This is a genomic window from Nonomuraea sp. NPDC005692 (assembly GCF_040631115.1).
In the GTDB taxonomy this organism is placed as follows: Bacteria; Actinomycetota; Actinomycetes; order Streptosporangiales; family Streptosporangiaceae; genus Nonomuraea.
Map to the genome: position 1 here is coordinate 111,400 of NZ_JBEXYU010000021.1, position 55,829 is coordinate 167,228.

The window sequence follows — 55,829 nt, forward strand, 5'->3', positions numbered from 1 at the left end:
GCGACGTGGTCGGCCACGACCTGGAGGCCGCCGCCGGGATGGCCCAGGTCTGCAACATGCTGCGCGCCTACGCCGGCGCCGAGCAGGACCTGCCCAGCGCCATCCTCGACCGGCTCGACCGCGCGGTGGTGCGGATGGCGCAGGCGACCATGGCCACCGTCGTCCTGGCCCGGCTGGAGCACACCGACGACGGCCGCTGGCTGCTGTGCTGGAGCAACGCGGGCCATCCGCCGCCGCTGCTGGTCGAGCGCGACGGCCGCACCCGCTTCCTGGAGGAGGGCCAGGGCCTGCTGCTGGGCACCGGCATCCGCGGGGAGCGTGCCGACGCCGTCGTGGAGCTGCCGCCCGAGTCCACCCTCGTGCTCTACACCGACGGGCTGATCGAGTCCCCGAAGCATTCCCTGGACGAGGGGCTGGCCCGCCTGAGCCGGTACGCCGCCTCCCACACCCACCGGCCGCTGAACGCGCTCGGCGACATGCTGCTGGAGCGCGTCCGGCCCGGCGACAACGACGACGACGTGGCCATGCTGACGTTGCGCGTGCCGCCGCGGGTCACGGCCCCGGACGACCTGAGCGGCGGCGTGCCGGCCGGCGAGCGGGGCCTGCCCGCGATCTGACGACCGGCGCGCGTCACGACCGTCCGCGCCGCGCGCCCGGGCAGACGTCCCGGTAGGGCACGTCCTTCAGGTAGCGCCGCCACTCCTCCGTGCCCATCGTGCGGCCCGCGCGCTCGCACACCAGGCGGGACACGGACTCGGCGCCGACCGGGATCCGGATGATCGTCCCGGAGGAGTTGCCCGAGACGTACAGGGTCTGGTCGTCGGCGCTGAAGGCCAGCCGGTCGAGGATGCCGATGGGGAAGGAGCCGATCCGCTCCCGCGAGCCGACGTCCCAGACCTGGACGGTGTACACGTCGTCGAACGTCTCCCCGATGGACCTGCCGATCAGCGCGAGCAGCGAGCCGTCGTGGCTGAACAGCACCGTCTCGACCTGCGCCCGGGCGGCCACGCGCAACGCGGGCGGCAGTTCGCGGCCCTTGGCGACGTCCCACAGCTCGACCGTGGCCGAGCCGAGGGCGAGCACCTGCGCGGTGGGGCTGAGCGCGATCGCCAGGCCCGACCGGTTGAAGCCGGGGCCGACGGCCTTGCCGGTGCGCAGGTCGTAGACCTTGCCGGTGCCGGTCACCACCGCCGTGCCGTCGCGGGTGGGCACGATGGTCTCGGTGGTCGTGGTCAGGGGGTGGCGGGCGAGCGTCCGGCCGGTGCCGGCGTCGAGGACGACCAGCTCGTTGCGGGCGTCCCGCTCGCTCTGCTCCTTGAGCGACAGCACCAGCCGGCGGCCGTCGGGGGTGAACGCCTTCGACAGCACGAACTGCGTGCGCGGCACGGCGTGGCGCCACAACCGGCGGCCGGTGGCGACGTCCCAGAGGCCGGCCGAGGAGTCCTGGCCCTCGGCGGCCAGCCGGGCGCCCGCCGGGTCGAACAGCTGTCCGGTGACGCCCGCGCTGCCGGCCATCGGGACGCCGAGCCGGCCGCCGTCCCACACGCGGACCGGCCCGGCGTCCTTGGTGACGGCGGCCAGGCGGCCGTCCGGGCTGAAGGCGTCCATCTCGTAGCCCTGCGGCAGCCGGGTGGAGGGCAGGCGGGAGGTCAGGTCGGCGGTGACGGTCGAGCTGTCGAGCACGTAGCGGACGGTGTGGCCGTCGGCCTCCAGCCAGACGTCCTCGGGCTCGCCCTCGGCCCGGTACAGGGCCACCTCGTCGCCGTCGTCCGCGTCGAGCAGGTGCAGGGTACGGCCCTCGACGGCCAGCATCCGGCGACCGTCGGGGCTCAGCCGCAGCCGTCCGGCCAGCGTGTCGTCCAGGGCCGACTCCTGCCAGAACGGCCGGTCGGAGTCGGGCACCTTCCTGGCGGTGGCCAGGTCGAAGGCGGCGACGTCGCCGTTCGCGCACAGCAGCCGCCTGCTGTCCGGCGTGAACGCCACCACCGGCCCGCACGCCTTCGGCAGGCGGGTGTCCACGGTGAGACCGGGCAGGCGGATCACCTTCAGCCCGCCCTGGTTGGGGCCGACGCCCGCGATGTAGGCGCCGGAGGGCGCGATCGCCGGCGCGACGCCCGCCTCCAGCTCCGGGCTGTAGGACGCGCCGGTCCTGGTGTCCCACAGGAACTCCAGGGTGCTCTCGCGCATCACCGCGGCCAGGTTCTCGTTGCCGTCGAAGGTGACGTGCACGCCGGGGCTGCCCTCGCCGACTGGGTGCTCGCGCAGCTTGGCGCCCGTCCTGGCGTCCCAGGCGTAGGCCCTGTCCCTGCTGATCACCACCAGCGTGCGCCCGCTCGGGCTGAGCGCCGCCGCCGACGGCAGCGCGTCCAGGCCCCGCGGCCACCGCCAGAACGCGGTCTGCCGCCCGGAGGGCACGTCGTAGACCCGCACGCCGTCCTCGCCGGCGATGGCCCGGACCCGCCCGCCGGCCGCCGACGCCGACGCCGACACGCCCTTGGCGCCTGGGTCGCGGAAGACCGCGCTCTCCGGCATCGTCAGCGAGGTCGTCAGGCTCCGCCGGGTGCCGGGGCCGGGGGCCAGCCGCCAGCCCGCCACGCTGAGCAGCATCGCCGTGGCCGGGTCGGTCGTCCGCAGCCGGTCGGCCTCGGCGGCGGCCTGCCGCCCGATCGCCTGGTCGCGTTGCAGGCCGGCCAGGCGGCTCTGCTCGGTCACCTGCCGGCCGCGCAGCACGGCGAGGCCGCCCGCCGCCAGCGCCACCACCAGCAGGCCGGCCAGCGCCGCCGTGGTCAGCCGCCTGCGGCGCACACGCCGCCTGGTCAGGCCGGTGCCCGCGGCCAGGAAGTCACGTTCGAGCGGGGTCAGCGTGATGTGCCTGCGGCCGGTGGCGGCCCAGGTCAGCGCCTGGTCGAGGCGGCTGCCCTGGAGCAGGTCGCCGTCCTTGCGGCCGTTGTGGGCCCACTGGCGGGCGGCGTCGCTCAGCTGGCCGAGCACGGCGAGCCCGTCGCGGTCGCCGTCCACCCAGACGCGCAGCCGCGGCCAGGCGCGCAGCAGCGCGGGACGCGACAGCGCCACCGCCTCGTCCTTCTGCGTCACCAGGTAGGAGAACACCTGGAGGATGTGCTCGATCGCCCGGGTCTCCCGCTCGGAGCGTCCGGCGAGCAGGTCCTCCTTCAACGCCCAGCGCACGGCCTCGTGCCCGTCCTCGGTGACCGTCACCAGACGCAGGAACACCTCGGCGGCCAGCTCGCGCTCCTCGGGCGCGAGCGCGCCGTAGGCGTCCTCGGCGATCGTGCCGAGCGCCGGGTCGGCCTGCTCGGGCACGTGCACGCCCCTGGCGGCGCGGCTGCCCGCCGTCAGCAGCCCGCGGGTGTCGGCGCTGTTGCCGCTGACCAGGGCGAGCAGCAGGTCGCGGGCGGTGGGACGGGCCGCCGGGTCCTTCTCCAGCGCGGCCGACACCAGCGAGGCCAGCCGGGGCGGCAGCCCGCTCAGGTCGGGCTGGAGCGACAACACCCGGTGCATGACCCCGCCGAGGTTGTCGGCGCGGAACGGGTCCTCGCCCGTGGCGGCGAACACGATGATCGCGCCCCAGGCGAACACGTCGGCGGGCGCGCCCGCCCGCTGCCCGGTGAACACCTCGGGCGCCATGTACGTCGGCGTGCCGGCCACCTCGCCGGTCCTGGTCAGCGACATGTCCACGGTGCGCGCGATGCCGAAGTCGATCACACGGGGGCCGTCGGTGCCGAGCAGCACGTTGTCCGGCTTCAGGTCCCGGTGGATCACGCCGGCGTCGTGCACGGCGGTCAGGGCGGTGGCGATCGCCGTGGCCAGCCGGTGCAGGTCGTCGCCGGCGAACCGGCGCCCCTGCTCGACCGCCCGGCGCAGGCTCGGACCCGGCACGTACTCGCTGACGATGTACGGCCTGCTGCCCGACAGGTCGCAGTCGAGCACCCGCGCCGTGCAGAACGACGCCACCCGCCCGGCCGCGGCCGCCTCCTTGGCGAACCGCTCGCGGCTCCCCGGGCTGTCGGCCATGTGCAGGACCTTGAGGGCGACCCGGCGGCCTTCGGGGTCGTAGGCGTCGTACACCACCCCCTGGCCGCCGGACCCGAGCCGTCCGGCCAGCCAGTATTGCCCTATGCGCTGCGGTTCTCCGGCGTTCGACGCTTCCACGGCGTGTTAGATGCCCTCTCCGGTCGCAAAGTTCCCCTCGCTCAGGTAGGCGTCCAGCGCGGCGGCGGCGGCGAGCATCGCCAGGCCCCTGGCCGTGAGCCGGTCGTGCCAGTCGCGCAACGTCGCCTGCAGGGGTTCCATGCCGCCCGCCGCGCGCACCTGGTCCAGCACCTGCCGGATCTGCTCCAGCCCGTAGCCGCCGCGCCGCAGCTGGTGGGCCAGCAGCACGTCGCGGACGTCGGCGGCGGTGTAGACGCGGTAGCCGGTACGCGGGTCGCGCCGGGGCACGGTCAGCCCGGCCCGCTCCCACTTGCGCAACGTCGCCGGCTTGATGCGCAGCCGGCGGGCCAGCGGGCCGATGAACGTCACGCCCGGCTCCGGCTCGCGCGGCGGCGCCAGGTCGCGCAGCGCGCTTTCGACGGCCTCCAGCGTGCTGCGGTCCTGCGCGAGCTGGGCGTGGCCGTCGTCGATCAGGCGCAGCGCCGCCGGGACGCCGCCGCCGTTCACGGCCCGCATGATCGCGGTCGCGGTCGCGTGCCCGTGGGCGGGGACCAGCGCCAGGAACGTGCGCAGCGCCGCCGCGTGGCGCGGGGTGTAGACGCGGTAGCCGTGCGCGGAACGTGCGGACGGCGGCAGGATCTCCGCGTCCTCGTAGTTGCGCACCGCCTGCGTGGACAGGCCGTGCGCGCGCGCCAGATCGATGGGCCGCATGTTGAAGGTATGCCCTCCTGCCCGCTGGGGGGATCGGCCAGAAGTTTACACAAGAAGTTCAACGATACGGTTGAAGGCATGACGACCTCGATCCGGGACGCCGCTCAGACGTTCACCGGCGGCGCCCTCACCGCGCTGTTGCCCCCCGGCGTCCGCGTGCTCGGCCTCGGCGAGCCCACGCATGGCGTCGAAGCCTTCCTGGAACTGCGCAACGAGCTCTTCCGTCACCTCGTCGAGCACGAGGGCTACCGATCGATCGCCATCGAGAGCGACTGCCTGGCCGGCCTGGCCGCCGACGCGTACGTCAGCGGCGGCGCCGTCACCCTCGACGAGGCGATGAGCCGCGGCTTCAGCCACGGGTTCGGCGCCTCGCCCGCCAACCGCGAGCTCCTGCGCTGGATGCGGGCCCGCAACGAGCGTTCCGCGGCGCGCGACCGGCTGCGCTTCGACGGCTTCGACGCCCCCGTGGAGATCACCGGCCCGGCCGCCCCGCGCCCGGCCCTGACCGCCCTGTACGACTACCTGGCTCCCCACCTCGACCTGCCCCTGACCCGCGAAGAGCTCGACGTGCTGCTCGGCCCCGACGAGCGCTGGACCGACCCGGCCGCCCTCACGGACCCGGCCCGGTCGATCGGCGGCACGCCGGAGGTCACGAAGCTGCGCCTGATCGTCGACGACCTCGGCGTGCTGCTCACCGCGCACGCCCCGCACCTGGCGGCCGTCACGTCCGGCGACGACCGGTGGCGCGCCGGCCTGCACGCCCGCGCCGCCGCCGGGCTGCTGCGCTACCACGCCGGCATGGCCGACCGCTCGCCCCGCCGGCTCGGCGCGCTGATGAGCCTGCGCGACACGATCATGGCCGGCAACCTCGACGCGATCGTCCGGCGCGAGGACCGCCGGGGCCCCACCTTCGTCTTCGCCCACAACCGCCACCTGCAGCGCGACGAGAGCCGGTGGTGGTTCGCGGGCGAGCCGCTGCGGTGGTGGAGCGCGGGGGCCGTCCTCGCCGCGGGCCTCGGCGACCGGTACGCCTTCGCCGCCTCGACCTTCGGCTCCCGTGGCGCCGACGTCCCGGCCCCCGACACCCTCGAAGGCCTGTTGTCCGGCCTGCCCTGCGCCCGCGCCGTCGTCGATCCCCGCGGCCTGGCCGGGGCGCTCGACGGCAGGCCGGCGCCCCGCGTCCCGGTGGACCACACGTACCTGGCCCTCGACCCCGCCACCGTCGACCAGGCGGACGCGATCGTCTTCCTCAAGGAGATCTGAGGCCAGCCGCCGTCCGGGTGATTCTCGCGGTTGTTTATAGCGTTTGGCGAATAATGTCCTCGGGGCGAATTCTTTTCGCGTGGCGGCGCCGGACGCGCGCTCGTTAAAGTCGGGGTGACGCCAGGCTCCACGGAAGCCCCGACCAGAGGACTGAGCTGATGAACTGCGGCCACTGCGACAGCCCCAACCTGCCCGATTCCCTGGTATGTGCTAATTGTGGCCGCCATTTCCAGGGCGATCGCCCGGCCGCCACGGAAGTCACGCGATATCTCTGCATCGCCATGATGCTCGACGCGAAAGTGCGTAATTCCACTATTCGCTCAATTCTTCATGACCGCTTCCGGGCCGTCGCCCACTCCCCCGGCGTCGACCTGGCCACGATGCTCAAGTACGGCCTGATGGCCCGAAGACGCCAGCATGTGCGCGACGCCCTGCTGGCCGTGCTCGCCGTGGCCACCCTGGCCCTGCTGTCCAGCCCGCTCGTCCTGCTCCCGCTCTTCCTGGCCTGGCTCGTCGTCTTCGCGGAGCTCTACGACGCCCACGAGTCGGTCATCCTGACCAAGCTGACCCGCGCCTCCTTCGACCCGGCCGAGGCGCCGCTGCCCAGCTCGCCCGCGCTGCGCGACCATCTGGTCGACATCGCCGACCGCGGCGCCGGGAACGTCACGGTGTTCGCCGACTACTCCCCCTTCGTCGGCTACGGCAGCAGGATCAACAGCTGGTCGTTCACCATGAACGTCGCCAAGGCCCGGCCCGGCGAGACGGTCGTGCCCTTCGCGGTCGGCGAGCTCTACGACCGGGTGGCCACCGAGATCGCCGCCCTCGGCCTGCCCGGTCTCACCGTCGGAGACAAACTCTTCGTCAACGGCCTCGACCTGCGCTACGAGACCGACCCCGAGCTCCAGGCGGCCGTGCTGCCCGACGCCCTCCTGCCGCCCGTGCCGACGGTGAGTGAGCGGTTCATCCACCGGCTGCGCGACAACCCGCGCACGCGGGCCCGCCCCTACCTCACGGTGAGCGTGACCGGCTGGGAGGGCGAGGTGGTCATCTCGATCTTCCTGCGGTTCGTGCTGCTCGCCGAGAAGGGCATGATGTTCACCGAGGCCGGCTACTCGCTGCTGCCGCCGCTGCGGGAGGCCTACCGCGACGTCGACCGGCTGGTCAACTGCGCGCCCTCCGAACGGATGGCCCGCATCGCCCTGTCCGCCCTGCGGCGCACCGCCGGGGGGCTGGTGCTGGCCCTGCCCAACACCCTCGCCGCGCTCTCGGAGCCGAGAAGGCGCAGGCGGCAGCAGAAGGCGAGCATCAAGGCCATCCGCGGCCACACCTTCAACTACGGCGCGGCCTACACCCCCCGCGAGCACGCCACCGACCACCTCTACCACCGCTACTTCCAGCAGCTCGACAAGGAGATGTACGTCAAGGCCGCCGAACAGCGCGTCATGGACGCCGTCGCCGACTTCCTGGAGGAGCACAACGTCGACGTGAGCGACCTGCGCGACCGCCAGACGACCATCCTGAACAACGGCATCTTCGTCACCGGACAGGCCCAGGTCACCGGGGGCAGCATGGCGGCCGGCCCCGGCGCGGTCGCGCGGGTGGAGAACCGCATCAGGCAGGGGGTGGGCCAGGCCGCCGCGGCGGCGCGCCCCGACCTCGCCGGCCGCCGGCAGGTCTAGGAGGCAGCTTTCGACCAGGCCGTCGTGCTGCGGCGGCCGTAGGTCAGGCGCCGTAGGAGGACCTCCATCGGGCCTCGGCGGCCTGTGCGGTGCAGCCAGTTCGCGAGGACGATCGAGACGGCGCCGACCGCGAGGGCGATGCCGAAGGCGGCGGCGAAGCCCACGTCGTCGGACAGGCCCAGCGTGAACGGGTAGAACAGCACGAGGAACACCGCTGACTGGAACAGGTAGAAGGTCAGCGAGCGCCGGCCGAGGGCGGCGAGGGCGGCGCCGAGGGGGCCGAGGCGGGACCGTGTCGCGATGAGCCCCATGAGGGCGGCCAGGCCGATGCCGCCGGCCTGGCCGGTGAGGGTGTGCGCGAGGACGGCGGCCCAAGGCACGGGGGGTGTCCACACGCCGGACAGCAGCAGGGCCCCCGGAAGCCGGCCGACGAGCGCGACGCCGAGACAGATCGCGGTGACGCGGCGCAGCAGGATCAGGTGCCGCTCGGGCTCGTCCAGGATGCGGCGGCGAGCCGCCCAGATGCCCAGCATCATGCCCGGCACGATGTCGATCGTGCCCAGAATGGTCTTCACCGGCCACATCTGGAGGCCGGACAGCAGGTGGGAGCCGAGGTCGGCCGGCATGATCCCGGCCCCCGCGACGTCCACCGCGCCGGTGAAGGCCAGCAGGATCGGTCCGGAGGTCACGAGCACCGCCGGGAGGAGGGTCAGGGCGGCTGTCCAGCACAACACCGAGTCCCGGGCCCGCACGAGCGGGACGAGCATCAGCAGCGTCAGGCCATACACCGCGATGATGTCCAGGGGCACGAGCAGTCCGTGCACGAAGCCGATGACGATCAGCCATCGGCCCCGGCGCCGCAAGAGCCTCCTGAGCGAGCCCCGGTCACCGTCCTTCACCTGATGCCGGAAGGCGAACTGGCCCAGCGCGTAGCCGAACATCAACACGAACATCGGCCGGGCCTGGTTGTGGGCGAGCAGATGATCGAGGAACGCGGCCACACCGTCGAGCACCCCGAAGGCCGTGCCGGTGGCGAACACCGGCGCGTGCGCCACCGCGATCGCCAGCAACATCACGCCCCGGGCCAGGTCCGGCGCCAGTGACCGGCCGGTCGCCGTCGTGACGGTCACGGCCCTCATCCGATCCGCCGCAGGGCACGCTCGCGGCGGGCCGCCACCGTCGAGCCGGACTCCCCGCGTGCCATCCGCCGCAGCACGACCGGCGCCACGAGCAGGCCGAGCACCGCCCAGGCGCCCAGCACGCCGGCGGTCTCCAGGTGCCGCCACGACTCGCCGATCTCGACGGCGACCGCCGAGTCCGGCAGCAGGGCCGACCGCATGCCGAGCCCCATCCAGTAGATGGGGAAGATCTGGGCGATCCACTGCAGCCACTCGGGCAGTGCGATGATCGGGTAGAAGATGCCGGAAATGCCGATCAGCGCGAGGAACGGCAGCTGGACCAGCCCCTGAGCGCGGGCGCTGGTGAACACCGAACCCAACACCGCGCCGATCGGCAGGGTCGCGACCAGGCCGAGCACCAGCACCCAGGCCAGGCCGGGCCAGGAGTCCGGGCCGATCCGCAGGCCCTCGACGAGGAGCGCGGCGGGCACGAGGAAGATCACCAGGTCGGCCAGCAGACCGCCGGACACCGAGATCACCTTGCCGATCAGGTAGGCGGGCATCCCGTGCGGGGTCGCCTTGGCACGCAGCAGCGTGCCGTCCTCGCGGTCGGCGGTGAGCTGCTGGCTCATGCCGATCACGCCGGTCGCGGCGTTCATGCCGAGGATGCCGGGCAAGGCCAGGGCGCCGAGCAGGAGAGCGCCGACCGACAGGTCCCGGATGAAGAACAGCGTGGCCACCATCAGGGCGGGCCACAGGAAGTGGGAGAACAGCTCGGCGCCGTTGGTGAACGACTGCCGCAGCTCGATCAGGCCCCGGGACCAGCCCGCCCGCAGGACGGTCGCGTTCACCGGGCCACCTCCTCGGCCTCGCGCACCAGTGCCAGGTACGTCTGCTCCAGTGAGGCCCGGTGGACCTCCAGCTCCTGGATCTCGTCGCCGTGGCGGGCGAACAGCTCGCGGGCGAACGCGGTCGAGTCGGGCGTCCCCTCGGCGTACCGCTGTCCGTCGCGTACCCAGCGCACCTCGTCCTCGCCGGCGATCCGCCGGGCCAGTTCGGCGGTGGTGCCGTCGGCGACGATCCGGCCGCCGTTCAGCACGAGGATGCGGTCGGCCAGCTTCTCGGCCTCATCCAGGTCGTGGGTGGTGAGCAGGACGGTGGTCTCGCGGGCGTCGGCCAGGTCGCGTACGAGATCGTGGAAGTCGGACCTGGCCTGCGGGTCGAAGCCGGTGGTCGGCTCGTCGAGGAACAGCATCTCGGGACGCCCCACGAGGCCGATCGCCACGTCGAGCCTGCGCCGCTGGCCGCCCGACAGTGTCTTGAGCTTCTTGTCGGCGTGCTCGGTCAGGCCGACCCTCTCGATCAGCTCGTCGGGATCCCAGGGCCGTGCGATCCCGGGGACGGCGTAAGGGGCGTAGTAGGCGCCGAGGTGGGCGAGGAACTCGCGTACCCGCCATTTGCCGTGGTCGCGCCAGGACTGCAGCACGATCCCGAGCCTGGCCCGCCACTGCTCGTCGCCATGGGCGGGGTCGGCGCCGAGCACCGAGACCCGGCCCTGCGACCGGATGCGGAAGCCCTCCAGGATCTCGATCGTGGTGGTCTTGCCCGCGCCGTTCGGCCCCAGTAAGGCCAGCACCTCGCCGTGGCGGGCCTGGAACGTGACGTCGTGCAGGACGTCGAGCGAGCCGTAGCGCATGCGCAGCCCGTCGACGTCGAGCACGATGCCGTTGCTCTTCGTCATGAGATGACCTCTTCTCGTGATCGGATGACCTCGTGCCGGAGCACATGCCGGTGGAAGTCCGGCGCGAGGGCATGGCGCATCGCGGCCCGAACCGGGCCGGAGCGTGGGGAGCAGGGGGGCTGATTACCAGCTTTCGCGCGTGAGCGTCTCCTCGACGCGATCGATCAGGCCGGCCCGGTCGACGCCGGCCAGGGCGAGCGCGCGTGGCACGGTGCCGACGCCGGTGCTCAGCACGCCGCGCAGCAGATGCGCGGGACGCAGGTCCTTCTTGCCCTTGGCGGCGGCGAAGCCGCGTTCGAGCGCGAGCCGGGCGGTGGCGCCGAGCCCGGGATGATCCCTGGGGTCGCGGAAGGGCTTCGGGAGGTCATGAGAGGCGAGGGACACTCCGGTCGCGCTGAGGCTGTGCTCGAACTCCCGATCCAGCGCATCCCTGATCGCCTGTCGCCCGAGCCCCGCCGCCGTCAGCACGCGGTGCGCGGCGGTGCCCTCGACCGTGGCGATGGCCAGCAGGAGGTGGTGGGCCTCGGTGGCGGCAGAGCCTTCCTCCCGCGCCTCGGCCGCTCCCCGCGCGATGAGGTCGTTGATGTAGTGGTCGATCGCGCTCACTGTCGTCTCCTCAGCATCACGTCGGCGGCGATGAGCCGCTTGGCGTGCTTCTTGTGGACCGCCTGGCGGGTGACGCCGAGCGCCTCGGCGACCTCCGGCCAGCCCCACCCGGCGCGCATGGCCTGCTCCACGGCTGCGTCCTCCAGTTGGTCGGCCCGGCGCCGTAGCGCCGCGACCGCCGCGAGCGCGTCCGCGGGCCCCTGGGGCACGGGTACGTCGTCCATCGACATATAAGCAACCGTAGTTGACTGATCTATGATAGTCAACTGTGGTTGCTTAAACGTCGATGGTTCGTCGCCCTGTGGCAGAGGCTCATCGTGTGTCGCGGAGGCCCAGGATGTAGGTCGCGGTGAGCGCGACGGCGCGGTCGTCGTCCTGCGACAGGTCGGCGAGGGCACGTGACGCGGTGGCTCCCGGGATGTCGGCGAGCGCCTGCGTCAGCCGCCGGCGCGCGGACGGCTCGGCGCCACGCCGGGCGAGGCGGTCCACGAGCCCGGCGGCGATCGGGTCCGCCGCCCCGGGGCGGCCCGCCAGCGCGCTGAGGGCGTCGGCCGCGTCCACGTCGTTCGCCCCCTCGACGACCATGTCGATGAGCGTCGGGACGGCGTCGTCCACGCCGCGTGCCCCGAGCGCCAGGGCCGCGCGGCGGCGGACCACGACGTCGGGGCCCGTGAGGGCGTCGCGCAGCAGGGCGGTCGCCTCGGCGTCCGGGAGTTCGGCGATCGACTGGACCGCGCGCTCGCGCACCTCGGCCGCCGGTGCGTGCAGGCCCCGGGCCAGCAGCGCGGCGGCGCCCTCGCCCGACTGCGCCAGAGCCCAGCGCAGGGCTCCGGCGACGTGCGGGTCGCTCTCGCTCAGCGCCGCCTCGACCAGCGCCTCCACCGGGACCTCGGCGACCGAGGACAGGGCCGCGCTCTGGCGCCGGCCGGCGTTCTTCGACCCGAGCGCCTGCAGGAGGGAGACGACCTGGAGCACGTCCTCCCAGCCTGCGGGCCCGGCGGCGTCGATCCGGCGCAGTCGCGTGAGCAGCTCCGTCTCGGCCGCGATGCGTTCCCGGGTCCGCCGGATGAGGTCCTCGACGAGCCCGGAGGGTGTGAAGCCGGGATCGTCGAGCGCCCGGCCGACGTCACGCAGCGACAGGCCCAGTGACCGCAGGCTCTCGATGTGGAAGATCCGCCGGATGTCCTCGTCGGAGTACTCGCGATAGCCGGCGTCGCTCCGGCCCGTCGGGCGCACCAGGCCGAGCGCGTCGTAGTGGCGGAGCATGCGGGCGCTCACCCCAGACCGTCGCGCGACGTCGCCGATCAGCACAGCCCATCATCCCTCCTGGCCGCCGGCGCCGAGGGCCACGACGCGCTTCGCCTCCTCGATGGCGAACTCGAAACCGGCCTCCGGGTCACGCAGCAGCCGTTCCGTGGCCCCGGCGTGCGTGCGCACGCCGGGATCCGGGTCGGCCATCGCGGCCCGCAGCACCGGCTCGATCACCTCGCCGAGCGCGACCAGCGCCCGGCTGAGGCTCAGCTGGGTCTCCCGTCGGCCGCGCCCGAGCTGTGTCGACAATACTTCGGCCAGTCCGGGCTTCTCATCGTCGGGTGCCAGCAGCACCGCGGTCCGCCAGGCACTGCGCGCCACCTCGTCGTCGGCGTCGGTCAGCAGCTCCCGGCTGATCGCCGGCCACGCCCGCCGGTCGCCGATCTTGGACAGCGTGTGCAACGCCTGGCTGCGTGCCTGCGCGCGCTCCGAACGCAGCTCGCCGAGCAGCCTCGGGACCGTCAGCTCCGCCGGGTGGCGGGTGAGCGCCCAGGTGAGCATGTCGCGCACGTGGAACTCCGGCTCGACCGCGCATCGCTCGACGAGCGTGCCGACGAGGCGCGGGTCGGGCGTCGTGCCCACCGCCAGGGCCGCCCGCAGCCGTACCGACGGGTCGCCGGCCGCCAGCCCTCCGACGGCGTCGGCCGTGTCCGGGTCCTGTTCCTGCCTGGTCATGGAGACCACCTCCTCGGCGACCAGTGAAGACCTTGTCACAGTGTCAAGGTCAAGCGGCCCGGCCCGCGCGGTCAGTCGCGCGGCCCGGTGACCGCGTGCCGGCGCTCGGGCTCCACGTGCATCGGACGTTCGTGGAAGCCGCCCTGCGCGCTCCGGACGATCACGCCGCTCTCCGGCCCGTGCGCCAGGTCGTGCCGGTCCTGCAGACGCAGGCCGAGGCATAGCCGGTGGGTCAGCCAGAAGGCGACGACCGGGCCCAGGAGGACGGCGTACCTGAAGAAGATCGTCACGGCCTCCACCGACAGGTGGAACTGGTGGGCGAGCTGGTCGTTGGCCGCGGCGGCCCACAGCAGCCCGTAGAAGGCGACCCCGGCGGCGGCGACGGCGGTTCGCACGGGCGCCTCGCGTGGCCGGTCCAGCACGGCCGGCCCGGTCGCCTCGGCGGCCAGGCGGCTCCTGCTCTTGGGCCGGCCGAGCGCGTCCCGCCGGCCGAGACACCGCTGGACGAGGCGCTCGCCCAGCGGATAACCGGCCAGGAGGGTGAAGAACATCCCGGGCACCACCAGCGTGGGCACCAGGACCGCGAGGCTGAGCGTGTACCCCCCGATCGTCAGCTCCCAGCCAGGCATGATCCGCAGAGCGCCGTCGAGGAAGCCCATGTACCAGTCGGGCACCGAGCCGGCCGAGATCTGGCCGGGCCCGGCCGGGCCGTACAACCAGATGGGGGCGATCTGGAAGGCCATGCCGAGGATGACCAGGACCCCGATCGTCGCGCCCGCCATCAACGGGCGCACGCCCACGCGAGCCGGGACCCGCGCGGCGAACCGCGAGTGCCCGTGCCGCCGCACCAGCCATTCGCGGGCGGCGAGCAGCGCGACCATGGCCGCCGGGATCAGCAGCACGTGCGTCCAGTACATGGTGGGGATGATGCTGTCGCCGGGGAAGCCGGCGCCGAAGAGCAGCTGCGCGGCGTACGACCCCACGACGGGAATCGACAGCAGCACCGACTGGATCAGCCACAGGCTGCCGCCGGAGAGCATGTCGTCGGGCAGGATGTTGCCGGTCTCCCCCGCGGCCATCCCGAGCGGCAGCAGCGTCACCCAGATCAGCCACTGCGGCACGCGCGGCCGCCGGAACGCGCCGGTCACGAACATGCGCAGCAGCTGCAGCGCGACCGCCGCCACGAACACCAGCGCCGACCAGTGGTGCACCTGCCGGACGAAGAGCCCGCCGCGCACCTCCAGGCTCAGCCGCATGGCCGAGTCGAACGCCCTGCTGACCGGGACGCCGCTCAGCGGCGTGTACACGCCCTGGTAGAGCACCGGGGACATGTCCGGGTCGAAGAACACCATGAGGAACAGCCCGGTCACCACCAGGACGGCGAACGACCAGATCGCCACCTCGGCGAACATGAACGACCAATGACCGAGCCCCGACGACTGACGTTTCCGCACCGATGAGCGCATCGGACCCTCCTCGTTTCGCCTTCGCCTTCAAGACGGGATCGGCGGGCGAGATGTGACGTCGAGGAGGGTGAGTTACGTCATAACGGGGGTCAGCCGGGTGTTCACCTGTCGAGCCCCGCAGCGTCTCGGTGGTGGCGATGGACGCAAGCCAGGCGGTGGATCACCCGAGAGCCGACCGAAGCCGACGCCCTGTCCGGCTCCTCAGCGTAGGTCGCGGCTCTCCCAGCCCAGTGCGACGAGCACGGGCGGCAGCACGGCCACCCACCCGTAGTGCACGATCTCCCAGTTCTCCTCTTCCGGATAGAGCCACGGCCAGTAAGGTCCCCGCAGAACCAGGCTCACCGAGAGGATCACCACGAGACCGCCCATTCCCGCGAGGGCGGCCGCCTTCCCCTGGTGCATGCGCCCGGCCACCGACGCCGACAGCAGGCCGATCGCGAACACCGCCGCCTCCACCGCCATCCCCGCCACCCTGAGTTCTCCCCCCGCGGGCAGCCGAGCTACGGCGACGGCACAGGCGATCCCCCAGAACAGCCCCGCGGAAAGGCCTCCGAAGCCGCAGCGCAACCACTGGCGGAGCCAGCGGGGCACCGGGGCCGCGCCCGTGCTCGCGGTCATCTCGTCGATCACTGCGAATCCAGCGGCGGCGCCCAGCACCACCCCCATCATTCTGAGCAGGGTGAAAGCGGTCCCGACGCCCAATGCGGCACCGGCCTCGATCACCGAGGCCATGACCACGGCGAGCGTCCCGGTGACCGCGAGAGGAATCCAGTCGATCGCCCGCGCGATCGGCCTGATCAGCTGGATCACGAGCATGGCTGCCCCTTCACCGGATCGGCGGGGAACTCGGGGCGCAGGCCCAGCAGCGGAAGCGCCTGCTCGACCGTCGTGCCGGGCTTCACCAGTGTGCGCCAGTGCGTCCAGATTCGTTGCCGGGCATCGGGCGTGGTGAGCAGTCTGCGGGCGTAGCCCAGTTCGGCCGCGCCGTACCGGATCATGCCCAGGGGGGACTGCACCGTGATGAAGAGGGAGGAGCCGGTCTGGATCTCCCGGTCCTCGGGCGGGCCGGCGCAACGGCTTGGCCGAGCAGCCAGAGGCCCACGAGTGCTCTGCTCTGGCCGTGTAGGTCGCAACCCGTCCTCGGCGGTCGCAGTCCCAGCACCGAGCGGATGAGCTGGGAGGCGAGCACGGCGCGGTAGGTGTCCTGGGCTCCGGCGCGTCCCCACATCATGAATGTGGTGATGGACTTCTCCTCATCGCCGTCCGCGCCCATCCAGCTGTCGGTGAACTGCCGGACGGCCGGCAGCCGGTCACGCTCCGCCGGGGGCAGCGCCCGCGCCACAGGGTCCACCGCCGACACCCACGACGGAATCCAGGCGACGTAGTCGTGGAAGGCGCAGTAGGTGAGGGCTCCGTGCTTCTCGCACTGCCGCGCGTCTCGCGCGAAATACCGTTTGCGCACCCCGGCGTCCATTTCGTCGAGCAACGCGGCCGGATGCCGCTGCATGGTCTCGAACCGGCGGTTGATTTCCGCCCCCGGGGCGGCGGCGGTCACGGCGGCCCCCGTGGATACCGCCACCGCCGCGGCGGCCAGGGCCGCGACCAGGCGCACCGGCCTGGCCCCGTGCCGCAGCAGGGCCAGAGCCGCGAAAAGAGCGACGGAAGCGAGGAGATAGACGGCGTGCAACGCCGATGGGCGCTGCGGCCAGTCGGGCCCGTGGAAGAGCACGACGGGCAGGAACCAGCCCCCGTAACCGCTCTGGCCAGCGCGGCGCCCAGGTCGCCGTGCTCCACGCCGACCAGGACCGCGTCCTCGGCCGACTCGGTGACCAGGTGTGCGGAGATCAGGTGTGCAGCTGACCGGTGGCCGCCCGTTGCGTGCGAGCCGTCGAGTGCGGCGACGGGCGGGGCGGCGCCGCTCCGGCGCAGCGCGGAGATCAGCCTGCGGATCGCGATGGTCCAGATCCATGCCGCCGCCTCACCTTCCGGCGCACGGTAGCGGTGCGCGTCGCGCCAGACGGCGACGAAGGTGTCCTGGATCGCGTCGTCCACGAGATCGAAGTCGGCGCACCGGCGGGCCAGCCGTACTCGCAGCCAGGGGGCGTGCCGCTGGTGCAGGAGCTTCAGTGCCTCCACCTGGTCGGCCGCAACGGCCGCGAGAAGCTCGGCATCGCTGCTGTGGAAACCGACCGGGGGTGGTTCGCGGCGGCGTGTGAAGAATGGGCGCACATTCTGATCTATCGCAAGATCTGGCGGGTCCGGTTCCGTGATGGCAGGACCGTTCTGGGCCCATGTGGGCTGACCCCCATGACGGGTCGTTCCACGGGCCTGCCGGAGTTCGGGCACTCCGGCAGGCCGCCGTCAGTGGCGGGGCCGCCTCACCCCTTCACCGCTCCGCCGAGCAGCCCGGAGACGAACTGCTTCTGGAAGACGAAGAAGATGAGCATGAGCGGCAGCGTGGCCAGCAGCGCGCCCAGCATCAGGCCCGAGTAGTCGACGCGGGTCAGCCCGGTGAGGTGGCTGAGCGCGACCGGCAGCACGTACTTCTCCTCGCTGGTGAGCATGAGCAGGGGCCAGATGAAGGAGTTCCACTGGCTCATGAACGTGAAGATGACCAGCGCGCCCAGCTGCGGCCGGACCACGGGGAGCACGATCCGGTAGAAGATCCGCAGGTCTCCGGCCCCGTCCAGGCGTCCGCTCTCGATGAGCTGGTCGGGGAAGTCGAGGAAGGCCTGCCGCATGAGGAAGATGCCGAACGAGTTGGCCAGGAACGGGATGACGATCGACTCGTAGGAGTCCACCCAGCCGATGCTGGCCATCATCTGGAACAGCGGCACCAGCAGCACCTGGAACGGGATCATCATCGTCGCCAGGATCACCGCGAGCAGCAGGCCGCGCCCGCGGAAGCGGTACTTGGCCAGGCCGTACCCGCCCATGGCGCTGACCAGCACGGACAGCGCGGTGTAGACGAGAGCCGTGCCGAGGCTGTTGAGCACCACGCGGGAGAAGCCGATCGTCTCCTCCAGCGACCGCAGGTTGTCCAGCAGGTCGTCGCCGGGCAGGAACGGGGGCGGGCTGCGGAACAGCTCCGACGTGTCGTGCGTGGAGGCGACGAACATCCAGTAGAACGGCGCGACGCTGACCACCGCGCCGGCCGCCATGAGCAGCCAGAGCAGCAGGCGTTTCATGACTTCTCCTTCCCGAACCACTTGAACTGGGCGTAGGAGAGCACCCCGATGAGCAGCACCACCACCCAGGCCATCGCCGCGGCGTAACCGAAGTCGAACTGCTTGAAGCCGACCTGGTAGAGCAGCAGGATCGGCGAGGTGGTCGCGTCGTCGGGGCCGCCGTCGGTGAGCAGCTTGTTCTCGTCGAACAGCTGGAGCGTGCCGATCGTGGAGGTGATCGAGCAGAACAGGATCACCGGCTTGAGCTGCGGCACGATCACGCTGACGAAGGACCGCAGCGGCCCGGCGCCGTCGATCGAGGCGGCCTCGTACTGCTCCTTGCCGATCGCCTGCAGCCCCGCCAGCAGGATGATCATGTTGTAGCCCGTCCACCGCCAGGTGATGGACGCGATCAGCGCCACCCGCGCCCAGGCCGGGTCGTCCAGCCAGGCGATCTCGGCGCCGAGCAGCTGGTTGACCATGCCGCCGTCGGTGCGCAGCAGCACCCGGAAGACCACCGCGTAGGCGACCAGCGTCGTCACGGCGGGCAGGAAGTACGCGATCCGCAGCGTGGAGCGGAACCGCAGCCACGACTGGTTGAGCACGTACGCCAGCGCCAGCGCCAGCCCGATCATGATCGGGACCTGCACGACCAGGATCAGCCCGACGTTGACCAGGGACTGCAGGAACCTGTCGTCGTGCAGGAGGCGCTGGTAGTTCTCCAGGCCGGCCCATTCGGTCAGGCCGTCCTCGGTCCGCTGGAGGCTCTGCCAGAGGCTGGCCCCCAGGGGGTAGGCGAAGAAGAGCGCCAGCAGCGCGGCGGCGGGCCCCGCGAAGATCCAGGGGACCAGGCGGCGCCGAACGGTCATCCGATCTCCCGCTTCGTGGCGGACGCGATCTGCTCGGCCGCCTCGTCCAGCACGGCCTTCGGGTCCTTGCCACCCACCACCGCACGCTGCAGCAGCTTCTTCAGCAGCTCACTGGCCTCGGCGTCGTCGTCGGTGGACTGCACGGCCGGGATGGCGCGCACCTGGTCGGCGAAGATCTTGTTGACCGGCTGCCCGTCGAAGTACTCGACCGGCTCGGAGAAGTACGGGTCGGCCAGCGCGGGCAGGTAGGCCGGGAAGAGCGACTCCTGCTTCATCATCGACAGCTGGCTGTCCTTGTTCGCCGTGACGAACTCGACGAACGCCCACGCCGCCTGCTGGTTCTTCGTCTGGCCCGTGACCGCCAGCATGGAGCCGCCGTTGGCCGAGGTACGCACCCCGCCCGGCTCGAACGCGGGCAGCGGGATCACGCCGAACTTGCCCTTGAGCTCCGGCATCTCCGACACCAGGGTGCCCGTCCACCAGACGGCGGTGGGCGCGACGGCGGCCTTGCCCTCCTTGGTCGCGGTGACCCGGCCGTCCCAGCCCTGCTCGTTCTGGAGCAGGCCCTTGTCGTTCATCGTCTTGATCAGCGTCAGCGCCTTGACGGCGGCCGGCGTGTTGACCGCGACCTTGCCGTCCACGAACCTGCCCTGCTTCTGCTGCTGCAGCAAGGTGGTGAACAACGGCTCGCTGTTGCCCAGGTCGGAGACCATGAGCTTCTTGCCGGTCTTGGCCTTCAGCGTCTCGCCGGCCTTGATCAGGTCGTCCCAGGTCTGGATGTCCTCGGCCTTGATGCCGGCCTGCTCGAAGTAGTCGCGCCGGTAGAACAGGCCGACGGGCGCGGAGTCCCAGGGCAGCGCGAACAGCTTGCCGCCCTCGCCGGAGGCCGTCTGCCACTTGGCCGGGTCGAAGTCGGCCTTCAGCTTGCCGGCGACCGGGCCGAGGTCGGCCAGCCCGTTGGGGAAGTTCTTGGCGTAGCCGGGGACCCGCTCGTCCTCAAGGTGCACGACGTCGGGCAGGCCGGTGCCCGACTGCATGCCGACCGTGACCTTCTCGTAGATGTTGTCGTAGCCGACGTCCGTCACGTCGATCTTCACTTTGGGGTGCAGCTTGGTGAACTCGGGCGCCAGACGCTTGAGGGCGGTCGCACCCACGTCGAACGACCACACCTTGACCTCGCCGGACAACTCCGCGGAGGTGGACGCGGCGATCGAGGGAGCGGGTCCCTTGGCCGTGCCGGTTCCGCCGGTGGCGCATCCTGCGGCGAGAAGTCCGGTGGCCAGCAGCCCGGCGGCGATTGTGTGGATCTTCACGGTGACCTCTTGGATCTGTAACATGTCACACTCTGAATACTGAGTGCTGAGTAACGTACGCTGAATACGCGTGGTGCACCAGAGGTGAAATCGAACCGTTCCCGATGGATGTGAGCGGACGGGCGCAAAGGCCGTTGCGTCCCACCCGTCCTGCCGGGATGATCGGCCGGCATGGGGAACGTGCTGCTGACCGGGGCCACCGGAGGCATCGGAAGGGCGCTGGCCGCCGCGCTCGGCGAGGCCGGGCACCAGGTGATCGCCGTCGGCCGGGACGTCGGGCGGCTGGACGTCCGCGGGATCGAGGCCGACCTGGCCGACCCCGCGTCGCTGGCCCCCGCCATGGAGGCGCTGACGGAGGAGCTGGCGGAGATACGCGCGGTGGTGCACTGCGCCGGGATCTCCCCCGTCGAGGCCGTCGCCGAGGCCGGCCCCGACACGTGGCGGCGCACGATGGCGGTGAACGTGGCCTCCGCCGCCGAGCTCGTCCGGCTCACGCTGCCCGCGTTGCGGCGCGCCAAGGGCCATGTGATCTTCGTGAACGCCTCCCCCGGGCTGACCGGCGTACCGCGCTGGTCGGCGTTCGTGGCCAGCAAGGCGGCGCTGCGCGAGCTGGCCGACTCGCTGCGCGAGGAGGAGGCCGTCCACGGGGTCCGGGTGACCACGGTCTATCCCGCGGCGACGGCGACCGACCTGCTCGGCGAGGTCAGGGCCGCCTTCGGCCGTCCGTACGACCCGCAGGCGTGCATCCGGCCGCGGTCGCTGGCCGAGATGGTCGTGTGGGCGCTGAACGCGCCGGCCGACTCCTACGCCTGCGAACTGTCGGTGCTGCCGGGCTGAACCCCGCCCGGACCGTCAGGTCGACCTCGCCGGTCGCCCCGCTCGTGTGCCCCTCGGGCCGCCCAGGACCTCCTGGCTGACCGCGCGCACCTCAGCGCTGCGCGGCGGTGTCGAGCTCGACCTCGATGTGCGGCGACAGCGCCCGCAGGAAGTCCGGCGCGTCGAAGATGCGCCCCGCCGAGGCCACCCCGGCGGCCCTGGTCCGGCCGGTGAGGATGCGCTCGACGGCCTCCACCGCGAGCGGCGCGCTGACGGCGTAGATGTCCCGGCCGCGGGCCACCGCCCGGCGTTCCCCGGCGCCCGAACGCACGACCACGTCCACGACGAACGGCTGCGCCGACCGTCCGTGCTCGTCGGCCGCGACCGGGGCCGGGGTGTCGGGGCTCACCACGTCCGTGGCCGCCTCGACCGTCATGTAGTTGCGCACCTCCGGGACGTCCAGGTGGCTCGGGACGGTCACGATGTCGGCCATCGAGAACTCCGCGATGACGTCGCGCGTCCCGATCGGCTCGGGGAAGGACCACTTCTCGGCCGGCGCCCGGTCGTCGCGGTACTCCAGCCGGCCGCCGGCGTGGCGGACGCGCCGGCCGTCGCGCCGCTCCCTGGAGACCTTGCCCGCGGCCCGGGTGCCGGTCGTGGGGTGCCAGCTGTCCAGCCCGTAGGCCACGTGTGCCTGGTCGGCGCCGGTCCAGTCGCCCATCGCCGCCGTGACCAGCAGGTCGCCGAGCCCGCCGAAGAAGGCCATCGCGGGGACGATCACCGCCCCCGCCTCCCGGGCGCGCTCCGCGAACAACTCGAAGGTGTCGACGTTGGCCTCGATCTCGGCCGCGACGTCCACGTACGGGACGCCGGCGCGCAGGGCCGCCTCGATCACGGGGGCGGCCGTGGCGGCGAAGGGCCCGGCGCAGTTGATCACCGCGGCCACGCCGTCCAGGGCGCGGTCCAGCGCGGCCGGATCGTCCACCGACGCCTGCCGGACCTCCAGCCCGGGATACGCCTCGGCCAGCGCCCCGAGCGCGTCGCCGTCGCGGCCCGTCAGGACGGGGACCAGCCCGCGCCGCAGCAACTCCGCCACCACGAAACGGCCCGTGTGCCCATAAGCGCCGTAGACCGCCACCGCGGAACCCGCCGCCTTGTTCTGTGTCATGTCCGAATCAGCCATGCGGACATCCTGGCGGCCCACGGCGTCGCCGCACGAGCGTCCGGAACGACATGATGCGTACAATTCCAGACGTGACCACAGTCGCGGTAGCCGTCGCCGACGGGATCCTGCACTTCGAGCTGGCCCTGGCCTACGAACTGTTCAGCTCGCCCCCGCCCGTCCCCGTCGAGCGCTGGTACGAGCCGGTCATCTGCGGCGCCGGCCCCGTACGGGCCGACGGGCGGTTCCTGCTCGAACCGGACGCCGGGCTCGACCGGCTCGTCCTGGCCGACACGGTGATCGTCCCCGGCTGGGCCGAGGTGGACGAGGAGCCGCCGGCCGACCTCGTCGCGGCCGTGCGCGCGGCGCACGAGGCGGGCGCCCGGGTCGCCTCGCTGTGCACGGGCGCGTTCGTCCTGGCCGCGGCCGGCCTGCTGGACGGACGGCGGGCCACCACCCACTGGTCACACACCGAGACGCTGGCCGCCCGCCATCCCCGCATCCAGGTCGATCCCGACGTGCTCTACGTGGACGAGGGCAGCGTGCTCACCGCCGCGGGCAAGGCCGCCGCCCTGGACCTGTGCCTGCACCTGGTCCGCCGCGACCACGGCTCGGCGGTCGCCAACGCGATCGCGCGCCGCCTGGTCGTGGCGCCGCACCGGCCCGGCGGCCAGGCCCAGTTCGTCGCCACCCCCGTCCCGGAGCCGCACGGGCATCCCCTCAGCGACCTGCTCGCCTGGGCGGGCCGGCACCTGGACCAGCCCCTGACGGTGGAGGACCTGGCCCGCCGGGCGAACATGAGCTCGCGCCACCTCGGCCGCCACTTCAGATCCATGACCGGCACCACCCCGTTGCAGTGGCTGCTGACCCAGCGCATCCGCCGCGCCCAGGAACTGCTGGAGACCACCGACGACGGCGTGGACGCCATCGCCGAGGCCACCGGCATGGGCACCGCGGCCACGCTGCGCCGGCACTTCAACCGCACGGTCGGCGTGCCTCCGGACGCCTACCGCCGCACCTTCCGCGCCCGCGGGGCGACGCCCGCTCAGCGGCCGGCGGGGTGGAAGTCGTAGGGCTTGGAGTCGTACACGTAGTAGACGCAGTCGGCGCCCGCGGCGCACTTGCCCCAGTGCTCGGCCTTCGACGGGTAGTACAGGTAGTCACCCGCGCCGATCCGGTACGTCTTGTGGCCCTTGACGTTCCAGAGCATCACGCCCGAGACGCCGACGACGTGCTCGGGGCTGGTGTGCCAGTGCGGCGAGAAGGGCGTGCCGGCCTTGAGCGTGAACATGGCCTCCGAGGGGCCGGTCTTCGGATCGCCCTTCAGCTGCACGAACGTGCAGCCCTTCAGCCCCTCGCAGGGCGAGCCCGCCTCCTTGTGCGAGTGGTGGACGACCTTGCCGGGGCCTGAGTCGGCGTACGCGCTGGGGGCGCCGAGCGCCATGAGAGCCAGCGAGCCGGCCGTGATCACTTTTCTGAGCATCTCGATCTCCAAGTGGACTGTGGTCCGAATATCTCCGGCAACGTATCGGACTGCGGTCCGCTTCGTCAAGGCGTCACGGCTCCCCGCCGCGTGCCAGACTCCTGGCCATGGCGGATTCGACCAGGCCGGACGGCGACGGCCGACAGCTGCGCGTGGGTGTCCTCGGCCCCCTGTCGCTGGTGACCGCCGGCGGTCCGGCGCGGATCGGCGGCGCGCGGCTGCGGGTGCTGCTGGCCAGGCTGGTCCTGGACGCCGGGCGTGCCGTCCGGCCGGAGACCCTGGCCGAGGCGTTGTGGGACGACGCGCCGCCGGAGGCCCCCATGCACGCGCTGCAGTCGCTGGTGTCCCGGCTCCGGCGCGTACTCGGGCATCCCGGGCTGCTCACCTCCGGCCCCGCCGGGTACCGGCTGGCCGTCGAGCCGGACGCCGTCGACGCCGTGCGGTTCGAGCGGCTGGTCAGGCAGGGACGGGCGGCCGCGCGGGACCGGCCCGGCGAGGCGGCCGCCGTCCTGCGGGAGGCCCTGGGCCTGTGGCGCGGGCCGGCCCTGGCCGACGTGCGGGCGGCGCCGTTCGCCGCCGCCGAGGCCGACCGGCTCGAACGCGCCCGGCTGGCCGCCCTGGAGGACCGCGTCGAGGCCGACCTGACATCGGGCGCCGACCCCGGCCTGGTCGCCGAGCTGGAGTCACTGGCCGCCGCCCATCCGCTGCGCGAGCGTCTGCACGCCCAGCTCATCCGGGCACTCGCCCGCGACGGCCGCGGCGCCGAGGCGCTGGCCGCCTACCAGCGCATCCGCGGCCGGCTCGCCGACGACTTCGGCGGCGACCCGGGACCGCACCTCCAGCAAGCCCACCTGGCGGTCCTGCGCGGCGAACTTCCCGGCCCCCGCCGGGCGTCCGGGCCGTCGCCGTCGGGCCGGTCGCACGGCAACCTCGACGTCCCGCTCACCAGCTTCGTGGGCCGCGACGAGGACGTGCGCCGGGTGACCGGCCTGCTCGGCCGGGCCCGGCTGGTCACCCTGGTCGGCCCCGGCGGGGCGGGCAAGACCCGGCTGGCCGGCGCGGTCGGCCGGCGGCTCACGCCGTCCGGCGGGGTGTGGTTCGTGCCGCTGGCCGCGGTCGGGCCCGACGACGTCCCCCGCGTGCTGCTCGACCTGATCCGGACGCGCAAGGAGGGCGCGCCCGCGCGGGCTGAGATGGACGACCTGGCCGAGCTGCTCGCGGACGACGACCTGGTCCTGGTGCTGGACAACTGCGAGCACGTGATCGAGGCCGCCGCCACGCTGTGCGGGACGCTGCTCGGCCGCTGCCCGCGGCTGCGGGTGCTGGCCACCAGCCGCGAACCCCTGCGGATCGACGGCGAGACCCTGCACCCGGTGCTGCCGCTGGACCTGCCCGAACCGGGCGCGACGCCGGAGGCGGCCCGGTCCGCCGCGGCGGTCCGGCTCTTCGGCGACCGCGCCGCCGCCGTACGACCCGGCTTCGTCCTGGAGGGCGGCGCGCTGGCGGCGACCGTCGAGATCTGCCGCCGCCTCGACGGCCTGCCGCTGGCGATCGAGCTGGCCGCCGCCCGGCTGCGCGCCCTGCCGGTCGAGGCGGTCGCGGCCCGGCTGGACGACCGGTTCCGGCTGCTCACCGCCGGCAGCCGGACGGCGCTGCCGCGCCACCGCACCCTGGCCGCCGCCGTCGCCTGGAGCTGGGACCTGCTCGACCCCGGCGAACGGGCCCTGCTGGAACGGCTGTCGGTCGTGCGCGGCAGCTTCGCCGAGGACGCCGCGGCGGCGATCGGCGGCTCCGACGACGTGCCGGAGCTGCTGGCGGCGCTGGTCGACAAGTCCCTGCTGCACCCGGCGGACTCCGCCGACCCGGCCGAGCCGCGCTACCACCTGCTGGAGACCGTCCGCGAGTACGGCCTGGCGCGCCTGGCCGAACGCGCCGAGGTCGCCGCCACGCGCGACCGGCATGCCCGGTTCTTCCTGCGGCTGGCCGAGGCCGCCGATCCGCACCTGCGCACGTCGGACCAGCTGCGCCCGCTGGCCCGCCTGGCGGCGGAACGGGACGACCTGTCGGCCGCGATCCGCTGGACGGTCGAGTCCGGCGACGCCGGGCGGGCCGTCCGGTTCGGCGTCGCGCTGAGCTGGTACTGGTTCCTGCGGGACTTCCCGCCGGAGTCGCTCGACCTGCTCGGCAAGGTGCTCCAGGCCGGCGGTCCGGCCGACCCGCGATCCCGCGCGCTGGTCGCCGCCGCCCACGCGATCGCCACCGTCGAGGCCGCCGGGCCGGAGGAGACCGACGCCGCCTTCGACCGGATCAGGACGGCTCTGGCCCAGCTCGTCCCAGGCACGCATCCCATCGCCGAGATGGCCCGGCTGGCGGTCGGCATAGCCGCGAAGGGCGACCACGCCGTGCCGGAGGAGGGGGCGGACCCGTGGAGCCGGTCGCTGGCGCTGCTGGTCAGCGGCGTGCTGGCGATGAACACCGGCCACTTCGCCGCGGCGAAGGACGCGCTGGCCCGCGCGCTGGCCGGCTTCGAGCAGCTCGGCGAGCGGTGGGGCCAGGGCATGACGCTGAGCGCCCTCGGCTCGGCGCTGGTCCGGTCCGGCGCACCCGCCACCGCCCCCGCTCTGGCCGAGCACGCGACCCGGTGCTTCCGCGAGCTCGGCATGCCCGAGCACACCATGGAGAACGAGGTGGCCGCCGCGCTGCACCGGGCCGAGTCCGGTGACGTGGACGGCGGGCGGCGGGCGCTGACCGGCCTGCTCGGCCGGGCCGGGCGGAGCGGGTCGGCCGAGTCGAGCACCCAGGTGCGACTGGGGTTGGCCCGGCTGGAGCTGGCCGCCGGGCAGGCGGCGGCGGCGCGCGAGCACGCCCTGGCCGGCCTAGCCTGCGCCCCTCCCGACCGGTCCACCACGCCGCCGCTGACCGCGCTGCTGCTGGGCGTACTGGCTCGGGCGGACCTCGCCGAGGGGTTCCCCGACCGCGCGGCCCGCCGGCTCGACCATCCGGCGGTGCGCCTGACGCTGACCTGGCACACACCGGTCGCGGCGGCGACCGCGGTCGTGGCCGCCGCCATCGAGCTGGGCCGTGACCGGCCGGAACGGGCCGGCCGGCTGCTCGGGGCCGCCACCGTGCTGGGCGGCTGGACCGGCTCCGGCGACGCCGACGTGCGGCGGCTCACCCGGCGGGCCGAGGCCGCCCTAGGCGCCGTGGGGTTCGCCGCCGCGCACGCGGGCGGCACGGCGATGTCACGGGCGGAGGCCGAGCGCCTGGTGACGACGGTCGTCACCGCACCGCCCAGCTAGCGCCGCTCAGCCGGTGCCGGGGACCGGCGTGCCGAACATCGTGCAGGTCACCGCCGTCTGCAGCGCCTGGACGGCCTTGGCAAGCTTCGGGTCGGCCTCGAACTCGGCCCAGTACTCCGCCGCGACGAGCACGGTGGCCGTGCGGCCGCCGGTCCGGTCGGTGAGGTTGGTGGTCAGGTAGCCCGGCATGCCGCCGTCGTGGCCCCAGAACGTGCCGCACGGATGGGCGGCGGTCTGGATGCCCAGCCCGTAGCCGGGCCCGTCCGGTTGCCGCGCATCCATCGGGACGGTGGTGCGCAGCTGGGCGAGCTGGGCGGCAGGCAGCAGCCTGCCGGACATGAGCGCGGCGTGGAAGCGGGCCCAGTCGCGGGTGGTGGACACCACCGCCCCGGCCGGGCCTCCCCAGCCGGGATCGTGGCCGGAGACGTCCACGTGGCCGTCGTGGCGTGGCCCGGCGAGCCGCCGGAACGCGGACGGCACCGCGGGCGGCTGGTGGGCGGCGTCCGGCTCGTAGCCGCGGGCGTACGAGCCGCGCCAGGCGGGCCCGGTGGCGTAGTAGGTGTGGCCGAGGCCGAGCGGCCGGGCGATCCGGTCCCTGACCAGGTCGGCCAGGCTCGCCCCGGTGGCCCGCTCCAGGACGGCGCCGATCGCGGCGTAGCCGGTGTTGCTGTAGGACCATCTGGCGCCGGGCGCGAACAGCGGAGCGTGCTTGACCCCCAGGGCCAGCAGTTTCGCCGGGGTCCAGCGCCGCCGGTCCTTGCCGAGCAGCGCGGGCCGGATCGCGGGGTCGTCAGTGTAGTCGTACAGGCCGCTGGTGTGGTTCAGCAGCATGCGCAGCGTGATCGCGCCGCCGCCGGGCACCTTGCCGGGCAGCCACTTGTCCACCGGGTCGGTCAGGGCGAGCCTGCCCTCGGCGACGAGTTGCAGCACCAGCACGGCGACCATGGTCTTGGTGTTGGACCCCATGCGGAACTCGTCGCCCGCCTTGAGCACGTGATCGCGTCTGGTCCAGGCGGCCTGCTCGACGATCTCGACGGGCCGGCCGCGGCCGTCGTCGACCCGGACGAGCACGCCGGGCGCCCCGGCCGCCACCGCCTCCCGCGCCAGGCGTTGCAGCAGGGCGGGCGTCCCGTCCCCGGCCGGACGGGCCGTGGCGGCGGCCGGGAGCGCCGCGACCACGGCCAGGCCCACGGCCGGCACGGCAGCCGTGAGCGCGCGCAGCCACCGCGGCCGCGCCGCCCGCCGGGACGGGACATCACAGGGGTACATGAACCGGTTCCTCCTCCATCGGGTGACACCAACGCCCTCACCCTCCGGCCCCCCGCTCACAAACCGCACACATCCCGCTGTCAGCCCGCCGCCACGGCGATGAGTTCGCCCCACCGGCGGAGTCTTCATGGCGACAGGAAGGAGTGGTCCGAGTGGATCTGTACAGCGTGGTGTGCGTACGTGACCGGGCGGCGGCGCAGAAGTGGTACGAGGTGTTCTTCGGCCGCCCGGCGGACGAGGTCGTCGGCGAGGAGCACCTGTGGCGGGTCGGCGAGAACGCGTGGGTCGTCATCGACGACCGGCACATGCGGGCCGCGCGGGTCGGCGGCACCATGATCACGTTCGGCGTGTCCGGCCTCGACGACATCCTGGCCAGGCTGGCCGGGCACGGCATCGAGCACGGGCCCGTGGAGACGTACGGCAACGGCGTGCGCCACGTGGACGTCCTCGACCCGGACGGCAACAGCCTCTCGCTCGCCGAGGCCCCGCCACGATGATCCGGTTAGGCTCGGGACGTGTTCGACTCGCCCGACTTCGACCTGGCGCCCTACGCCGGCCTCGACACCTCGGCGTACGTGCGGCACACCTACAACAGCTGGGACGACGCCGGCTGGCGGTCACTGCTGGTGCAGGGCTTCCGGCACGCGCCCGAGGCCGAGCACTTCGCCCTGCCCGCCGTGGCCGACCTGCATCTCGTGCTCTGCGTGGCGGGGAACGCCGACCTGCGGATGCACGCGGGCGGCGGACCGGCCCGACGGCGCTGGGTCCCGGGCCACCTGGAGCTCATGGTCCCCGGCCGCGCCGGGTCGATCAGCTACCGGGCGGCGGCCGGGCTGAGCACCGTCCAGGTGCACGTCCCCGCGGCGGCCGTACGGCGGGCCGCCGACGCGCTGGGCGGTCGCGAGCCCGACTTCGAGGCGACCGCCGCCGCCCTGGCGGCCGGTGACCCGGTCGTCGAGCAGCTCCTGCGCGCGCTGCCGGGCCGCGCGGCGGCCGGCGACCTGTACGCCGAGTCCGCCGCCGCCTTCCTCGTGACGCACCTGCTGACCCAGGGCGGGGCCGGCCGCCTGCCCGGCCCCGAGCACGCGGCCGTCCGGGCGGGTGTCGCCATCATGACCGAACGCCTGGCCGAGCCGCTGACGCTGGCCGCCATCGCGGCCGAGGTGCATCTGAGCGTGTACCACTTCGTCCGGGTGTTCCGGGAGGGCACCGGCCAGACGCCCCATCGGTACCTCACCCGGTTGCGCATCGAGGAGGCGCGGCGGCTGCTGTCGTCCACCTCGCTCAGCGTCGAGCAGATCGCCGGGCGCTGCGGGTTCGCCGGTGCGGGCTCGTTGTCGTCGGCCTTCCTGCGCCACACCGGCGTGCGGCCGTCGGCGTACCGCAAGAACTGACCGATCGACGGCAATCGTGCGCATGGCCCACGGGTGGGGCCGGTGCCTACGTTGGGGCTCATGCCGTACTCCTTCGCCGTGACCGCTCGCTCGCAGGCCGCCCCCGAGGCCGTCTTCGCGGCGCTCACGCATGCCGCCACCTGGCCGTCGTGGTCGCCGATCGACTCCGCCGACGTCGAGGGCGGCGATCCGGCGGCCCGGCAGCGGGCCGGCGACACCAGGGTCTTCCGCACCGGGCGCAACGTCTCGCGCGAGCGCGTCGTCGAGCTCGTGCCCGACCGGCGGTTCGTCTACGACAACCTGGGCGGCCCGTTCCGCTCCTACCGCGGGACGGTCGAGCTCGCGCCGGCCGCCGACGGCGGCACCGACATCACGTGGTCGGCCGCCTTCGAGCCGAGGATGCCGCTGTCGGGTGGTTTCTGGCGGTGGTACCTGACCCGTTTCGTGCAGGGCATGGCCGACGGCCTCGCCGCGTACGCCGCCCGCGCGGCGGAGTGACCGCGGTCCGATGTTTGGCGCGGCTGAACCGGGAAGAGTGGGTGGGCAACGTTCTCTAGATCATCAGGAGGAAACGCCTTGTCTCAGGACATGTGGAGCTACGGTTCCGACGTCTACGGCGACAAGACTCTCGACGTGGTCGGCTTCGACGTCGAGGCCACCGACGGCTCGATCGGCTCGGTGGACGAGGCGAGCCACACCGTCGGCGACAGCTACCTGGTGGTCGACACCGGTCCGTGGATCTTCGGCAAGAAGGTCGTGCTGCCGGCCGGCACCGTCACGCGGATCGATCCGCAGGAGCGCAAGGTCCACCTCGCGCGGACCAAGCAGGAGATCAAGGACTCGCCGAAGTTCGACGAGGACGCCGTGTACAACGACGACGCCCACCGCGACGAGGTGGGCGCGTACTACAACCGCTTCAACGGCACCGTCTGACCCCGCGTAACCCGGGTACCCGTCGGGGTGCCCGCCGGGCGCGACGCGCGCCGCAGCAGCTGCCAAGGCCCCACAGCTCTGCGACCGGCGGGCCCCCGAGGGCCGGACGTCTCAGGACGTCCGGCCGGTCTGGTGGGTCAGGATGCGCAGGGCGTCGGCGGAGGACGGGTCGGCCGGAGTGTAGATCTCGACCCGGTGGTCAGGGCTGTCGGGCTGGAGCCAGACCTGATAGTCGACGCTGACCGCGCCGACCGTGGGATGCCGCAGGTGCATCGTGCCCACCGTGCAGTCGGCGACCTCGCCCACCGCCCACAACGCCGCGAACTCCGCGCTGTGCATGGTCAGCTCCCCGATCAGCTCCGCCAGGCGGGCGTCCGAGGGGAACCGGCCCGCGGTGAGCCGGAGGTAGGCGACATGGATACGGGCTAGTTCGTCCCAGTTGCGGTGCAGGTCGCGGAAGAGCGGATCCAGAAAGAACATCCTCGGGACGGACGGGCGGTTCGCCGGATCCCACGGCGCCTCGAACGGCAGATGTTCCCCCATCAGCGCGTGACCCGTACGGTTCCACGCGAGCACGTCCCCACGCCGGCCGAGCACGACCGCCGGCGTCGTGTCCTTCAGCGACTCCAGGAGCGCGAGCACCCGCGGACGAGGCTCCTCCCCGGGCGGCCGGGACAACCGGGAACGGGCCGGTTGCCGGGCGAGGTTGTGCAGGTGGACGGTCTCGATCCGGTCGAGCCGCAGCACCCGCGCCAGAGCGTCGAGCACCTGCTCCGAGGCGGTCTCCGCCTGCCCCTGCTCCAGACGCGTGTAGTACCCGGCGCTCACCCCCGCGAGCTGCGCCAGCTCCTCGCGCCGCAGCCCCGGGACCCGGCGGGCCGTCCCGAACGTACGCAGCCCGATCGCGGCGGGCGTGACCCGATCACGACGGCTCTTCAGAAACGCTCCGAGGCTCTCCACACCACCGAGCCTAGGCCGATCGGGGGGCCGCGTGGGTACACCTGCTGGGTGCACCCACGCCAGGGGGATGGTTGCCCGGCGCGTCCTGCCCGAGTGTCGGCCCCATGTATCGACAGCACACGCCCACTCCCCCGGGCCTGCGGGCCTGGCTCGGTCTCCTGGTGATCCTCGGGCCCGTCCTGCTGGTCTCCATGGACGGCTCGATCCTGTTCCTGGCGATGCCCCGGATCAGCCAGGCCCTCACACCCACCGCAGGCCAGGCCCTGTGGATCCTCGACGTCTACGGCTTCGCCGTCGGCTCCCTGCTGATCGCGTTCGGCAACCTCGGCGACCGGTACGGGCGGCTGCGGCTGCTCATGGTCGGCGCCGCGGTCTTCGGCGCCGGCTCCATGGCGGCGGCGTTCGCGCCCAGCACGGAGCTGCTGATCGCGGCCCGCGCGCTGATGGGGGTGGCGGGCGCGACCCTGCTGCCGTCGGCGCTGGCCGTGTTGAGCGAGCTGTTCACCGACCCGCGGCGCCGGGCGCAGGCCATCGGCGTGTTCGCCGCGGCGTTCGCGGCCGGGTTCGCCGCCGGGCCGATCGTGGGCGGCGTGCTGCTGGAGCGGTTCTGGTGGGGGTCGGTCTTCCTGGTCAACCTGCCCGTCCTCGCCCTGTTCCTGGTCTTCGCGCCGGTCCTGCTCCGCGAGGTGCGGGCGACCCGCGCCGGGCGCGTGGACGTGCCCAGCGTCGTGACGTCCGCGGCAGGGCTGCTGCTCACGATCTACGCGCTCAAGCACGCCGCCGCCGAAGGGTTGTCGGCCGTGCCGGTCGTCGCGGGGGCGGCCGGGCTGGGGCTGCTGGCGTGGTTCGTCCGCAGGCAACGCGGCCTCGCGCAGCCGCTGATCGAGTTCTCGCTGTTCCGCGACCGGGTGTTCACCGTGGCGATCGTCACCGGGCTGCTGCCGCTGGCGGCGTGGTCGGCGACGGCGTACCTGGCGGGCGTCTACCTCCAGTCCGTCCTCGGCCTGCCGGTGCTGCACGCGGCGCTGCACGCGCTGCCCGGCGCGGTGGTGCTCACCGTCACCTGCGTCGTCACGCCGTTCGTGGTCGACCGCGTCGGCAGGCGGGCCGCGCTCGCCGTCTGCCACTTCTCCGTCGCGGCGGGGCTGCTGCTCCTGCTCCCGACGGCCGTCACGGGCGGGGTCGGCTGGTACGTGGCGTCCACGGTCGTCGCGGGCGTCGGGTACGGCATCTCGTTCAGCGTCGTCGCCGACACCGCGGTCGGGGCCGTCCCGCCGGAACGGGCCGGAGCGGCGGGGGCGCTGGCCGAGACCAGCAACGAGATCGGCAACGCCCTCGGGATCGCGCTCCTCGGCTCGCTCGCCGCCCTGGTCTTCCGGCTCCAGGGACCGGACCTGGCCCCCACCCTGGACGAGACCCTCCAGCTGCCCGCCCTCGTGCCGGCGGCGGCCGCGCAGGCCGCGACGGCGTTCGTCGCGGGGCTGCACGTGGCCGCGGCGGTGGCCGGGGCCCTGCACGTGGTGCTCGGCGTCGTCGGCCTGGTGCGAACGCCGGTACGGCACGCCCCGCGGCCGGTCGGCCACTGAGGGGCGCGCCCTCAGCCGTCCGTCAGGAAGGCGAGGGCGTCGGGGGCGAACCGTTCGTCGGTGAAGGTGCCGCTGTGGCTGCGGCCGGGGTAGACGACGAGCTGCGCGTCGGGGATGCCATCGACCGTCTGCCGGGCCAGGTCCAGCGGGTAGACCAGGTCGTCGCCGCCCTGGATCAGCAGGGTGGCCGCCTTGATCTCGTGCAGCCGGCCGCGCAGGTCTAAGCCGTCCTCGGCGTTGAGCACGGTGACCGCGTCGGCGTGGTCGGCGCGCCCGCCGTCCGACAGCCACAGCAGGCCCCTGAGCAGGAAGCGGCCGGGAGCCGACTCGGTGACGATCTCGGCCAGCGCGGGGCTCGGCCGCCTGCCCTGGCGGGCCCGTTCGATGTAGCCGCGCTGGGCCCGCCGGCCGGCCGGGCCGAGGGTGCAGGCCGTGCCCGCGAGGACGAGCCGGTCGACCAGGCCGGGATGGTCGGCGGCCAGTTGCAGGGCGATGGATCCGCCGGTGGACAGGGCCAGCACGTTGACCGGCCCGTCGAACGTCGTCCTGATCGCCTGGGCGAAGATCGCGGCGAGGTCGGCCATCGTCGTGGTGGACGGCAGCCCTGGCGGGCGGTTGACGACGTACACGGTGAAGTCCCGGGTGAACGGTCGCACCATCCGCATCGTGGACCAGCGCGTCATGCCCGTCGGGTTGGCCGCCTGCGGGGTGTAGATCAGGACGATCAGGGGCGGCCCTTCGCCGGCCGACAGGTACGGCAGGTCGTTCAGCATGGGGGATCCCTTCCGTGGCCGCGCCGGCCGACTGTATCCGTATGAACAGTTTGGATTTTTGTTCACAGCATAAACGCGAGAACCGGCGGCCCGTCGTGGGGGACGCGCGGCGGCAACGGCTCGGTGACACCCGGGCCGATGGGCTACAGTCGTCCGCCATGGCCGACTCCTCCCCCTACCTCACGGCGACCGCGCGCGCCTACGACGCCGTCGCCGACCTGTACGCCGACCTCGCCCGGAACTCGCTCGACCGCCTGCCGCTGGACCGCGCGACGGTCGCCGTGTTCGCCGAACTCGTCCGGGCCGCCGGACCCCGGCCCGTGGTCGAGGCCGGGTGCGGCCCCGGGTACATGACGGCCCACCTGCGTGACCTCGGGCTGGACGCGTTCGGCGTCGACCTGTCCCCCGCGCTGCTCGACATCGCCCGCAGGGACTTTCCCGGCCTGCGTTTCGAGCTCGGTTCGATGGACGCCCTCGACGTGGCCGACGGCGAGCTGGGCGGTCTGATCTCCTGGTATTCCATGATCCACGTCCCGCCGGCGGAACTGCCGCCGTACTTCGCCGAGTTCCGCCGGGTGCTGGCCCCCGGCGGTCACCTGCTGGTCGGCTTCTTCGAGTCCGAGGGCGAGCCGGTCACGGAGTTCGACCACAAGGTCACGCCGGCCTACCGCTGGCCGATCGACGAACTGGCCGCCCTGGCCCGCAAGGAGGGGTTCGTCGAGGTGGGCCGGATACTGCGCGAGCCGTTGGAGGACGAACGGTTCCGCCGCGGCCACCTGCTGATGCGCGCCGCGACCCCCGGCGACGCAGACTAGAGGAACGAGCACGCGGGCGTCCCGCCACGAACCGGCACGCCCGCCGCGCTAACACGCCCGGGAGGTGCGGACCTCGGTCACTCCTGTCGGCGACTGCTCGGGCTGACCCCGGCCGGTCATCCGCGGCTGGGCTTTTGGGCGCGTTCGGTCAGTTCGGCGTACTCCTTGCCGGTCGTGGCGAAGCTCAAAGTGCCGCGCTTCGGATCGGTGAGCACGAAATACAGCCAGGAGCCCGCGGCCGGGTCGAGGGCGGCCCTGAGCGCGGCCTCGCCGGGGTTGGCCACGGGCCCCGGAGGCAGGCCCTTGTGACGGTAGGTGTTGTACGGCGAACGCACCTTCACGTCCTCGACCGTGACGGGCCCGCGGCGCCTGCCGAGCGCGTAGCGGACGGAGCTGTCGACCTGCAGCATCATGCCGCGGGCCAGCCGGTTGCGCAGGACGCGGGCCACCTTCGGCATGTCGGCCTCCGTGGGCGACTCGGCCTGGACGAGGCTGGCCACGATGACGACGTCCAGGGCGTCGGGCCGGGGGGCCAGGCCGAGTTCGTCCGCCGTCTCGCGGAAGCGGGCCACCATCCCGCCCAGGATCTCGGCCGGGGCGGCGGAGCCGGCGAACCGGTACGTGCCGGGGAAGGCGAAGCCCTCCAGCCCGCCCTTCGCGTACGGAGGCAGGCGCAGCGTCCGGCCGTCCCCGGCGGCCTTCGCGAACGACTCCGCGGGCCTGCCGGTCACGCGGGCGAGCTCGTCGAACAGGCCGGAGACCCGCTCGCCGTCGTTGACGACCTCCACCTGAGCCCGTCCCGGACCGGGCCGCGCGGCCGCGGACGGTGCCGGGCGGCCCGCCTCGGGCGCGAGCGTCCGGACGGCGACCGTGCCCCCGGCGGCCAGGACGACCACGGCGGCCGCCGCCGCCAGCGCGGCGCCCCTCCGGCGGGCAGGACGTTGCCGGAGGAACCGGGCGGGATGTTGCGGCAGGAACCGGGCGGGAGGCGGTGGCGGCTGCTCGTCCGCCATGTCGGCGAGGGTCTCACGCAGCAGGTTCTCGATGTTCAACGGAACTCCCTCACGGCGCTCAGCTCGGGGGCGGTCTTCTTCAGCCGCTCCAGCGATCGGTAGATCTGGCTGCGGACCGAGCCCACGCGCACGCCCAGCAGGTCCGCGATCTCGGTCTCCGACTTGTCCTCGAAGTAGCGCAGGACGAGCATGGTCCGCTGCCGGGGCGTCAGCCGGGACAGCGCCGCCCGCATAGTCAGGCGCAGGTCGGCCGCGTCGGCGTGCCCGTCGCCGTGCCCTCGCGGTCGGAGACGTGGACGGTTCCCTCCGCCGCCACCGGGCCGGTGCCGAGGCCGCCGGGCAGCGGACGGCGCCAGCGCACCCGTCCCCTGTCGAGCGCGTACAGCGTGCGGTCGCGGCCGGCGGTGTAGACCACGCCGTGCGCGACCGCGGCGCTCCACCGGTACATGGGCTGGTCACCCGCGGCCCGGAAGCTCCACAGGTGCTCGCCGGTGGCGGCGTCCAGGGCGTGCGTGGCGCCCTGGTCGTCGCCCAGGTAGACCGTGCCGCCGGCCACCAGCGGGCGGGCGGCGACCGTCCCGGAGATCCGCGACCTCCATCGGACCTCACCAGAGACGGCGTCCAGGGCGTTCACCCGGCCGCCGTCGCTCGCCGCATAGACGGTCGCGCCGGACCGCCGCACGAAGACGCGGTCGTGCCCGGAGCCGAGCCGCAGGCGGTGCCGCACGGTGCCGGTGGCGGGGTCCAGGGCGTACAGCATGCCGTGGTCGCTGCCGGCGAGGACGACGTCCCCGGCCGCCGTGAACTCGGGGGTCAGCACGTCGCCGGGCGGTTCGAAGGTCCACAGCCGCCTGCCGGAACGGGCGTCGAGCGCCACGAGCCGGGCCTTCGTGGACCAGGCGGGGTGCCTGCTCCACAGGTAGAGGCGGCCCGCGGCGACGGCGATGCTCCCGGACGCGCCGATCCTGCGCGTCCAGGCCGGGTGGCCGGTCGCCGCGTCGAGTGCCACCACCCTGTCGGTGAGGGCCGCGTACACGACGCCGTCCGCCACCACGTGGTCGTCCTCCAGCAGGCCGTCCGTCCGGTGGCGCCAGCGCACCGCGCCGGTGGCGGCGTCCAGCGCGGTCAGCGTGCCGTCGGCGGTGGACGCGTGGACGACGCCGCCGGCGACCACCGGTTCGGTGCGCACCGCCGCGTCGGCCGGGAAGCTCCACCCGCGCTCCCGGGCCGGGACGGGAGCGCGCACGCCCGGCCGGTACCGGGCCGGCAGCCGGTCGCGCAGCAGCGGCGAGAGCAGCCGCACCGCCTGCCGGGACGACGAGGTCAGCCGGACGACGACCGGACCCACGTTGACGAGGGTCGCGCCGTAGAAGCCGTTCGTCGCCTCCACCGTGGAGGTCAGGAAGCCTGGGGCCTCGGTGGTGGGGTCGACGGCCTCGGCCGCCCTGACGGCGGCGGCCTCGGCGGCGTACAGCCTGCGCGCCCCTTCCTCCGACGGCGACACCCATTCCACCGACACCGAGACGACGGCGCCGTCGTCGGCCGGCGGGATCCAGTCGCACCTGGCCGTGCCGTCCGCCGCCGGGGCCGGGGCGTAGCCGTCCGCGAAGGCCGCCAGGTCGCGGGCGGTCAGCAGGCCGCAGGCGTTCGGCCAGGCGGTCTTCGGGCGGGGCGGCCCATGGACCAGCCGGTATGCCGTCAGCCGCCCGCCGCCGGGGACGTCGCCGAGGACGAAGGCCAGGTCCCGGCTCGCCCCCGCGAGGGAGGCCAGGTGGGCGGGCAGGTCGATAGGCAGGCCGCGGAGCCGTCCGGTGCCGGGGTCCACCGCGACCAGGTAGGCGGGCAGCGGCCAGGGGCGCAGGCCCGGCCGGACGGTGGCGGGCCCGGCGTACAGGGGCGGAAGCCATCGGTCCGGATCGGTGACCTCGACGGCCTGCGAGACGGTGGACAGCAGGCGGCCGTCGGGGCCGAGGAAGAAGTCGTCCTTGCCCACCCTGGCCTGCGCGTACCCTTCGGCGTTGGCCGTGAGCCCGATCGGCGGGCCCGCGCCCTCCGTGGCGGACGTCCTCGTCAGTGGGCGCGTCCAGCCCGGCCGCAGGGTGCGCGGATCCGTCGAGGACAGCCGCACCTCGCCCTGGCAGTAGCTGAGCAGCCGCACCGATCCGGCCGTCGCCGCCCCGGTCAGCCGGCAGCGTCCCGGATAGGCCGACCGGGCCGTGGTCGTGCCGGTCCGCGCGTCGAGCGCCAGGATGCGGACGGGTTCGTCGGGTTGCTCGACCACCACGACGCCGCGCCCGGCCGCCATGATCCGCGGGCCGTGGTAGGAGCCGGTGTCGCCCAGCGTGGGCCGGCGCGGGGCGACGGTGACCGGGCGCCGCCACAGCGGCGCGCCCGTGGCCAGGTCGTGGCCGTACAGGGTCTGCCCGGCGTCGTCCGGTCCGCCCCTGGCGACGACGAGCGTGCCGCCCGCGATCCAGACGCCGGTGACGGACGACGACCGGTCCGGCCCGGCGAGGACGGTGTGCCGGAGCCGGCCCGTGCGCGGGTCGAGGATCCGTACGGCGCCCTGCCGGGTCGCCACGGCCACCGCCCGGTCGGACACGGCGTGACTGCGGGCCTCCTCGCCCATGACACCGCTCCCGGCCTCGACGGGCACCGACCACGACGCCCGCCATTCCACGGGCACGCGGGCGAGCCCCCCGACGCCGGCCGCGGCCGAACAGGTGGCCAGGACGACCACCAGCACGACCGCGCCCGACCGGCAGCCGCGCGTGGTCAGCACCTCCCGGCCCTGGCGAGCTTCTGTTCGATCGCGCACGCGTCGCCCCTGGAGATCGGGCGCCAGCCGCCGAGCGGGGAGGGCGTGTAGTAGGCGCGGTAGGTGCCCGAGGCGCCGGTCACCCGGAACGGCGTGCTGTCCGGCCCCTGGATCGTCAGTTGCTCGGTCCGGTCACCCGCGAGCACGGTGACGACGAGCTCGAAGGCGTAGTAGGCGGCCGTGCCCGTGACCGACATGGAGAGCGTGACCCGTTCGTCCTGCTTGAGGTCGATCTGCTTCTTCCTGAAGTACGAGGTGTCCGGGTCGTCGGGCGTGGTGAAGCGCGGCGCGGGCCGGTCGAGGTCGGCGGTCAGCTGGATGGCGGGCGACTCCCCGGCCGGGGTGGACGAACAGCGCGCCGTCGGAGACGGGCCTGCGGTCGAGGACGCGCGGCTGGATGTCCACGATCCGCAGGCTGCTGCGGTTGCCGACGAGCACGACGGTGACGTCGGCGCTCTCCAGCGGGGCCCAGTCGTGCCGCGCCATGACCTCGTCGCGCCGGGTGCCGGACGCGGCGCCCAGCAGGAGCGCCCGCTCCGCGGGGGCGGTCACCGCCTCCCTCAGCGTGGTGTCCTGGGCGGCGTACTCGACGGCCACGTGGCCGACCTTGATCGGGGGCTCGCCGCTGATGCTGCCGACGGTGTCGGAGCCGCGCGCGTTGAACCAGGCGGTGAACACCACCCCGGCGGCCGCGACGATCACCGCGCCGGCGATGCCGGCCAGCCATGTCCGCACGGCCTTCCATCCTCCGGCCTCCGCCGGAGGGACGGGGGCGGCACGCCTTCTCCGGCGCGCTCTGGCCATGCGGATGCCCTTCGTCGGCGGCCTGCGGTAGCTGATGTATAGCTGATGGGACGCTGCGTAACCGCCGTGTTGACGAATTCGGTCCGGGAGGGGGCGCGGCCCTGGATCCGGCGACTTGAGTTCGCCCATAGGCGAACTCCTAGCGTCTCTGCCATGACGGAAGACAACGCCGACAGCCGCCTCCGGATCGCCGTGGTGATCGGAAGTGTGCGCAGGCCCAGAATGGCCGATCCGCTCGCCGCCTGGCTGGAGCGCGAGCTCACCGCGATCGACTGGCTCGACCTCGACATGATCGACCTGGCCGCGGTCTCGCTGCCGATGCACGAGCTGCAGCCCGGCGGAGGAGTCGCGTCCCCGATCGGCGACGCGCTCGCCTCCGCCGACGGGTTCGTGTTCCTCGTCCCGGAGTACAACCACAGTTTTCCCGCCGCGGTGAAGAACGCGATCGACTGGCACTTCACCGAGTGGGCGTACAAGCCGGTCGCGTTCGTCGGGTACGGCGCCTCCGGCGGCATCAGGGCCGTGGCGCAGTTGCGCATGGTCTTCCCCGAACTGCGGGCCGCCACGGTCCGCGAGTCGGTGCTGATCCCGATGGCGTGGGAGCACCTGGACGCCGACGGCCGCTTCGTTCCCCCGCCGGGCACGACGCAGGCGCTGCACACGACGATGGGCGAGCTGCGCACGTGGGCGCGGGCACTGCGTACCGTCCGCGTCACGGACCTGGCCGGTCGACGGTGAGCAGACTGACCGGGCCGGAGCTGCGCGCCGCGGTCGTCCTGATGGCCGGCGGGTTGCTGGCGGTGCTGGACGCCACGATCGTCGTGGTGGCGCTGCCCGCGCTGATGGCGACGTTCGGCGCGTCGCTGAGCTCCGTGCAATGGGTCATCACCGCGTACACGCTCGGGATGGTGGCGACGATGCCGCTCGCCGCCGGGATGGCCGCGCGCTGGGGCGCCCGGCGGGTGTACCTGGCGGCGCTGGTCGGTTTCGCGGTCGCCTCCGCCGCCGCCGGCGCGGCCGGCGGCCTGGACGGGCTGATCGCCGCTCGCGCGGCGCAGGGCCTCAGCGGGGGCCTGATGGCGCCGCTGGGGATGGCGATCGGGTTCGGCGCGGTCGCGCCCGAACGCCGCAGCCGGATGACGGCGGTCGCCGGGCTGCCGATGTTGATCGGGCCGATCCTGGGCCCGCTGCTCGGCGCGGCGCTCCTGGGCGCCGGCTCCTGGCGCGCGCTGTTCTACGTCACCGTGCCGCTGGCGCTGCTGACCGCCGCGGTCGCGCCGGCCTGGTTGCCGGCCGACCCCGCGCGCGGCCGGCGGGTCCGGCTGGACCTGGTGGGGGCGATGTCGCTGGTGCCCGGCATCGTCGCGGTGGCGTACGGCATCAGTGCCCAGGACAGCCCGGTCTGGACGCGGATCGCCGCGGTGGCCACCGGCGCGGTGCTGGTCGTGGCCTTCTGCGCGCGGGCCCTGAGACGTCCGGAACCGCTGCTGCGGATCCGGCTGCTCGGCGATCCGACGTTCGGCCGGGGCGCCGCGGTGCTCGCCCTGTACGCCGCCCCCTACTTCGGCTCGGCTCTGCTGATGCCCACCTACGTTCAGACGTTGCGTCTCGACAGCGCCTCGGTCACGGCCGCGCTGATGATCCCCGGCGCGGTAGGCATGGGCCTCAGCCTGCAGGTCGCCGCCCGGCTGCTGGAACGGCTCGGCCCCCGGCGGGTCGTCGGCACCGGGCTCGGACTCGTGATCGCCTCCGGCGTGGTACAGGTGATCATCCTCGCGCCGGACACCCCCTACCCGGTGCTCGGCCTGTTCGCGTTCCTCCAGGGAGCGGGCACCGGCGCGATCATGATGCCGACGATGTCCGGTTCCAGCCGGAACCTCCACGGCCCCGACCTGGCCTCGGGTTCCGCGCTGTTGTCGCTGGTGAGCACGGTCGCCAACGGCATGGGCACCGTGGCGGTCGGCGCGCTGTTCACGGCGCTGACCGGCGCGCTGACCGGCGGCGCTTCGCTCGCGGCCCTGGCCACGATGGGCGCGGCGGACAGGGCCGCGCAGGCTCTCGTCATCACCGACGCCCTGCGGCTGACCCAGGCGGCGGCCCTTGTCGTGATGTCGCTGGCCCTCGTCGTACGATTGCGCTCTCCGGCCCCGCCTTCGGCGATCGCGGGCCGGCGGGAGTCGGCTGAGAGGACGGTGGGCGCGCCATGACCGTCACCGACCGTCCCGGCTCCGAGGCGATCCAGGCCTCGCTCACGGTCGGGCAGGTGGCCAGGGCCGCCGGGGTGACGCCCAACGCCGTCCGCTTCTACGAGCGCTACGGCGTGATCACCGGCCACCGCAACAGCGGCAACGCCCGCCGCTTCACCGTCGACGCGGTCTGCCGGATCAAGCTCGCCCTCGCCGCGCAGCGGGTCGGCATCACCCTCAAGGAGAGCGCCGACATCCTCTCCGGCATCCCGCCCCTGTCCCCCGACCTCGGCCAGTGGGTCGCCGCGGGCGAGGAGCTCGTCCGGATCGGCCGCGCCCGCATCGACCAGCTGCAGACGACCGTGAACGAGCTGGCCACCCTGGGCTTCCTCCAGACCCCTTGATCGCCCTGCGGGCATCGAGCGGCACGCCTGCCGCCTGCCTGCGGCCTTCGGGTGACTCATCCCGATCGACAGGAACACATCATGAGCAACCTCCATGGCAAGACCGCGCTCGTCACCGGCGCGAGCAGAGGGATCGGCCGGGCCATCGCCCGGCGCCTGGCCGGTGACGGCGCGCGCGTCGCCGTCCACTACGGCGGCAACGACCAGGCCGCCGCGGAGACGGTCGCCGCGGTCGAGGCGGCGGGCGGGCAGGCGTTCGCCCTGCGGGCCGAGCTGGGCACGCCCGGTGACGCCGAACGCCTGTGGGCCGCCTTCGACGCACACGCCGACGGGCTGGACATCCTGGTCAACAACGCCGGCATCCTGAACGACGAGCCCGGCATCGAGCACGTCACCAGGCGGCAGTTCGAACGGCTCTTCGCGGTCAACGCCACCGCCCCGTTCTTCGTCACCCAGCTCGCACTTCCCCGGCTGCGTGACGGCGGCCGGATCGTCAACGTCTCCACGATGCTGACCCGCGGCTCGGCGATGCCGACGGCGATCAGCTACGCCATGTCCAAGGGCGCGCTCGACGTGCTCACCTCGACGCTGGCCAAGCAGCTCGGGCCGCGCGGGATCACCGTCAACACTGTGGCGCCCGGCGTCATCGACACCGACATGCACCAGGGCAGACTCGTCGGGGAGGCGCTGACCTGGTTGTCGTCGCTGTCCCCCATGGGCCGCGTGGGCACCCCCGCGGACGTGGCCGACGCGGTGGCCTTCCTGGCCGGCGACGACAGCCGCTGGGTCACCGGCCACTGGCTGGACGCCTCGGGCGGCACCCTGCTCTGACGGCCTGACGGAGCAACCACAGGACCCGCGCGGCCTGGACCGCCAGGGCACCCGGCGGGTTGTGCGGCGTCGCCGGGCCACCGGGACCGAGCTGAAGGAACCAGCCCAGTGCGATCAGACGACGGAAGTCCCGCACCCGCCGGGCCTCGGGGCACGCGTCGGTGGAGTGGAGCCCCGACAATGGGAACATTATGGACAATCACCTCACCGCAGCCACGAGGGGACGCGCGCGGGCGCGCGAACTGGGCGTCGTCGTCGGCGCCCTGCCGACCGGGCCGTTGAACGCGATCACCGACGTCGAAGGCGTCCTGGTCGGCCACACCACCCTCGACGACGGCGCCGACCTGCACACCGGGGTCACCGCCATCGTGCCCCGCCAGCTCATCGCCGGGCGGCGGGCGCTGCCCGCGGCCGTGTACGCCGGCAACGGATACGGCAAACTGGTCGGCTCCACCCAGATCGACGAACTCGGCGTGCTGGAGTCGCCCGTCGTCCTGACCGCCACGCTGTCAGCGTTCCGGGCGGCGGACGCGCTGCTCACGTACCTGATGGAGCGCAGCCCGGAGGGGATCTCCTTCAACCCGGTCGTGGGCGAGACCAACGACGGCTTCCTGTCCGACATCCGGCGCCGCCCGATCACCGAACGGCACGTGCTCGACGCGCTGGAGGGTGCGTCCGGCGGGCTGCCCGCCGAAGGATGCGTGGGAGCGGGCACCGGGACGACGGCGCTGGGCTTCAAGGCGGGCATCGGCACCTCGTCCCGGCAGCCGGTGGCCGAGGGGGCCGCGGTGACGGTCGGGGCGCTCGTCCAGGCGAACTTCGGCGGCGTGCTGACCGTGGGGGGCGTCCCGATGCCGGTCGAAGAGCTCGTCCCGGGGGCGGCGAACGAGGAGCCGATCGGCAACTCCTGCATGATCGTGGTGGCCACCGACGCGCCGCTCGACGCGCGTCAGCTCGCCCGGCTGGCCCGCCGGGCGATCTTCGCGATGGGCCGCGTCGGGGCGTCGTACTCCAACGGGAGCGGCGACTACGCCATCGCCTTCACCACCGCGCCGCCGGAGCTCCCGCGCCTGCCCGACGCCGGCCTGAACCCGCTGTTCGCCGGGGTCATGGACGCGGTGGAGGAGGCGCTGCTCAACTCCCTGTTCACCGCGACGACCACCACCGGCGTCCGCGGCCGGACCCGGCACGCCGTTCCGTACGACCGGCTTCCGCGGACCGGCTTGGGAGAGCCGGTCGGCTAGTCACCGGTCAGGACGGCTGGACCTCGTCGAAGACGGCGAGGGCCGTGGCGGGATCCGGGCCGACGAGACGTTCCAGGCCGTCCGCCGTCATCTTCGCCCACTTCCCGGCCCGTTCCCACATCCGCTCCTCGAAGGCGCGGACGGCCTCGTCCGGATCGCCGGGGGCGGCGGCGAGGGCCTCGGCGAGTTCGGCGCCCTCCAGCATCGCCAGGTTCGCGCCCACTCCCAGGGGCGGCATGAGGTGGGCGGCATCCCCCAGGAGCGTCACTCCGGGGACGTGGGCCCAGGTGTGGGAGACGGGCAGGACGTAGAGGGGGCGGTCGGCGAACGCGGTGCCGTGGCGCAGGAGGTCGAGCACGGGGTCGGCCCAGCCCTCGAACAGCGCAAGCAGGCGGGACCGCACGGCCTCGACGCCGTCCGTGCCCGCGTCCGGGCCCACGCGCCGGTCCAGCGGCGCGCGGAACTGGGCGTACACCTTGACGTGGCCGCCGCTGTTGCGCTGGGCGACGATGGCGCGGTTCACGCCGTAGACGGCCATGGAACCGTCGCCGATCAGCCGGGCGAGGTCCGGGTGGCGGGTGTCGACGTCGTCGAGCGAGGTCTCGACCGCGGTGACGCCGGTGTAGTGCGGCGTCGCGGCGGAGACCGCCGGGCGGACCCGGGACCAGGCCCCGTCCGCGCCGACCACGAGGTCGAACGTCTCCTGCCGTCCGTCGGCGAAACGGACCGCCACGCCGTCCCGGGTGCGGGGCGCCACCTCCGTCACGCCGTGCCCCCAACGGACGTCCAAGGGGCCGAGCAGCAGGTCACGCAGCTGCCCGCGGTCGATCTCCGGATTGGCCTGGTCGTCCGGACCGGGCCGCCAGTCGCGGAGCACGGTCCCGTCCGGGGCCAGGATGCGCATGGCCTGCCCCTCGGGACGGGACAGCGCCCGGAACTCCGCCAGCAGCCCCGCCTTGTCCAGCGCGCGCTGGCCCATCCCTTCGTGCAGGTCGATCGTGCCTCCCGGCGGACGGGCGTCGGGCGCGGCATCGCGTTCGAAGACGGTTACGGGGTGGCCGTGGCGGTGCAGGACGCGGGCGAAGGTGAGGCCCGCGGGGCCGCCTCCCACTACGGCGATACGATGTCTCATGTCGATACACTGTATTTTGCCGAGACGCTGTATCGCAACAGTACGATGTATCCATGACTGTGTGGGACCGTCCGGAGCCGCCGACCCGCCCGGCGCCGCTCGACCGGCAGCGGATCGTCGACGCGGCCGTCGCGCTGGCCGACGAGGGCGGGCTGGAGGCGGTGTCGTTGCGCAAGGTCGCCGCCCGGCTCGACGTCGGCCCGATGCGGCTGTACGGATTCATCTCCACCAAGGAGGAGCTGTTCGACCTCATGATGGACGAGGTCCACGCCGAGATCCTCCCCGACGGGCAGCCCGGCGACTGGCGGGAGGCGCTGCGCGGCCACGCGGTCCGCACCAGGCAGGCCGCCCTCCGCCACGAATGGCTGGCCGACCTGCTCGGCGGCCGTCCGAGCCTGGGCCCGAACGCCCTCGCCGTGACCGAACGCACGCTGGCCGCCCTCGACGGCCACGCCGACCTCGACACCGTCATGCACGCCGTGCGGACCGTCGGCGCGTACATGACCGGCGCGATCAGGCGCGAGGTCGCCCACCTGCGGGCCGAGCGCGCCACGGGCCTGTCCGAGCTCGACTGGCAGCGTGCCTACGGCCCGCACGTGAGCAGGATGCTGGCCACGGGCCGCTACCCCACGCTGGCCAAGTTCGTGCACGACGGCACGGAGGTGGACGCCGAGGAGTCCTTCACGACCGGCCTGGAGTGGGTCCTCGACGCCGTGGCCGCCAGACTCGACCGGCCACCGGCGTGACGCCCCCCGTGCCTCCTACCGTGCCTCCTTCAGGGCCTCCTTCAATGCCGCCTGCCACGCCGCCCCCTGTGCCGCCTTCCGTGCCCGCCGCGGCGTCGCCCGCGGCGGCGCGCCGGCGGATGTGGCCGCTGTACGCGGCCGGGTTCACCACCGCGTTCGGCGCGCACGGCATCGCCGCCAACCTCGGCGGGTTCTCCGCGGACGCGGTCACCTCGCTGCTCGTCCTGGGCGCGCTGCTGGCCCTGTACGACGGCGCCGAGGTGCTGCTCAAGCCGCTCTTCGGCAGCCTCGCCGACCGCGTCGGCGCCCGTCCGGTGCTGGTGGGCGGGCTGGTGGGGTTCGCGGTCGCCTCCGGCCTGTACGTCGTCGCCGACAGCCCCGGCTGGTTGTGGGCCGCCCGCCTGGGCCAGGGAGCGGCGGCCTCGGCGTTCTCTCCGTCGGCCTCGGCGCTGGTGGCCAGGCTCAATCCGGCCGCCAAGCTCGGCCGGGCCTTCGGCGGCTACGGCTTCTGGAAGTCGATCGGCTACACCCTGGGCCCGCTGCTGGGCGGCGTGCTGGTGTGGGCCGGCGGCCTGCGGCTGCTGTTCGCGGTCCTGACCGTGCTGGGCGCGGGGGTCGCCGTATGGGCCGCGCTGTCCGTGCCCGCGGTGCCGCCGCTGCCCAAGGTCCGCCAGACGGTGCTGGACCTGGCACGGCGCCTGGCCGATCCGGCCTTCCTCGCGCCGACCGCCGCCCTGGCCGGAGCCACCGCCGCGCTGTCGGTCGGCGTGGGCTTCCTGCCCGTGTCCGGCCGGGCCGCCGAGCTCGGCACGGTCGCGACCGGCGCGGCGGTGTCCGTCCTGGCGGCGTGCGCGGCGGTGGTCCAGCCCAGGGCCGGGCGGGCACTCGACGAAGAGCGTCTGTCGGCCCGTACCGGCCTGCTGGGCGGGCTGCTGGTCACCGCGGCGGGGCTGGCCTGCGCCATGCTGCCCGGCCCGGCCGGCATCCTGTCGGCCGCCGTGCTGATCGGGGCCGGGACGGGGCTCATCACCCCGCTCGGGTTCGCCGCCCTCGCCGCCCGCACCCCGGCCGAACGTATGGGCCAGACCATGGGCGCCGCCGAACTCGGCCGGGAGCTGGGCGACGCCGGCGGCCCGCTGCTCGTGGCGGGTGTCGCCACCTTGGCCTCGCTCACCTACGGTTACGCGGCCCTAGCGCTCCTGCTCGCCGCCGGCCCGCTCGTCGCCCTCGCCCTTCACCGCTCCCGCACACCCTGAAGCCTTCGCCGTCCTCCCGAAAGACCGCCGCCCCGGCCGCCCCGGCCGCCCCGGCCGTCGCGGTCCTCGCCGTCATCGGGCTGGGCGTGTGGTTGCGCCGGGTGGCGATCCTCGTCGCGCTGCCGTACGGCCTGACGGTGTTCCCGTTGCTGCCCGACGCCGTAGACGCGGGTGGAGTATCCGCAGGTGGCCGCCCATTACGCGCCCTCGGCGGGGTACTTCCCGCTGCCCGGGCGGGTCGGGCTCGCAGTCCTGGGCGCGTACGGCGGCGTTCGCGACGTGGCGGGCCCTGCGTCGCCGGGCCGCGCCGGGACCGTTCGCGCCGCCCGGCTCTGGCATCATCGCCGGATGATCCCCATGACGACCGACCGGCTGCTCCTGCGTCTACCGGACGACGACGACCTCGCTTCCTACACCGCCATGAACGCCGATCCCGAGGTCATGCGGTACATCGGCGACGGTTCCGTCCTGCCGCAGGACCAGGACCGCACGGCGGCGTGGATCGCGCGCGCCCGCCGGGAATGGCGGGAACGCGGCCACGGCCCGCTCTCCGTCGTCGTGCGCGAGACCGGGCTGACGGCCGGCTGGGTCGCCCTGGCGGTGCCCGCGTTCCTCCCCGAGATCCTGCCCGCCGTGGAGATCGGCTGGCGGCTCGGACGAGCGCACTGGGGCAACGGCTACGCCACCGAGGCGGCCGGAAGCTTGCTGCGGTTCGGGTTCGCCGAGTGCGGTCTCGACCGGATCGTCAGCATCCGTCACGTGGACAACCAGCGGTCCCGCCGGGTGATGGACAAGCTCGGCCTGCGATTCGCGTTCGAGACGGTGGTGCCCGGCCACGGGCGGCCGGTCGCCGTGCACGAGATCACCAGAGCCGCCCACGAGGAGCCGCCACCTCACCCGCGCCTGCCGTAGGGGAAGATCACGAGCGGCCCGCACCGCGATGACGGCGGCCCTGTGCCTGTGCCTGGGCAGGGCGCTGCGCCTGGTCGGCGGCGGCCGGGCGTGAGCCGCTAGGCGAGGTCGCGAGGAGGCCCGGACGGCCAGGCGACGTCGTCCACCGCGAGGAACGGCGAGAGCGCGACCGCGGCCGGCGTCACCCCCGCGAAGGTCATGACGTCCCTGTGCAGGTGCGACTGGTCGGTGTAACCGCTCTCGGCCGCCACCAGGGCGGCCCGCTCACCGGCGGCGAGACGGTGGGCCGCGTGGTCGAAGCGGATGAGCCGGGCGACCCGCTTGGGCGTGAGGCCGACCTGGGCACGGAACCGGGCCCACAGGCGCTTGCGGCTCCAGCCGGCCTCGGCGGCGAGCCGCTCGACGGGCACCCGCCCGCCGCTGGCCGCCATCCGCCGCCACGAGAAGGCGACCTCCGGATCGGGGGCTCTGCCCTCGTCGGCCCGCCTGGCCAGCGCGTCCCGCGCGATCGCGAACCGGTCCTCCCACGACCCGGCGGCCCGCAGCCGCTCCTGGACGCGTTCGGCCTCGCGCCCCCAGAGGTCGTCGAGCGTGACCACCGTGCCGCTCAGCTCCGCGGACGCGCCCAGAACGGCGTGCGCCGCCATCGGCGACAACCGGATCTGCAGGCACTCCATCCGGCGGGTCAGCCCGCTCCCCCGCACCTGCCGGGGCGCGAGGCCGGCGACGACACGTCCGAGCCGGCGCGAGCCGCGGTCGTCCTCGATGACGAACGGCTCGTCGCCGAGGTCGAAGAGCAGGGTGACCGAGGGGTGCGGGACCAGGGCGAGGTCGCGGAACTCGTTGGCCCGGTCGCTGAACCCCGCCATGACGACCCCGGGCAGGCCGCCGGGCCGCGACGGGACGGTGATCTCCCATCCGGGCATATGACCGCGAACCAGCGCAACTGACCGCACCCCGACATCGTACGAGCCCCGCGCGCGAGGCGGTGGACGGTCACCGGAAGGCCCGGCGCAGTGCCGAGACGCGGTTCGCGACGGCCCGCCGGGTGATCTCGGCGTCCGGGACCAGCTTCTCCGAGCCGTGGAAGACGCCGGGGTAGACCTGGAGCTCGGTGGGCACGCCGGCCTGGGCCAGGCGCATGGCGTACAGGATGGCCTCGTCGCGGAAGACCTCCAGCTCGCCGACGTCCACCAGGGCCGGTGGCAGGCCGGACAGGTCCCGCGCGCGGGCGGGGGCGGCGTGGCCGCCGACGGAGCCGGTGGCACGGCGGTCGCCGAGCAGGGCCGTCCACGACTCGACGATGTAGGCCCGGTCGATCACGAGGACGTCCTCGTACTGGGTCATGGACGGGGTGCCGGCCCGGTCGTCCAGCATGGGCGAGCTCAGCGCCTGGAACACCGGGGAGGGGCCGCGCCTGTCCCTGGACAGCAGGGTCACCCCGGCCGCCAGGCACGCGCCCGCGCTCGCGCCGCCGACCGCGATCCTGGCGGGATCGACGCCGGGCCCGGCGGCGGCGACCCACGTCAGCCCGGCGTAGCAGTCCTCGACGGGGGCGGGGTCGGGGTGTTCCGGGGCGAGGCGGTAGTCCGGCGAGACGACCACGCACCGCAGCTCCCGGACGAACCGGGCGGCCACGCGGTCGTCCTGCTCCGGCTGGCCCAACGTCATGCCGCCGCCGTGGATCCAGTAGACGCAGGGCAGCGGCCCGTCCGGCTCCCCGGCCGGGCGGTGCACCCGTAACCGCAGCTCAGGTTCGCCCGGCGGGCCCGGCACCCACACGTCCTCGATCGTGACCGCCGGGTCGGGCACGAGGGCGGCCCGCCGCGCCGCGGCCATGCGCGCCCGCACCCGCGCCAGCTCGTCGAGGCTGTAACCGCGGGCGCCGGTCTCGGGCAGGTCGAGGTGGGCGAGCGCGGCGGCGAGCTCGGGGTCGAGGTTCTGGAACATCTTCATGGACGGTCTCCTCTCCCCTGCTCCGAGCCGGGACCGCGCCCGGCGGATACCATCCGGCTTCGTTGCTAGGGTCGCGCGCATGAGATCGACTTATCTCGCCTGGGACGACGCGGTTGACCTGTTCGAGCGGCGCGGCCTGCCGAAGGAGACGTACGGGAACCTGTACCAGGAGGAGTACATCCTCGTGCCCGGTCCCGCCACGGTGACCGGCGAACTCCCCCTCGACGAGCACGAGCGCACGCCGTGGCGGGAGGGTGCCCCCGACGCCGCGACCGGCTACATCGTGGACGGCGACCTGGTCGTCGACGGCAACGTCACCGACGTGGACGACGGCTCCGCCGCGCTGATCGTCCTGGGCGACCTGCGGGCGCGGAACGTCTACCTGGCCGGTGACGCCAAGCTGGTCGTACGCGGCCACGTGACGGCCGAGACGTTCGTCGGCGACATGACCGACAAGCTGGTGATGATCCATGGCGACCTGCGCACCACCGTCTCGATCTTCTGGAACGAGTTCTGCCCCGACCTGGTCGCGGGCACCCTGCACGGCAGGGCCCTCGCGCCGGCCTACCTCGACCTGTCCGGCGCCGCCGTCGGCGCCCTGGCCGACCCGTCGCCCGAGGTCCCGCTCAGTCACCTCCTCGTGCCCGAACTGCTGGTCAGCGGCGCCCCCGGCCCCGACGACCTGCCCGAGATCGGCGTCCGCGGCGACGTCCTGCGCGACCGCCTGCTGTCCGGCCTGCCCCTCACGATCGCAGGATGGGCCCCGGACGCCGATCGCGCATGACAGGTGTTTCCGCCACACCGGCCATGTCCCCCAAACCACCCACGACCACTGATCACAGTCAGACATTTTGACGACGTGCCTTCGACGGGGGCCGCGGTTCACGCTTTGGGAGCGAATCCGCGATCTACCGAAGGACGGTCATGTCACTCCAGCTCAGGAAATGCCGGAAATCACTCCTGGCGGCGGCCGCCGTCACCGCGCTGACCGCGGTGACGGCGCTGACCGGCGCGGCCACCGCGCACGCCGCCGCCACCGACCAGAACGTCAGCACCTTACGGACCGGTGACGGGTTCGACGTGCTGATCGGCGGCCAGGCCCGCGTCCACCTCGCGCAACCGGAGAAGTCGGACGGCGTCGTGACCGCCGCCGGCCCCGGCCACGTCGCCGTCATCCCCGACCACGACGGCTCCCGCGGCAGCCGCCTGATGACCTACGACACCCGTACCGGGCGCACCCGCACCCTCGTCCGGGGCAAGGTCTTCTCCGCCGCCTTCTCCCCGGACGGCACCCGGCTCGCCTACACGGTCGCCGGGCGGGCCGGCGCCGACCTGTACGCGGGCTCCGCCGAGGCGCCCGGACGCCGGATCGCCGCGATCCCGGGCGCCCGCGTCGAGGTGGTGGGCCTGTCGGGTGACGCGAGCGCGGCGTTCGTGGCCGCCTACCCCGACGCCCGCGGCGACCGGCGGTACGCGGCGAGCCTGCTGCGCGTCGCGCTCGCCGACGGCTCGGTGACTCCGCTCATCGCGAGCGACCCCGCCCACGGCCAGGTCTACGCCGACTTCCGCCTGGTGAACGGCGATCGTCAGCTCGTCAGCTTCATCCGGCGGTCCGGGCCGTACCTGTGCTCGGGACGCTCCGAACTCGGGCTCGCCGACCTCGACGGCCGGACCGTGGCCACGTACGGCGCGAGCTCCGGTACGGCCTACCGCGAGGCGGTGTGGAGCGGGGACGGCGACCGCCTCGCCTACGCCGCCCAGCCGTGCGCGTCCCAGTCGAAGGCCGCGGCCGACCCGGCGGCGACGGCCGCCCGTACGCGCGAGGAGTCGGGCACCTTCGTGGCCCGGGTGTCGGGCGGCGCGCCCGTACGCGTGGTCAGCGGGGTGACGTCGGAGTTCGGGATCGACGGGTTCGACGGCGACCAGGTGCGGCTGGCCTCGGCCCGGCTCGGGGAGCGCACCGTCGGGGCGGACGCGGTGGCCCGCGGCGTGGCGCAGCCCCTCGCGGCGGCGAGCCTGGACGGCGTGTCCCGCTCGCTGGCCGGCGGCCGGACGAACCGCGCCGTGCACATCAACCAGATCTACGACACACGGGACGAGTTCGACGGGCGCGGCTCGTGCGGCCCGACCACCGCCGTCATGACGTTGGCCGGCTACCAGCTCGGCGAACGGGGCCTGTGGGTGAACTACGGCGGACGCCACTACTCGCCCTACGGCCTCTACATAACCGACCAGTACGACTACAACGGCTCGACGTTCTCCTGGACCGCGCCCGACTACTCCGGCAACGGCTCGTGGAAGGGGGCGCACGGCGCGATCTACGACCCGCAGTACGGCGCGGTCTGGGCGGACATGTTCGGATACATGAACCGGCACACCGGCTGGACCAAGCAGAGCGGCTGGAACCCGGACTTCGTCCGGAACCAGATCGACATCGGCAACCTCGTCGCCGTGTCCGGCCAGATGACCTCCGCCGGGCACATCGTCCTGATCAAGGGTTACACCGATGACGGCAGGTGGGTCGTCAACGACCCGTACGGGCCGCACACCAACGGCGGGCCCGGCGGCGCCGACCAGGTGTACGACACCGCCTACCTGCGCCCCGTCCAGGTCTGGGGCAACTGACCCGGGCGCCCCGCGCGCCGGGGCCGAGGACGCCGCCCCGGCCCCGGCGCGCTCACAGCCGCCCGCGCAGCAGGCACATCCCACCCGCCAGGACGACGAGGAACACGCCGATGACGCCGACGCCGAACACCCCGACCAGCGCGCCCGCGCCCGCGCCGGGCAGCACCGCCCCCGCCGCCGCGGACGTCGCCATCTGCAGCCCGATCACGCGCTCGGTCGCCGCCTCGCCCACGCGTTCGGACGTCGTCAGCGTGAGCAGCGGGAACATCGGCGCCGCCGCGAGGCCGATCAGGACCACGCCCGCCGAAGCCAGCCAGCCGGGCCCGGGAACGGCGAGGAGCAGCGCGCCGACGAACATCCCCCACGCGCCGAGCGAGAGGAAGCGCCGCGTGCCACCCCGTCGCGTGCCATGCCCGACGACGATCCGCCCGGCGAACATCGCTCCCCAGAACGCCGAGACGGTCAGCCCGGCCGGCCCGTCCGGCATGCCGCGCCCGGCCGTGAGGTGGACGTAGGCCCAGATCGCCGTCCCGGCCTCGACGCCGGACTGCAGCGTGAACGCCGCCAGGCTCGGCCACAACGCCCGTGCGCCGGGCCTCGGCCGTGTCCGGTGGGTCCGGGCGGGCGTCGCGGGCGGGATCCACCGTTTCGCGCTCACCGCGAACGTGACCGCGAGCGCCACCTGCAAGGCCGCGAGCCCGGCATAGACCCACCGCCACGACCGGCCGTCGGCCAGCAGCCAGGTGGCCGCGCCGGGCCCGGCGGCGGCGCCGAGGCAGAAGCCGGCGTGCATCCAGCTGATCCGGCGGGCGCCGAAATGCCGTACGGCGTAGGCGTTGAGCGCGGTGTCGATCGCGCCGGAGGCCAGGCCGCCGAGGAACACCGCGAGCAGCACGACCCAGAACGCCCGCGCGGCCCCGTACGCGGCCAGCGCCGCCCCCGACAGCGCGGCGCTCAGGGCCAGCAGCCCCCCGACCCCCGTCCGGGCCAGCAGGAACGCGGTGGCGGAACTGGACGCGACGTACCCCGCGACGCCGAACGGCACGACGAGGCCCAGCGCCTCGACCGGCTGTCCGAGGTCGAGCCGTACCGACGGCCAGGTGATGCCGCCCACGTTGTCGGGCAGGGCGATGGAGACATAGGCCACGTAGGCCAGGAAGAACAACGGCACGCGAAGGCCACCCTTCCGGGCTGCGCATCACGCGCGGAGCGGGCGCAGCACGCGTCAGACGAGATCAGGGATCCGAGTCAGCGCGTGCCGGGACGACCGGGTGGGGCCGCACCGGCCGTCCCGGTGCCGGACAGTTCCTCCATGGCAGGTGACGTTAGCACCTCGATCCGCACAATTCCGGCGCGCCGGCCGACGGCCGGTCCCGCGTCCCGGTTGCTGATATCTCAACTCTTGCCTACTGTGATCCCAGTTTGGCCGGAGGAGGCGCGGGCCCTCGCGCTCGCCGGAGACACTGGACGGAGCATGTCGTGACCACTGCACTCATCATCGGCGACCTCCAGCGGGGCATCACGGGCGGTTACCCGTTCGCCCGGCAGGTCGTGCCGCCGCTCACCGAACTGCTGCCCCGTGCCCGGGCGGCCGGCGTCCTGGTGGTGTTCGTGCACTTCGCCTTCCGGGCCAACGGGGCCGACGTGCCGCCCGGCAGCGCGCTGATGAAGTCGTTCTTCGAGGCCGGAGACGCCTTCCACGAAGGGTCGGCCGGCACCGAGCTCGCCCTGCCGGTCGCCGATGAGGACGTCGTCGTGCTGAAGCGCCGCGCCAGCGCGTTCGCCGGCACCGACCTCGACCTGGTGCTCCGCGCGCGAGGTGTCACCACTGTGGCGGTCGCCGGGGTCGCCACCAGCGCGATGGTGGCCGCGACCTGCTACGACGCGGCCGACCGCGGCTACCGGGTGACGGTGCTGAGCGACGGCTGCGGCGACGGCGATCCGGCACTGCACGACTTCTTCGTCGACGCCGTCTTCCCCAGCCGGGGGTTCGAAGTGGTGTCGTGCGAGGAGTGGCAGGTTTGATCGCGGACGGGCGGGAGGCGTCCCGGCCGCTCCACCCCGTGACCGGCGCGATGGCGCACCTTCCCGCGTTGCTGCTGGTCGGCCAGGAGGACACCGGTCTCGACCGCACCGGTCAGGCGTACCGGGCGATCAGGCGTCAGATCATCGACCTGACGCTGCCGCCGGGCAGCAGCTTCAGCGAGGCTTCGCTCGCGCGGCAGTGGCAGATGAGCAAGACGCCGGTGCGCGAGGCCCTGGCCCGCCTGCGGCGCGACGGGCTCGTGGACGCGCTGCCGCGCGCGGGCTACGTCGTCAGCCCGATCACGCTCCAGGACACCGACGACCTGTGCGCGCTGCGTACGCTGCTGGCCGGCGAGAGCGCCGCCGCCGCCGCGCGCCGCGGCGTCGCGGGCCCGGCGCTGGAGCGGCTCGAAGAGCTGGCCGAGGTGCCCCGCGCGCTCGCGGCGGGCGAGGCCGACCTGGAGCAGTCGCTGCGTGCCGGGATCGAGTTCGAGGCCGTCATCGCCGACGCCAGCGGCAACAACCGCTACGCCAAGGCGATCGTCGGCGTGCTCGACGAGCTGGAGCGGGTGCTGCGGATGGCCGCGTTGATCGCTCCGGAGGTGGCGAGCCCGCCCGGGGAGCTGGCGGGCGTCCACGAGCGCCTGCGCGCCGGGGACGCGGTCGGCGCTCGCGAGGCCATGCGCGGCCGGTGCGAACGCGTGCGCCGCGACGTGCTCCGGGTCCTGACGAAGAGCGCCTCCGTCAGCCGGGCCGGCATCGAGCTGCCACCACCGGCGTAGGCCCGCACGATTTCCGCGGCTTGATTGCAAACAGTTCTTCGCGAACAAGTCTTTGCGAAGAACTGTTTGCGGTCTAGGCTGCGAGGCATGACCGAACCCTCCGAGAGCGTGGTCGTCCTCGACGCCAAGGGCCTGCGAGCACTGGCCCACCCGGTCCGGGTACAACTCGTGGACCTGCTGCGCAAACACGGCCCGTCCACCGCCACCCGCCTGGCCGAACGCCTGGGGGTGAACTCGGGCACCGCCAGCTACCACCTGCGCAGGCTCGGCGCCGCCGGATTCGTGGCGGAGGACACCGAACGCGGCAACGCCCGCGAGCGCTGGTGGCGCTCGGTCCACCACGTCACCCGGCTCAGCGACGAGGAGCTGTCGGAGCGGGAGCCCGAGGCGGTGCTGGCCTACATGCAGTCCATCGCCGCCCTGTACAGCCTGCGCACCCAGCGGACGCTGAACGAGCTGTCGACCATGCCTGCGGAGTGGCGGCGGGTGCTCGACCTCAGCTCCGTCGCGCTGCGG

General features: G+C 73.6%; 55 protein-coding genes and 1 pseudogene (2 of these 56 only partly in view). 25 read left to right on the plus strand and 31 right to left on the minus strand.

All coding sequences use genetic code 11. The features are described from left to right. Nucleotides 1–617, plus strand: partial view of a SpoIIE family protein phosphatase gene (locus ABZ459_RS33905; protein ID WP_357979142.1) — the final stretch only. Its footprint begins 1,144 nt before the window's first position; the window shows 617 of its 1,761 coding nt (coding positions 1,145–1,761); its start codon lies off the left edge, out of view; the stop codon is at nucleotides 615–617. A gap of 13 nt (nucleotides 618–630) precedes the next feature. On the opposite strand, the gene ABZ459_RS33910 is transcribed toward ABZ459_RS33905, so the two are convergent. Both ABZ459_RS33910 and ABZ459_RS33915 read right to left on the minus strand, forming a co-directional pair. Continuing rightward, a complete protein-coding gene (locus ABZ459_RS33910; RefSeq protein WP_357979144.1) occupies nucleotides 631–4,170 on the minus strand; it encodes a serine/threonine-protein kinase in 3,540 nt (1,179 codons plus the stop codon). Nucleotides 4,171–4,176: 6 nt separating this feature from the next. Continuing rightward, the gene (locus ABZ459_RS33915) at nucleotides 4,177–4,881 is read right to left on the minus strand and encodes a MerR family transcriptional regulator (protein WP_357979146.1); all 705 of its coding nucleotides are present in this window, start codon (nucleotides 4,879–4,881) and stop codon (nucleotides 4,177–4,179) included. A gap of 78 nt (nucleotides 4,882–4,959) precedes the next feature. Between ABZ459_RS33915 and ABZ459_RS33920 the strand changes: the two genes are divergently transcribed. After that, complete coding sequence (locus ABZ459_RS33920; protein WP_357979148.1) at nucleotides 4,960–6,144, plus strand: erythromycin esterase family protein; 1,185 nt, start codon at nucleotides 4,960–4,962, stop codon at nucleotides 6,142–6,144. 299 nt (nucleotides 6,145–6,443) lie between these two features. After that, nucleotides 6,444–7,823, plus strand: a complete 1,380-nt coding sequence (locus tag ABZ459_RS33925; RefSeq protein WP_357979150.1) for a hypothetical protein — start codon at nucleotides 6,444–6,446, stop codon at nucleotides 7,821–7,823. On the opposite strand, the gene ABZ459_RS33930 is transcribed toward ABZ459_RS33925, so the two are convergent. The 15 genes from ABZ459_RS33930 to ABZ459_RS34000 form a co-directional block, all read right to left on the minus strand. After that, nucleotides 7,820–8,953, minus strand: coding sequence for a DUF418 domain-containing protein (locus ABZ459_RS33930; RefSeq protein ID WP_357979152.1), 1,134 nt, complete (start codon nucleotides 8,951–8,953; stop codon nucleotides 7,820–7,822). The genes ABZ459_RS33925 and ABZ459_RS33930 overlap by 4 nt on opposite strands. A 5-nt stretch (nucleotides 8,954–8,958) precedes the next feature. Beyond that, complete coding sequence (locus ABZ459_RS33935; RefSeq protein ID WP_357979154.1) at nucleotides 8,959–9,792, minus strand: ABC transporter permease; 834 nt, start codon at nucleotides 9,790–9,792, stop codon at nucleotides 8,959–8,961. Beyond that, nucleotides 9,789–10,682: an ABC transporter ATP-binding protein gene (locus ABZ459_RS33940; RefSeq protein WP_357979156.1), complete on the minus strand. Its 894-nt coding sequence runs from the start codon at nucleotides 10,680–10,682 to the stop codon at nucleotides 9,789–9,791. The genes ABZ459_RS33935 and ABZ459_RS33940 overlap by 4 nt, the downstream gene beginning before the upstream one ends. Nucleotides 10,683–10,805: 123 nt before the next feature. Continuing rightward, nucleotides 10,806–11,288, minus strand: coding sequence for a Clp protease N-terminal domain-containing protein (locus ABZ459_RS33945; RefSeq protein WP_357979158.1), 483 nt, complete (start codon nucleotides 11,286–11,288; stop codon nucleotides 10,806–10,808). Further along, complete coding sequence (locus ABZ459_RS33950; RefSeq protein WP_357979160.1) at nucleotides 11,285–11,518, minus strand: hypothetical protein; 234 nt, start codon at nucleotides 11,516–11,518, stop codon at nucleotides 11,285–11,287. Before ABZ459_RS33950 ends, ABZ459_RS33945 begins: the two co-directional genes overlap by 4 nt. A gap of 82 nt (nucleotides 11,519–11,600) precedes the next feature. Then, a complete protein-coding gene (locus ABZ459_RS33955; RefSeq protein ID WP_357979162.1) occupies nucleotides 11,601–12,599 on the minus strand; it encodes a MerR family transcriptional regulator in 999 nt (332 codons plus the stop codon). A gap of 6 nt (nucleotides 12,600–12,605) precedes the next feature. Then, complete coding sequence (locus ABZ459_RS33960; protein WP_357979292.1) at nucleotides 12,606–13,274, minus strand: HEAT repeat domain-containing protein; 669 nt, start codon at nucleotides 13,272–13,274, stop codon at nucleotides 12,606–12,608. Between the two features lie 71 nt (nucleotides 13,275–13,345). Next, complete coding sequence (locus tag ABZ459_RS33965; RefSeq protein ID WP_357979164.1) at nucleotides 13,346–14,740, minus strand: cytochrome b N-terminal domain-containing protein; 1,395 nt, start codon at nucleotides 14,738–14,740, stop codon at nucleotides 13,346–13,348. Between the two features lie 201 nt (nucleotides 14,741–14,941). Next, the gene (locus ABZ459_RS33970) at nucleotides 14,942–15,556 is read right to left on the minus strand and encodes a hypothetical protein (protein WP_357979166.1); all 615 of its coding nucleotides are present in this window, start codon (nucleotides 15,554–15,556) and stop codon (nucleotides 14,942–14,944) included. Continuing rightward, a complete protein-coding gene (locus tag ABZ459_RS33975; protein WP_357979168.1) occupies nucleotides 15,547–15,756 on the minus strand; it encodes a hypothetical protein in 210 nt (69 codons plus the stop codon). Before ABZ459_RS33975 ends, ABZ459_RS33970 begins: the two co-directional genes overlap by 10 nt. After that, a complete protein-coding gene (locus ABZ459_RS33980; RefSeq protein ID WP_357979170.1) occupies nucleotides 15,735–16,295 on the minus strand; it encodes a hypothetical protein in 561 nt (186 codons plus the stop codon). Before ABZ459_RS33980 ends, ABZ459_RS33975 begins: the two co-directional genes overlap by 22 nt. Continuing rightward, nucleotides 16,292–16,876 carry a sigma-70 family RNA polymerase sigma factor gene (locus tag ABZ459_RS33985; protein WP_357979172.1) on the minus strand — a complete coding sequence of 195 codons (585 nt, stop codon included), beginning with the start codon at nucleotides 16,874–16,876 and terminating at the stop codon, nucleotides 16,292–16,294. Before ABZ459_RS33985 ends, ABZ459_RS33980 begins: the two co-directional genes overlap by 4 nt. A gap of 242 nt (nucleotides 16,877–17,118) precedes the next feature. After that, the gene (locus ABZ459_RS33990) at nucleotides 17,119–17,928 is read right to left on the minus strand and encodes a carbohydrate ABC transporter permease (protein ID WP_352356636.1); all 810 of its coding nucleotides are present in this window, start codon (nucleotides 17,926–17,928) and stop codon (nucleotides 17,119–17,121) included. Beyond that, the gene (locus ABZ459_RS33995; RefSeq protein ID WP_357979174.1) at nucleotides 17,925–18,776 is read right to left on the minus strand and encodes a sugar ABC transporter permease; all 852 of its coding nucleotides are present in this window, start codon (nucleotides 18,774–18,776) and stop codon (nucleotides 17,925–17,927) included. The genes ABZ459_RS33990 and ABZ459_RS33995 overlap by 4 nt, the downstream gene beginning before the upstream one ends. After that, the gene (locus tag ABZ459_RS34000) at nucleotides 18,773–20,089 is read right to left on the minus strand and encodes a sugar ABC transporter substrate-binding protein (protein ID WP_357979176.1); all 1,317 of its coding nucleotides are present in this window, start codon (nucleotides 20,087–20,089) and stop codon (nucleotides 18,773–18,775) included. Before ABZ459_RS34000 ends, ABZ459_RS33995 begins: the two co-directional genes overlap by 4 nt. 171 nt (nucleotides 20,090–20,260) lie before the next feature. Here ABZ459_RS34000 and ABZ459_RS34005 point away from each other — a divergent pair, with 171 nt between their 5' ends. Continuing rightward, entirely contained in the window at nucleotides 20,261–20,926 is a 666-nt protein-coding gene (locus ABZ459_RS34005; RefSeq protein ID WP_357979178.1) for an SDR family NAD(P)-dependent oxidoreductase, read from the plus strand. Nucleotides 20,927–21,017: 91 nt separating this feature from the next. Here the strand turns inward: ABZ459_RS34005 and ABZ459_RS34010 are convergent, their stop codons facing one another. Next, entirely contained in the window at nucleotides 21,018–22,088 is a 1,071-nt protein-coding gene (locus ABZ459_RS34010; RefSeq protein WP_357979180.1) for a saccharopine dehydrogenase NADP-binding domain-containing protein, read from the minus strand. A gap of 71 nt (nucleotides 22,089–22,159) precedes the next feature. Between ABZ459_RS34010 and ABZ459_RS34015 the strand changes: the two genes are divergently transcribed. Further along, nucleotides 22,160–23,140, plus strand: a complete 981-nt coding sequence (locus ABZ459_RS34015) for a helix-turn-helix domain-containing protein (RefSeq protein ID WP_357979182.1) — start codon at nucleotides 22,160–22,162, stop codon at nucleotides 23,138–23,140. On the opposite strand, the gene ABZ459_RS34020 is transcribed toward ABZ459_RS34015, so the two are convergent. Next, on the minus strand, nucleotides 23,113–23,550 hold the full coding sequence (locus ABZ459_RS34020) for a cupin domain-containing protein (protein ID WP_357979184.1): 438 nt from the start codon (nucleotides 23,548–23,550) through the stop codon (nucleotides 23,113–23,115). The genes ABZ459_RS34015 and ABZ459_RS34020 overlap by 28 nt on opposite strands. Nucleotides 23,551–23,657: 107 nt before the next feature. Between ABZ459_RS34020 and ABZ459_RS34025 the strand changes: the two genes are divergently transcribed. After that, nucleotides 23,658–26,849 (plus strand): BTAD domain-containing putative transcriptional regulator, encoded by a 3,192-nt coding sequence (locus ABZ459_RS34025; protein ID WP_357979186.1) that lies wholly within the window; start codon nucleotides 23,658–23,660, stop codon nucleotides 26,847–26,849. Nucleotides 26,850–26,855: 6 nt separating this feature from the next. On the opposite strand, the gene ABZ459_RS34030 is transcribed toward ABZ459_RS34025, so the two are convergent. Continuing rightward, complete coding sequence (locus ABZ459_RS34030; protein ID WP_357979187.1) at nucleotides 26,856–28,118, minus strand: serine hydrolase domain-containing protein; 1,263 nt, start codon at nucleotides 28,116–28,118, stop codon at nucleotides 26,856–26,858. Nucleotides 28,119–28,270: 152 nt separating this feature from the next. On the opposite strand from ABZ459_RS34030, the gene ABZ459_RS34035 reads away from it, so the two are divergent. The 4 genes from ABZ459_RS34035 to ABZ459_RS34050 all read left to right on the plus strand — a co-directional run bounded on the left by ABZ459_RS34035 (nucleotide 28,271) and on the right by ABZ459_RS34050 (nucleotide 30,445). Continuing rightward, nucleotides 28,271–28,615, plus strand: a complete 345-nt coding sequence (locus tag ABZ459_RS34035) for a VOC family protein (RefSeq protein ID WP_357979189.1) — start codon at nucleotides 28,271–28,273, stop codon at nucleotides 28,613–28,615. A gap of 18 nt (nucleotides 28,616–28,633) precedes the next feature. Further along, complete coding sequence (locus ABZ459_RS34040; protein WP_357979191.1) at nucleotides 28,634–29,512, plus strand: AraC family transcriptional regulator; 879 nt, start codon at nucleotides 28,634–28,636, stop codon at nucleotides 29,510–29,512. A gap of 60 nt (nucleotides 29,513–29,572) precedes the next feature. Beyond that, nucleotides 29,573–30,010, plus strand: a complete 438-nt coding sequence (locus tag ABZ459_RS34045; RefSeq protein WP_357979193.1) for an SRPBCC family protein — start codon at nucleotides 29,573–29,575, stop codon at nucleotides 30,008–30,010. A gap of 78 nt (nucleotides 30,011–30,088) precedes the next feature. After that, nucleotides 30,089–30,445 (plus strand): PRC-barrel domain containing protein, encoded by a 357-nt coding sequence (locus ABZ459_RS34050; protein ID WP_357979195.1) that lies wholly within the window; start codon nucleotides 30,089–30,091, stop codon nucleotides 30,443–30,445. Nucleotides 30,446–30,556: 111 nt separating this feature from the next. Here ABZ459_RS34050 and ABZ459_RS34055 read toward each other — a convergent pair whose 3' ends face one another. After that, on the minus strand, nucleotides 30,557–31,405 hold the full coding sequence (locus ABZ459_RS34055) for a helix-turn-helix transcriptional regulator (protein WP_357979196.1): 849 nt from the start codon (nucleotides 31,403–31,405) through the stop codon (nucleotides 30,557–30,559). Between the two features lie 104 nt (nucleotides 31,406–31,509). Between ABZ459_RS34055 and ABZ459_RS34060 the strand changes: the two genes are divergently transcribed. Beyond that, nucleotides 31,510–32,991, plus strand: coding sequence for an MFS transporter (locus ABZ459_RS34060; RefSeq protein ID WP_357979198.1), 1,482 nt, complete (start codon nucleotides 31,510–31,512; stop codon nucleotides 32,989–32,991). An 11-nt stretch (nucleotides 32,992–33,002) separates the two neighbouring features. On the opposite strand, the gene ABZ459_RS34065 is transcribed toward ABZ459_RS34060, so the two are convergent. Beyond that, a complete protein-coding gene (locus ABZ459_RS34065; protein ID WP_357979200.1) occupies nucleotides 33,003–33,764 on the minus strand; it encodes an alpha/beta hydrolase in 762 nt (253 codons plus the stop codon). 158 nt (nucleotides 33,765–33,922) lie between these two features. Between ABZ459_RS34065 and ABZ459_RS34070 the strand changes: the two genes are divergently transcribed. Next, entirely contained in the window at nucleotides 33,923–34,579 is a 657-nt protein-coding gene (locus ABZ459_RS34070) for a class I SAM-dependent methyltransferase (RefSeq protein WP_357979202.1), read from the plus strand. Nucleotides 34,580–34,695: 116 nt separating this feature from the next. Here the strand turns inward: ABZ459_RS34070 and mltG are convergent, their stop codons facing one another. From mltG to ABZ459_RS34095, 5 genes and pseudogenes are all read right to left on the minus strand, one after another. Next, entirely contained in the window at nucleotides 34,696–35,631 is a 936-nt protein-coding gene (mltG, locus tag ABZ459_RS34075; RefSeq protein ID WP_357979204.1) for an endolytic transglycosylase MltG, read from the minus strand. Then, nucleotides 35,628–35,948 (minus strand): sigma-70 family RNA polymerase sigma factor, encoded by a 321-nt coding sequence (locus tag ABZ459_RS34080; RefSeq protein ID WP_357979294.1) that lies wholly within the window; start codon nucleotides 35,946–35,948, stop codon nucleotides 35,628–35,630. The genes mltG and ABZ459_RS34080 overlap by 4 nt, the downstream gene beginning before the upstream one ends. Continuing rightward, nucleotides 35,876–38,221 (minus strand): annotated as a pseudogene (locus ABZ459_RS34085) (PQQ-binding-like beta-propeller repeat protein); the annotation flags it as partial. The pseudogene ABZ459_RS34085 and the gene ABZ459_RS34080, both read right to left, overlap by 73 nt. Nucleotides 38,222–38,367: 146 nt before the next feature. After that, nucleotides 38,368–38,607, minus strand: a complete 240-nt coding sequence (locus ABZ459_RS34090) for a hypothetical protein (RefSeq protein WP_357979206.1) — start codon at nucleotides 38,605–38,607, stop codon at nucleotides 38,368–38,370. Beyond that, complete coding sequence (locus ABZ459_RS34095; protein ID WP_357979208.1) at nucleotides 38,543–39,145, minus strand: hypothetical protein; 603 nt, start codon at nucleotides 39,143–39,145, stop codon at nucleotides 38,543–38,545. Before ABZ459_RS34095 ends, ABZ459_RS34090 begins: the two co-directional genes overlap by 65 nt. A gap of 222 nt (nucleotides 39,146–39,367) precedes the next feature. Here ABZ459_RS34095 and ABZ459_RS34100 point away from each other — a divergent pair, with 222 nt between their 5' ends. The 5 genes from ABZ459_RS34100 (at nucleotide 39,368) to ABZ459_RS34120 (ending at nucleotide 43,879) form a co-directional block, all read left to right on the plus strand. Continuing rightward, nucleotides 39,368–39,952, plus strand: a complete 585-nt coding sequence (locus ABZ459_RS34100) for an NAD(P)H-dependent oxidoreductase (RefSeq protein WP_357979210.1) — start codon at nucleotides 39,368–39,370, stop codon at nucleotides 39,950–39,952. Then, the gene (locus tag ABZ459_RS34105; RefSeq protein WP_357979212.1) at nucleotides 39,949–41,421 is read left to right on the plus strand and encodes a DHA2 family efflux MFS transporter permease subunit; all 1,473 of its coding nucleotides are present in this window, start codon (nucleotides 39,949–39,951) and stop codon (nucleotides 41,419–41,421) included. The genes ABZ459_RS34100 and ABZ459_RS34105 overlap by 4 nt, the downstream gene beginning before the upstream one ends. Beyond that, nucleotides 41,418–41,804 (plus strand): MerR family transcriptional regulator, encoded by a 387-nt coding sequence (locus ABZ459_RS34110; RefSeq protein WP_357979214.1) that lies wholly within the window; start codon nucleotides 41,418–41,420, stop codon nucleotides 41,802–41,804. Before ABZ459_RS34105 ends, ABZ459_RS34110 begins: the two co-directional genes overlap by 4 nt. An 81-nt stretch (nucleotides 41,805–41,885) precedes the next feature. Continuing rightward, nucleotides 41,886–42,635 (plus strand): SDR family oxidoreductase, encoded by a 750-nt coding sequence (locus ABZ459_RS34115; protein WP_357979216.1) that lies wholly within the window; start codon nucleotides 41,886–41,888, stop codon nucleotides 42,633–42,635. A 191-nt stretch (nucleotides 42,636–42,826) separates the two neighbouring features. Next, the gene (locus ABZ459_RS34120) at nucleotides 42,827–43,879 is read left to right on the plus strand and encodes a P1 family peptidase (RefSeq protein WP_357979218.1); all 1,053 of its coding nucleotides are present in this window, start codon (nucleotides 42,827–42,829) and stop codon (nucleotides 43,877–43,879) included. A gap of 7 nt (nucleotides 43,880–43,886) precedes the next feature. Here ABZ459_RS34120 and ABZ459_RS34125 read toward each other — a convergent pair whose 3' ends face one another. Continuing rightward, nucleotides 43,887–45,011, minus strand: coding sequence for an NAD(P)/FAD-dependent oxidoreductase (locus ABZ459_RS34125; RefSeq protein ID WP_357979220.1), 1,125 nt, complete (start codon nucleotides 45,009–45,011; stop codon nucleotides 43,887–43,889). Between the two features lie 53 nt (nucleotides 45,012–45,064). Between ABZ459_RS34125 and ABZ459_RS34130 the strand changes: the two genes are divergently transcribed. The 3 genes from ABZ459_RS34130 (at nucleotide 45,065) to ABZ459_RS34140 (ending at nucleotide 47,925) form a co-directional block, all read left to right on the plus strand. Continuing rightward, complete coding sequence (locus tag ABZ459_RS34130; RefSeq protein ID WP_357979222.1) at nucleotides 45,065–45,757, plus strand: TetR/AcrR family transcriptional regulator; 693 nt, start codon at nucleotides 45,065–45,067, stop codon at nucleotides 45,755–45,757. Nucleotides 45,758–45,825: 68 nt separating this feature from the next. After that, a complete protein-coding gene (locus tag ABZ459_RS34135) occupies nucleotides 45,826–47,013 on the plus strand; it encodes an MFS transporter (protein ID WP_357979224.1) in 1,188 nt (395 codons plus the stop codon). Nucleotides 47,014–47,184: 171 nt separating this feature from the next. Next, a complete protein-coding gene (locus tag ABZ459_RS34140) occupies nucleotides 47,185–47,925 on the plus strand; it encodes a GNAT family N-acetyltransferase (protein WP_357979226.1) in 741 nt (246 codons plus the stop codon). A 98-nt stretch (nucleotides 47,926–48,023) separates the two neighbouring features. On the opposite strand, the gene ABZ459_RS34145 is transcribed toward ABZ459_RS34140, so the two are convergent. Both ABZ459_RS34145 and ABZ459_RS34150 read right to left on the minus strand, forming a co-directional pair. Then, entirely contained in the window at nucleotides 48,024–48,851 is an 828-nt protein-coding gene (locus ABZ459_RS34145) for a helix-turn-helix domain-containing protein (RefSeq protein WP_357979228.1), read from the minus strand. A gap of 70 nt (nucleotides 48,852–48,921) precedes the next feature. Further along, nucleotides 48,922–49,881, minus strand: a complete 960-nt coding sequence (locus ABZ459_RS34150) for an alpha/beta hydrolase (protein ID WP_357979230.1) — start codon at nucleotides 49,879–49,881, stop codon at nucleotides 48,922–48,924. A 79-nt stretch (nucleotides 49,882–49,960) separates the two neighbouring features. On the opposite strand from ABZ459_RS34150, the gene ABZ459_RS34155 reads away from it, so the two are divergent. After that, a complete protein-coding gene (locus ABZ459_RS34155; RefSeq protein WP_357979232.1) occupies nucleotides 49,961–50,665 on the plus strand; it encodes a polymer-forming cytoskeletal protein in 705 nt (234 codons plus the stop codon). Between the two features lie 140 nt (nucleotides 50,666–50,805). Then, the gene (locus tag ABZ459_RS34160) at nucleotides 50,806–52,506 is read left to right on the plus strand and encodes a C39 family peptidase (protein WP_357979234.1); all 1,701 of its coding nucleotides are present in this window, start codon (nucleotides 50,806–50,808) and stop codon (nucleotides 52,504–52,506) included. A 52-nt stretch (nucleotides 52,507–52,558) separates the two neighbouring features. Here the strand turns inward: ABZ459_RS34160 and ABZ459_RS34165 are convergent, their stop codons facing one another. Continuing rightward, nucleotides 52,559–53,677, minus strand: a complete 1,119-nt coding sequence (locus tag ABZ459_RS34165; protein WP_357979236.1) for an MFS transporter — start codon at nucleotides 53,675–53,677, stop codon at nucleotides 52,559–52,561. A 308-nt stretch (nucleotides 53,678–53,985) separates the two neighbouring features. Between ABZ459_RS34165 and ABZ459_RS34170 the strand changes: the two genes are divergently transcribed. From ABZ459_RS34170 to ABZ459_RS34180, 3 genes are all read left to right on the plus strand, one after another. Continuing rightward, complete coding sequence (locus ABZ459_RS34170) at nucleotides 53,986–54,531, plus strand: isochorismatase family cysteine hydrolase (protein WP_357979238.1); 546 nt, start codon at nucleotides 53,986–53,988, stop codon at nucleotides 54,529–54,531. Continuing rightward, nucleotides 54,519–55,313, plus strand: a complete 795-nt coding sequence (locus ABZ459_RS34175; RefSeq protein WP_357979240.1) for a GntR family transcriptional regulator — start codon at nucleotides 54,519–54,521, stop codon at nucleotides 55,311–55,313. Before ABZ459_RS34170 ends, ABZ459_RS34175 begins: the two co-directional genes overlap by 13 nt. 87 nt (nucleotides 55,314–55,400) lie before the next feature. Beyond that, a protein-coding gene (locus ABZ459_RS34180) for a helix-turn-helix domain-containing protein (protein WP_357979242.1) crosses the window boundary here: on the plus strand, nucleotides 55,401–55,829 show its 5' portion. Its footprint extends 162 nt past the window's final position; only the first 429 of its 591 coding nucleotides appear in the window; its start codon is at nucleotides 55,401–55,403; the stop codon falls past the right edge of the window.

Bases quoted from the DNA above. Each gene is read 5' to 3' on its own strand.
- ABZ459_RS33915 (WP_357979146.1), bottom strand. From the start codon at position 4,881: ATGCGGCCCATCGATCTGGCGCGCGCGCACGGCCTGTCCACGCAGGCG.
- ABZ459_RS33920 (WP_357979148.1), top strand. From the start codon at position 4,960: ATGACGACCTCGATCCGGGACGCCGCTCAGACGTTCACCGGCGGCGCC.
- ABZ459_RS33940 (WP_357979156.1), bottom strand. From the start codon at position 10,682: ATGACGAAGAGCAACGGCATCGTGCTCGACGTCGACGGGCTGCGCATG.
- ABZ459_RS33950 (WP_357979160.1), bottom strand. From the start codon at position 11,518: ATGTCGATGGACGACGTACCCGTGCCCCAGGGGCCCGCGGACGCGCTC.
- ABZ459_RS33960 (WP_357979292.1), bottom strand. From the start codon at position 13,274: ATGACCAGGCAGGAACAGGACCCGGACACGGCCGACGCCGTCGGAGGG.
- ABZ459_RS33965 (WP_357979164.1), bottom strand. From the start codon at position 14,740: ATGCGCTCATCGGTGCGGAAACGTCAGTCGTCGGGGCTCGGTCATTGG.
- ABZ459_RS33970 (WP_357979166.1), bottom strand. From the start codon at position 15,556: ATGCTCGTGATCCAGCTGATCAGGCCGATCGCGCGGGCGATCGACTGG.
- ABZ459_RS33990 (WP_352356636.1), bottom strand. From the start codon at position 17,928: ATGAAACGCCTGCTGCTCTGGCTGCTCATGGCGGCCGGCGCGGTGGTC.
- ABZ459_RS33995 (WP_357979174.1), bottom strand. From the start codon at position 18,776: ATGACCGTTCGGCGCCGCCTGGTCCCCTGGATCTTCGCGGGGCCCGCC.
- ABZ459_RS34005 (WP_357979178.1), top strand. From the start codon at position 20,261: ATGGGGAACGTGCTGCTGACCGGGGCCACCGGAGGCATCGGAAGGGCG.
- ABZ459_RS34010 (WP_357979180.1), bottom strand. From the start codon at position 22,088: ATGGCTGATTCGGACATGACACAGAACAAGGCGGCGGGTTCCGCGGTG.
- ABZ459_RS34020 (WP_357979184.1), bottom strand. From the start codon at position 23,550: ATGCTCAGAAAAGTGATCACGGCCGGCTCGCTGGCTCTCATGGCGCTC.
- ABZ459_RS34025 (WP_357979186.1), top strand. From the start codon at position 23,658: ATGGCGGATTCGACCAGGCCGGACGGCGACGGCCGACAGCTGCGCGTG.
- ABZ459_RS34030 (WP_357979187.1), bottom strand. From the start codon at position 28,118: ATGTACCCCTGTGATGTCCCGTCCCGGCGGGCGGCGCGGCCGCGGTGG.
- ABZ459_RS34045 (WP_357979193.1), top strand. From the start codon at position 29,573: ATGCCGTACTCCTTCGCCGTGACCGCTCGCTCGCAGGCCGCCCCCGAG.
- ABZ459_RS34060 (WP_357979198.1), top strand. From the start codon at position 31,510: ATGTATCGACAGCACACGCCCACTCCCCCGGGCCTGCGGGCCTGGCTC.
- ABZ459_RS34065 (WP_357979200.1), bottom strand. From the start codon at position 33,764: ATGCTGAACGACCTGCCGTACCTGTCGGCCGGCGAAGGGCCGCCCCTG.
- ABZ459_RS34070 (WP_357979202.1), top strand. From the start codon at position 33,923: ATGGCCGACTCCTCCCCCTACCTCACGGCGACCGCGCGCGCCTACGAC.
- ABZ459_RS34090 (WP_357979206.1), bottom strand. From the start codon at position 38,607: ATGTCGGTCACGGGCACGGCCGCCTACTACGCCTTCGAGCTCGTCGTC.
- ABZ459_RS34100 (WP_357979210.1), top strand. From the start codon at position 39,368: ATGACGGAAGACAACGCCGACAGCCGCCTCCGGATCGCCGTGGTGATC.
- ABZ459_RS34110 (WP_357979214.1), top strand. From the start codon at position 41,418: ATGACCGTCACCGACCGTCCCGGCTCCGAGGCGATCCAGGCCTCGCTC.
- ABZ459_RS34115 (WP_357979216.1), top strand. From the start codon at position 41,886: ATGAGCAACCTCCATGGCAAGACCGCGCTCGTCACCGGCGCGAGCAGA.
- ABZ459_RS34120 (WP_357979218.1), top strand. From the start codon at position 42,827: ATGGACAATCACCTCACCGCAGCCACGAGGGGACGCGCGCGGGCGCGC.
- ABZ459_RS34125 (WP_357979220.1), bottom strand. From the start codon at position 45,011: ATGAGACATCGTATCGCCGTAGTGGGAGGCGGCCCCGCGGGCCTCACC.
- ABZ459_RS34130 (WP_357979222.1), top strand. From the start codon at position 45,065: ATGACTGTGTGGGACCGTCCGGAGCCGCCGACCCGCCCGGCGCCGCTC.
- ABZ459_RS34145 (WP_357979228.1), bottom strand. From the start codon at position 48,851: ATGCCCGGATGGGAGATCACCGTCCCGTCGCGGCCCGGCGGCCTGCCC.
- ABZ459_RS34150 (WP_357979230.1), bottom strand. From the start codon at position 49,881: ATGAAGATGTTCCAGAACCTCGACCCCGAGCTCGCCGCCGCGCTCGCC.
- ABZ459_RS34155 (WP_357979232.1), top strand. From the start codon at position 49,961: ATGAGATCGACTTATCTCGCCTGGGACGACGCGGTTGACCTGTTCGAG.
- ABZ459_RS34160 (WP_357979234.1), top strand. From the start codon at position 50,806: ATGTCACTCCAGCTCAGGAAATGCCGGAAATCACTCCTGGCGGCGGCC.